The sequence below is a fragment of the Dapis brunnea BLCC-M229 genome, from assembly GCF_050015995.1.
Taxonomy (GTDB): Bacteria; Cyanobacteriota; Cyanobacteriia; order Cyanobacteriales; family Microcoleaceae; genus Trichodesmium.
Window position 1 is genome coordinate 1 of sequence record NZ_JBNHEP010000282.1, and the last position, 45,952, is coordinate 45,952.

Below are 45,952 nucleotides of genomic sequence, written 5' to 3' on the forward strand. Positions count from 1 at the left end.
GATGCTAGTAATACCCAAATAACTCTAGAAAAACCAGCAGAACGAATTGTTTGCTTAGACTTTTTGTGCATAGATATTTTAGCAGAATTAGGTATTAAACCAATAGCAATTGTCGGAGAAGATATGATTTCTTGGATACAAGAACCACACCTATTTGGCAAACTAGTTGAAAAACCTGCTATAATTGGCTCTACAGGTATGATGGAGCCAAATTTAGAACAAATTGTTCAACTTAAACCAGATTTAGTCATTGGTACAAATGGTGCCCACAATAAAACACGGGAAGCACTCAAGGGAGTAGTTAATTTCTATCTACTTTCTGCACCACAAAATTATTCAGGAGCGATCGCTAACCTGAAAAGTATTGCTGAGTTGACAGACAAAACAGCAGAAGTTGAAACTGTAGCAAAAAATTTTCTGGACAAGTTGGAAACCTACAAAGCAAAATCGCCACAAAATCAAACAGTGCTATTCATACATCGTCCACCACCAAACTTTTTTGTAGCTACAGACAAAGCTTTAAATTGTGCAACTATAAATGAAGTTGCTAATTGTTGATCAGCAGAATACAGCAGTGATGCTGTTGCTTTAATTAACTATCTTCCTTTTTCTCTAGAAAGACTTGTAGAGTTAGATCCAGATGTAATTTTTATCTCATCTGGTATTGTAGACAACTATGAAATATTTGTGAATTATTACCAAGATAACCCTTTGTGGGATAACTTAAGAGCAGTGAAAAACAAACGGGTTTACGGTGCTAGCACCTCAAGATTATTTGGTATTGGCACTCGTGGTTTAAGCCAGATGTTAAAGCAGACTATGCCAAAGGTTTATCCAAGTGTGTTTCCTGATTCACAACTATCACAGAGTCAAAATTAATACCTTAATTATTACCTCTCCTTAAAACGGATAGGATTGAACAAAATGATTTTTTTTCTTTTTTATCCTTAAAAGGAGAGGCTTTAGACCTTAATTATTCGGTAAATTTTTCGTTATGTATCAAATTTTAAATTAGCTCAAAAGTCATTTATATCAGTTCTTTAAGGCATTTTATGGCTAAATATGCAACGTCTTTTTTTTAGGTTGCTCTACTTACCCTTGGCAAAATTTGTTTAATGCCTTCATAAAAAATCTGATTGCTGACTTCTAATAGCTAAATGCTTACATATAATTAGATATTAAGAATGGAGGTACAAATTTTGGCAAGAGTAAGAGTTAGACAACACGTTAATCCTTTATCTGACAAATATCAACAGTCAGTAACTATCCCAAATTTAAGTGATATTTATGCAGATATAAACAAACCATTACATTTAGATATTGGTTGTGCTAGAGGTAGGTTTTTATGGCAGATGGCACAGGTAGAACCTGAGTGGAATTTTCTGGGTTTAGAAATACGGGAACCATTAGTTAGAGAAGCTAATAATTTGCGAGATGAACATGGTTTAAATAATCTGCATTATTTGTTTTGTAATGTGAATATTTCCCTGGAAAAAATATTTGAGTATTTGCCAAGAGGAGTATTAAAAAGAGTCTCAATTTTATTTCCCGATCCTTGGTTTAAAAGACGTCATCAAACTCGTCGAGTTGTACAACCACAATTAGTCGAAGATTTGGCAAATTTCTTAACAGTAGGAGGGGAAGTTTTTCTGCATTCTGATATAGAAGAAGTCGCAAAAGAAATGTGCGACCGCTTCTCAGAGCATAGTTTATTTTATGGAAGTTCTAATGATTGGTTAAACGAAAATATTTTGCCAGTTTTTTCAGAAAGAGAAAAGGCAACTTTAGCCAAAAATCAACCTGTTTATAGGGCATTATTTATTAAGTCAGAAGAAGGAAGTCAGAAGTGATATGATGTCGGAAAATTTAATACTATCTAATTTTAAGCCAATATAGTTTTTGTTGGAGGGACTAATTTCTGCTTTTATTTATTTTTATTTTCAATCTTGCGTGGAGTTTCAGGTTCATCACGAAAAATTACTGATAAAATATTTTCCATTAATGGCATTGCTAATAAAGAAAATACTAGAACAATTATAAGCATCTCTATTGTTTTACCAATGTTATTGTTTTCAGGAAAATCTGTTAGTGAACGTGTGTTACTAAATTTTTTTTGTTTTTCATGTATTTTATCTCTGACTTTCTTATATTCTTCTTTTTATTCCCGATCTAATTCTACATCTTTTTTCACATTTTTGACATTTTTTAAATTTTTAAAAAGCAAATTTGCATCATACCATTTTTCTTTTTTTGAAGCTGTAAAAGCGTCCCTTCTTAAATTTTCAATATCATCTTGATTTGCATATTTTGATGTCAAAATTAAATTAGATTGTGATATTGAACTGAAGTTAACAATAGGTGTCTGTTTGCTTAATTTTGCGATTTCAGACGGAAGATATTCATCTAACTTTTTAGGAGTAACTTGCCCACGTCTAAATGCTTTTAATAATGTATGAGTAAAAACCCCCTGTTGAATTTTTGGTTCTTCCCGAGAATATTCATAGCGACTACAGGAAAATATCGATATTTGCCCCATTTTACGTATTTGTTGTTGAGTTTTCTCTCCTATACAGGAGTCTTCATTATCTCGACAAGCATCTATAATTACAATAATTTTATCAGCTCCAATTAGTTGAAGTCTTTGAATTACATAGTTAACTGAAAGACTACTCCCCTCAATATCTTCTACATCGCTATCAGAAACTAAGAGATAATCAATTTGATCGTCTCCCCTACGGCCATGACCAGCAAAGAAAAACCAAAGATCATCTCCCGTCAATAGATAATGTTCTGTTCTCGCGAAAAATCTTCGCAATTTCTTATACTCTGGAAGCTTATCTAGCGGAGAATTATCTGTATAACAGAAGACCTCATCAAAATTTTCTTCCTGAATCAAAAAATCTCTTACCTTTTCAGCATCACTTGCTGCATATTTAAGATCTCTAATATTTTCATCATAGTATTTATTTACTCCAATAGTTATTGCAAATTTAGCCATCCTCCTTTTGTTGGCGTTTAAACTTAAGTTTAATTGCGCCTTTATTTCCTACTAGCCCACCAGAACCTAATAATCTAATCTGCCCTTGTTGACTAATTTCGACTGAGAGTTCAATCTCATCCAATTTAATTTCTTTTTCTTCTGTTTGTTTTTCTGATCTATTTAGCAATCCTTCAATCGTATCTATCAAGCGAGCCATTTCTGATTCTAGAGCATCTATTCTAATAGTCTCTACTTTCATTTTAGCGTTGGTTAAGCTCTCTGAAACAGCTCTAGAAACTTTTCTCGAATATAAGCTCCTTCTACCTTCTTCCTCATCATCTTCAATATCGTTCTCAGTAGAATCATCAATACTATAAGTTATGATTTGAATAGTATCTTCAGACATAAAATAATTGCTCCTTAGTTATTTTCTGACTAACATTTCAACTACTTATAAAAGTTTTTGAACATAATGTAACTCTATCTCTTGATACTATAACCCAAATTCTGCACATTAAAGTGATCTAAATCAATAACTTTAGTGACAGTTTTCACCATTTTTTTGCACTTTTTTTAAAAGCTGATAGCTAGTTAAATCCAAGATCGAAACCACATTCTGAGCTGCCAACTTTGAGGAGATAAAGGTAATCCTAGATAAACAGGCATCCAAAAAACAAACGCTAATAAAATTATAAAAATTACTGTCACTCCTATTATCTTGAGACGAATTTGTCTACTATTTAACCACCTATCAACCCACCAAGAAAATCCCAAGATAGCAAACACTAAAGCTCCCATATAATGATACAAAAAAGTACAACGGCTTACTCTACTCCAAGGTAAAAAATTACTTAGCCAATTTATAACTAAATATACTAACAACCAAATTTCTGAGGCAGGTGGAAATTTAACAATCTGCTTTGGTTTTATTTTTTTATGTCTTGCTTGTCTATTTTTTTCCCAATGCCAAACGCGATTAAATAACATTAAGATTAATAATAAAATTCCCCATGTTGATAACCACCACAAAATAGGATTTCCCATAGCATGAACATCAAAAATTAGGGGATTAACTTTTGGGTCTCCAATATCTGAAGGTAGGGGTGGTAAAGAAGGTTCTGGTTTGTCTAATAAACCCGTATTTTTATAGAAATAAACTACAGGTCTCATCATTAACGGCCAAGTAAACCATTGAGCGCAATAAGGATGAGTATCAACTCCACTGCCAATTCTTTGGTGATAGCTGAAAATCTGTTGCTGCATTTCCAAAAAGCCGTATTTGGGGTTGAGAATAATGTGGGGAATCCAAAGTAGGCTATAAGTAATTATGGGAATAACGAATAAATTTAGAGTCAATTGAATCAGATTTAGTCGAGTTAAATTTTGCCAAGGAGATATATATCCCGATCTCTTTTTGGAAGCAAAAAATTCAATTATCCACGCCAATATCCAGAGTAAATAAATGCCGAGTAAAAATCCTAAACCATTCCATTTAATCGCTGCACTTGCACCAAAAAATATCCCAGATAAAGCCAACCATTTCCTTTGTTTGAATTGGGAATCTTGTAGAGCAATAATTAAATACAAGTGAGCTAATAATCCAAAAATTACTAGATAAATATTATTCAGAGCATAGCGAGACTCTACTAAAAATAATCCATCTAAAGCTATCAGTAAAGCAGCAATCAAACCATAACTCCAACGCTTTGTTAATTGATAGGCGATCGCTCCCACTACCAGAGGAATAAATGAACCTGTTAAAGCATTTACCCACCGATAACTCCAAGAGGCTAAAGTAGAACCTGTTTCATTATTAACTATTTCTTGCCAAAAAGGTAAATGATAACCTATCCAAATACTAATTGCAATAATATATTGACTGAGGGGGGGATGAGCGTTAAAAAATTCTGTTTGAGTCAGGTAATTATTGGCAAATTTAGCATAATAAACTTCGTCAAAAACGAGAGTATTAAAACGACCTAATTGCCAAAATCTCAGGATGACTGAAAATAGAAATATACTAGCCATGCCAATCGTAAACCATCTACTTGATTTATGAGATATTGGTTGCATAATATAGAATTGAGTATAATTGAGTTTCAGAGGGTTTTAATTTTAATATAAAGAAATAAAAAACAGCCCTAAATTGCAAACAAATAGGGCTGTAAGTTAAAAGTTAATATTACATTACATTCCTTTGTCAAAAATGTCAAGTCTTTGCTAGTTAAATTACGTCAAAATAATTATTGACTCAGATGTTAACCTGTTTAATAGTTAATGATTAAAATTTTATCTAGAATTGTAGCTTAATTTGCCTTAAATGCTCCTAATTTCATATTTATTAATGTTGAACTTCTGGGATAATTTTAGGTTGTATTCTTAATCCGATACTTCAAATTAAAAGCATCTCAATTTTGATGTTTAACGGAATAAATTATGGGATTTTTCCTCCTATCCTTAAGAGAAAGGTCTAATTTAAAACAACTCTCTTCCTGACTCGTTACAGTAATTACTCAATACCGAGGATTCACTCCAACAAATAATATTTAACAATAGAAAATCCAAGTATAGCAAAGTTTATGGTAATTGATATCAGAACTTATACCAAATCCGGTTGAGTTATAAGGCAATAAGGTTTCCTGCGGAATGCTGCGCAAACAGATAAGACCAAAATTGATAAGGTATGGAATCATTAGATGAGTTTTTGAGATTACAGAACTGCAAAAAAAAATCCTTAACTGAACTGTATTGAGCTATAGACTCATCTACTTTCCTTCTTCCTTCTTCTTCAAAAAATCCTTAACTGAACTGTATTGAGCTATAAAGGTTATTGCTGAGGGAAGCACTCATGCAAAAGGTAAGAGGTAAAAGGCAAAAGGAAGAATTCAAGATTCAAGAGGTAGTTAAAATACCACTCCGATCAGCGGATTTAGTATTATTTAATTAAAAATTAATTTTTTTTGATAAAATTTATTGTTATAATTAGATATTATACAAAATTAGGAAAGCATAAAATGACAGCACAAATGAATCAAAATTCAAATCAAAATTTACTAGAATTAGTTGATAAAAATTTACCTGTTACAGTTAATCAAACTGTGGAACAAGCAACTCAAAACTTACCGCAACAAGTTAAACAAACTTTGATTAAGCATCGAGTTCCAATTGCAATGGGTGTGGGGGCAGTTGTTTTAACTCCAATTCTTTTACCTTTGTTGAAACCTGTGGCTAAGGCAACTATTAAAACAGGAGTTTCTTTATTGGAAAAAACGAAAGGCGCTCTGGCAGAAACAGTAGAAGTTTTTGGAGATATTGTGGCAGAAGCAAAGGCAGAAGTAGCAGCAGAAACACAACATAAAGCTAACTTAAAAGCGGGTGCATATTCCCAACAAGAATTGAATACAAATAAATCAGGGACTCCATAGATTAAACTATAAATTTGATACTCTCTCCTTGCTTTATTTCGAGAGAGTCATACCAAATTCATGCATAGATAGTTAGAGTGAAAATAGGGAGTAGGAAATAAAGAAAAACTTCCCTTTCAATAATTGAATACAAATAAGTCAGCGACTCCATAGATTAAACTATGAATTTGATACTCTCTCCTTGCTTTATTTCGAGAGACTTATACCAAATTCATGCATAGATAGTTACGGTGAAAATAGGGAGTAGGAAATAGACAAAAACTTCCCTTTTTAATTGTCTCGTATTTCCCAACCACGACTTTTCTTTATCTAATAAAAAAAGTTAATGTAACAGTATTTTTTAAAACTGGCATGAGAATGGGCAAATATATAGTAGAATTAGTCAGCCGAAAATATTGCTATAGTAAATACCTAATACCAAATATCAAAAATTTTGCTACATCTGATTGGGTGGGAGAGCGCTTGAGTAGGGGAGTAGGGGAGGGGTAAAAATAATAATAATATACATTTACTGACTTATAATTGTCAAAAAAATTATTGAATTTTACTGATTACTTAATCGTTGAAGTCTTGGTGAATCAGAGCATTATTTTTGGTAATTAGTATCAGACCAGTTTGATAAATAAATGTTTGTTTCAAATATTTGCGTTACTTTTTAGGACTCAGGAGTCAACAATACCGAGTCATAATAAACAGTTTAAATATAATTTATTAGGGTTAATATCTCTTTTTACTCAAAGGAAGATATCACCTAAAGTATTTTAACTATCCTGATTATTCGTAACATTCTTTTTTCACACTTGGTATAATATCAAGTCCATTTAATTAGTGATGAAAAACCTATTCTCTCGCCACAATGAGAAATTTTCCTATTCTCCCGACTTGGTTAATTTCTAATACCAAATCTCACGTATTATTGCTACATCTTCTTGAGAGTAGGGAGTAGGTAGTAGGGTTTGACCGAATAAGTAGTAATGGCGCTTAATGGCTAGAATCGTTAAAAACATTCCTGAATCTTACTTATTACTTAAGAAATGAAGTCTTGAGCAAGGTCTTGCATTATTTTTGGTAATTGCTATTATTTCTTAGGGTTAATATTTTTTTTACTCAAAGGAAGATATCACCTAAAGTATTTTAACTATCCTGATTATTCGTAACATTCTTTTTTCACGCTTGGTATAATATCAAGTCAGTTTAATTAGTGATGAAAAACTTATCCTCTCGCCACAATGACAAATTCCTCTATTCTCTTGACTCAGTTAATTTATAATCTCATGTCCGTTGGTATAGTCCCATCTAAAAGCTGGGGAAATATCTACCATATTTAAGGGTTTTCCTTCTCTTAAAGCTTCTTGCTTACCTTCCCTATACAATACTGATGCTACCGGACTTGATATAAAACATTCATCAACATTCATCCCGACAGTGAATCAGAAATGACAGTGGGTTTCTTCTGCCAAATTTTGATAAATAGGCTTTGCTGAAAAAAGTTTTTTGGTAAGTGTAGGAGTCAGGAGTCAGTCCTCAGGAGTCACGAGGAACGGGAATTACAAAGGAGGTAGGAGTCAGAATTTTCCCTTGGTTTTTCTGCCGTTGTCTGCCGAAAATGCTAACTTTTTGAGCTTGATAAACCGAAAAGCAGGTACTTTTTTAGATAAAAAAAGGCTAAAATCTTTATATGTCAATGCTTTTATGATTATTCAGCAAGCCCTAAATATTTTGGGTTTCTTTCCTCAACCCAACCTACAGGAGCAAATTATTTATAAAAAACGTTACAGCTATTTAAGCACCTACACAGAATTGATTTCCCACCCTAATTCTCTGTAACCCTTGTAGTAAAAAGGTTTCAATTTGGAAAAATGTGTAATTAATTTTGTGTACCTGCTTATATTGATTTTTTTTGGGGGGAGATTTAATTCTGAAAATCTCCCCCTCATAATTTTAACACCGCCCATCCGTTTGAGATTCTGCTAAATTATTGGCAAATTCTTCGCCTATTTCTGCAAAAGTTTTCTTGCTTTGTTCATATAAAGAAATACCACTTTTAATCATAGCTTTGGCAAGAGGTCTACCCATTTTAGTAACAGTAGGAGCTACTAACGGACCTAATAAAAACACACCTAATCCTAATATGGCAACTTGATTGTTAGTTTGACCATCTTCAACCATTTCTCGGAGGTGAAGAGTTAGCACAGATCTTTTTAAGTGAACAAGTGACATAAGTAATTTTAAGAAGTAATAAGTAAGCAGAAAAAAAGAAGAAAATAAAGTTGATTTTTTTGTAGGACTTGGTTGAGTAAATCAATTATTGGGATTAACCAAGCGGTTACTCATCCACAGGCATTTTCATCTCGGCGACAGCCGAAACGGTCAAGCAAACCGCATTCCTTAAATTAATACTTGCATTCAAATCTCGATCTAAAGGCGCAAATATTTCTGATTCACTTTAGTCAAATAGCAAGTGTTATTTACCGAATAATTAATAACTAATAATTATTAATTAGAGTTATCGCTAAATAGATGGAAAAAATAACTCAAATTAAGACACAGCAGTAATTCCAGACGTTTTGATTTAGGAATAGCTAAAATCCTTACTTGACTTGGGTTTGCCAGTTTTTTTTAGTTATAAAGCGACAAGTCTATTAAATAATTCAGGTTAAAAGCCTCCCCCCATAGGGGAAAAAGCGGTCGGAAAGCGGAGCATTCCGTCAGGATGGGATGGCGAGGTCTCCTCGCTTGCCTCCAATCGACCAAGAGAGCGGTCGTTTGCGGAGCATGGAGTAGGGTGGGATATGGGTTACCTAACCATATCCAATCGACCAACTCGAGAAAAGTGCTAGGATATTTCCTTATATTCAATTCCGTTACGGTTTTAACCAGAGCTAATTATCCATTATCCATTAATAAACACTTTCCAACTGATGCTGCACCAGAGGGCGCAAACTATTTAAACCAGCAGCGATCGCACTACCATTATGGACCACTGTAGCAATTAAAGGATGTAGTCCCACTGTGGAGGCCAACCCCAAAGCCACCAGATTTGGCCCTACTACCATTATAGTATTTTGTTCTATGAGATTTTTAGTTTCCTTAGCAATAGCGATCGCCTCCAACAAACTAGATAAATTATTATTCATCAACACCACATCTGCTGTTTCCCTTGCTACATCCGAACCATCCTCAAAAGAAACCGACACATCTGCATAAGCTAAAGCCACAGAATCATTTAACCCATCCCCCACAAAAGCCACAGTCTTTCCAGCTCGACGCAAATCTCGGACAATAGCAGCCTTTTGGTCAGGAAAAGCCTCCGCATGAACTTGAGACTCTGGAATTCTCAACTCCTGCGCCACTAACTTTGCCCTAACCTCATTATCCCCAGTCAGTAAATGTACTTCCATGCCATACTCTTTCTCCAACCTAACAATTAGAGGCATACTTTCGGGACGAACTGGATCTTTATATTGAATCGCCCCCTGAAACTCCCCATTGCAAGCCACATAAATCAATGATAACCACTCAGAAACCGGACATTCTTGGTTAGGATATTCGCAATTTTCCTGAAAACAAGGATGATGCTCATAAAAACAATCCAAATCAACCCCCGTCTGAATTAAAAACTTCGCACTCCCTACCAAAACATCCTTACCATCAATTTCTGCCTGAATACCCAACCCAACTTTATAATCCCACTCACCCCGTGGGGAAATATTCACCCCCTTTTCTTGAGCATAACGAGCGATCGCCTCTGCCACTGGATGAGTAATACGTTGTTCAGCAGAAGCTGCTAAAGCCAATACTTCTTCTGCACTCATTCGTCCAGCGACAGTTTCCACTCCTACCACAGCAATATTACCTTGAGTCAAAGTACCAGTCTTATCAAAAACAATCGTATCAATATCAGCCAACATTTCCAAAGTACGACCGCTCCTAACCAAAATTCCATGTCTGGTAGTATGATTAAGCGCACCCAAAAATGCCGTAGGAACAGATACCCGAATTCCTGTCACAAAATCGAGGGTAAGAATAGATGCAGTTCTACTGGAGTCCCGAGTTGTAGCTAAGACTATTCCAGCTAAAATTAATGAAGGCAAAATTAACTTGTCTGCCATTTTAGAGGCATAGTTTGCCATTCTCGTGTCATATACTGGAGCTTTTTCTAATAACTCGATACTTGCAGCAGCGCGAGTTTGTTTACCTATCCTTTCTGCTCTGATATAAATTTGACCAGAACGCACCAAAGTCGAAGCATAGACAAAAGTACCTACTTTTCCTACCACTGGCATTGATTCTCCAGTGAGTTGCTGTTGGTCGATGACCGCTTCACCTTGGAACACTTCCCCATCTACAGGTATTTGTTCTCCTGGATAAACTATTACTGTGTCGCCTTGTTTTACTTGGTCGCTTGGTACTTGCAGTTTTTCTCCATCTTGTTCTACCCAGGCAAAACGTCCTATTGCATCTAATAGATCTGAGGTTTGATGTTCGGTTGACCTGGCGGTTTGTTCCCGAATTACATCCCCCAATTCGTGGAGAGTTAGCACTAATGCTGGTGTTAATAGTTTGCCTTGAATTGCGCCGAGGGTTAAGGAGAGGAAGTCGAGACAGTCTATATTAATGCGATGGTTGATAAATAGACTGTGGAAAGCGCGTTTCACTACTGGGAATGCTGCTATAGCTAGGGCGCTAAAACTGAGTTGTGGAGAGATTGGTAATTTTAACGGTCCGCCGAGAAAAGCTAACAAAGTTGCTATACCTGGTATTGCCAAACTTGACCATTCTCCCTCATTTTCGTCTTCTGTTTCTGGTGGTACTTCGGAGTCAACTTTTTGGCTGACAACTGTAATAGGAGAACTATCAACATTTTGCATCAGATAGAGCAGATCAGCTCGTACTTCTGATTCTGATTTGCCTTTAGTCTGATAATTAATTGTGATGGAACCCGCAGCTTGGTTAACTCGAACTTTTTTGACACAGGTATCCAATTCTAATAATTCTTGTACATTTTTAGCATAGTTTTTATCTATAGTCAAGCGCATAACGCGAAATCTGACTCGCCCAGAAATTCCATGAACTAATGATATTGTGGGAGTTTTGACTCCTAGTGCAGATGCTGACCCTTGTTGTTGTGATTTGATAATTTGCATGACTTTAATTGAATTTTTATAAGAAACCGGGTTTATCTCAACGTTGGTTGAAGACCCACGCTCTCCATCCCCCCTAACCCCCCCCTTTGAAAGCAGGGCTGTTTCATTCTCTTGTAAGAGAGATGGGGAGATAGGGAGATGGGGTTAGGGGGGAGATTTCCCAACTATTTGTGGAAAAATCATCAAATTTGTCCCGCAATTATTTTAGTTCATTAATCAATTTTCAGTCGTTTGAGCTACTCTCATCAGAATAATTACTCCCTGAGTAATTAACTGATTCCTGCAAATATCAGTAAATAATCGCATTATTTGGGGATTTTTCTAGGGCTAAACGGCTGTAGAATCCGAAAATCTCTGCTTATTGCTTTTTTAAACAGCCCTGCCCCTTTGAAAGGGGTTAGGGGAGCGACGCAATTGGAAAACCAATCAATTTTGCGGTTTTTACAAGTTTTGTGCTATGGTGGATAAAGTAAAGCTGCTGGGCTAGCAGTGTCAGCGCCAGTCGCTCATGGGGGGAACCCCCAAGACCGCGCTGGCAAGTCTTTAGGAGCGACCGTAAGACCAGAAAGAGGTTTGGCCTATTAGGCAGGTGCGTACTTAAGCAAAAAGACTTAATCCGCGAGGTTTAGGAATCCCGTGTTGTCGCGTCAGCGCAACGTCGCGAGGATGTCAAGAGAGGTAGATATTAGTATGGTGGAACATTTAATATAAGCCCGGTTTCTATGCTTCTTTACCGAATAATTAAGGTTTAAAGCCTCTCCTTTAAAGGAGAAACAAGAAAAAATTTTCCTTTGAGTCTTACCTCTCCTTGAAAAGGAGAGGTAATTATTAATTAGACATCTCCGGAAAAGAGGGAGTACGGAGTAGGGAGTAGGGAGTAGGCGGAAAGAATTGATTATTTATGCGTATGGGATTGATTTAATTAATAATTATCACCAGATGTCTATTATTAATTATTAATTGTTGAAACCTATACTACCGGATATGATATAAATAAAAAGCTTGTTTATTTTCTGGAGATGTTTAATATGATGTCCGCTTGAATAGTTATAATTAAAGCTGGTAGTTTTGCTCTAGCCCAAGGATAGATAGGGCTGAAGCCCTACTACAAACAAAAACTTTTTGATCACTTATTATCCGGACATGATATAGTATAGCAATTCCCAAAAAGCGTGAGGTACAAAATTAGTTTGTTTTAGAGAATAGTAATTCTGGTTCGGTAAAAATAGGAAAAGAAGAAAAACTACTGTACCTGAGTAACTTGAGAAACCCTATCTATATGGAAATCATTAATTTATCTAACTTTTTACTTTTTACTTTTTACTTTTGAGTGTTAACTTATTCCTCTGCTGTACCTGAGTAACTTGAGAAACCCTATATAGAATCATTAATTTCTCTTGCTTTTTACTTTTAATTTTTGAGTGTTAACTTATTCCTCTGCTTCAGATATTTCCTCTTCATCAGAATCAGCCTCTTGAATAATATTCATTAATAACATTCCCATTTCCCAGTCTGACATTCCGTCAGCTTGATATTGGATGACAATACAAGCTGCTGCAGTATTTATCCGCACCTTTAATACATGGGAGTCTGCATTTAACAGTTGTTCTAAACGTTTGGCATAGTCTGGTTCCGATACTACCCTTGGTATTCGCAACCGGATGCGACCAGGAGTAGAATGCACTATGGTGTATGCTGAGCAGTCTTCACTACTAACCGGACTAACTGATTGAGAAATAGTTGTTGCCTCAGTATCAACCACAGGTGCAACTACAGTTACTTTTTGCTCTTTAAGTTGTTCAATAATTTGTCGCACAAAACCAGCAACTGTCAGGTTAACTAGCAGTGCAGTAGCTCCCCGTAGTTTGAATCTATTGGTAATCATCATTCCCACTAGAGGTGGTAGGATAAATTCGATTTCATTATGAGCTTGTAAAAATGCACCTAACTGCTCCCCAGTTGTTTCAATTGGGTTTGTGTTGTTTGTGTAGTTGGAGGTTGTGGTCATTATTTACATCCTTATTAGTTATGAATTATCACCATCAAAGGTTGGCGTTGCTGATTTTAGGTATGAAGTTCCTGACTCAAGCAAATAAAGACTCATTAATAAGGTCAAATCAGATATTCTCCACACTCAGGTTTGGAAAAAACTCCTTTCTCTCCCCTATATCCCACCTACCTGACTCTTGAGATACCATACCAACATTCAGCAACGCCTAAAAACTACCCTGAAGTTTCGGGTACTTCTTCTGCTTCTGCTTCTCCAAACACTACTCGCAGTAGAGGAGGAGCTAAGAATGTTGTAATAATGACCATGAGAATAATTGCTACATCCAAAGCAGGAGATAAAGCACCACTAGCAGAACCAACTGAGGCAAAGACCAAACCAACTTCACCCCGTGGCACCATACCAACACCAATAGCTAAACGGTTAACTGAACCCAAACCAAATACACTAAAACCGCAGGCAACCTTACCGACAATAGCAACTACTATTAAGAAGATCGCAATTACTAAACCTTCCCGGTTAGTAGGAATAGCTGGGTTGAGCACCCCTAGATTAGTTTTTGTCCCCACAGTGACAAAGAAAATTGGCACAATCACATCAGAAATAGGACGAATTAGTTCTTCCAATTCTTTTCCTACTTCCGTTTCATCTAAGTTATCTAAAACTAATCCAGCAGCAAAAGCTCCCAATATTGCTTCCAAATGGATAGCAGTACCAACGTAAGACATAAATAATGCAATTGTCAAAGCTGGAATAACTGCCCTTCCTCGGGTTTTAAATTTTTCAGCAAAGAACACAAAAGTGTCATTAAAGAAACGACCTAGCAATATTGCGCCTACTAAAAATACACTGGCACTAATGATTAGATACACTACATTGATTATATCCACTTCGCCAGTTTTCGCTAAACTTGCTACTACTGCCAGGATAATAATACCCATGACATCATCTATAACTGCAGCACCGAGAATAATTTGACCTTCTTGTGTGTTGAGACGGTTAATTTCTGCTAGTACCCTGGAAGTAATACCGATACTGGTCGCTGTAAGAGCAGCCCCGGCAAAAATTGCTGGTACTGCTGAGACATGAAATATCGCCATCATTCCTGCCGTACCAGCAACAAATGGCAATGTTACTCCAACAGTTGCCACAATTAGGGACTGAACACCAACTTGCATTAAGTCTCTAATGTTAGATTCTAGACCAATTTCAAACAACAAAATGATTACACCAAGTTCTGCTAAAACTTCTAGTACCTCACTTTGGACTTGAAATGTAGCCTCAGCAGCATCAGGAGCTAAACCTGCTGTTGCTTCTAAGAGGCTAATAATTACTGACGAAGAACTATCAGCCCCACTTTCTGGAAAAATTACTAAATTTAGGGCGGAAATACCGATAACTACACCCCCCACCAGTTCTCCTAATACTGGTGGAAAACCCAGCCAGTTAAAAAATTCGCCCCCTGCTTTACTAGCGATATAAATGGCCACTAGGCTCAGAAGCACTCCTGCTACTACCATTGCTGGTTCGGCTCCCGTTTCTGTGGCCGTAGCTAGTATCGGTGCGATTTTTCCTGATAAAGGAAATAAGAAAATTTCACTAAAAAAATTGGACCCTGCTATTAAACTAAACATCAAGTCTTTCTAAATCATCCTGATTTAATGTAACAGGACTTTGGGTAGAGAGGGTTATATTTGGGGTATAAAAATATTTTCTGATGGTTATAAAATATACTAGAGTTAGGCTTTTAGGGTTCGAGATATCTATATAGGGCTTGCTGAATAAATCTGAAACCTTGTGGTATTGAAATTTTTAGCCTTGTTAAGAATACCTTGAAGTGCAAGAAAATAAGTATTTGAGCCTCAAAAACCTTACATTTTTCCAAAAATCCTGGAAAAATGCGCAGCAAAATAGAGATTCAAACTATTACTTGTTGCCTGTTACCGAAAAATTCAGGTATCAAGCCTCTCTAATTCATGGATAAAAAGCGGTCGAGGGTGAATGAGTTACCTAACTATATCCAATCGACCCAGAGAAGAAAAAAATCCTTTTAGCCAATCCTATCCTTTATAAGAAGAGGTAATTATTAATTGTTAATTATTAATTATTAATTATTGAACTACGTTGATAATGAGACTTTTTCAGCAAACCCTATATAGAAATTCACTTCTACAAATAAAATACTCTATGCTGGAGAGATGGCATTTGTCTACGAACTTGTTGTAACCGACTAGGGTCAATTTCTGCGATCGCCACTCCTGGTTTGTCCCCAGTATCTGCCAAAATCAAACCCCAGGGGTCAACTATCATTGCATGGCCATGAGTTTGTCTTCTGCCGTAGTGATTACCTGTTTGAGCTGGGGCAATAATATAACAGCTATTTTCTATAGCCCGCGCTTGGAGTAATACTTGCCAGTGGTCTTTTCCTGTATATGCGGTGAATGCTGCTGGTACAAATAGAACTTCTGCTCCTGCATTTGAGAGATGTCGGTATAGTTCAGGGAATCTTACATCATAGCATACAGATATACCTAAATTTCCATAATCTTTTGATGCATACACTGATGGTAATTGAGTACCTGCTTTGACAGTGTTTGATTCTCGATAGGTATTACCATCGGGTAAGTTAACGTCAAATAAATGTGCTTTTTCATACCTTGCTACTTCTATGCCATTAGGCTCAATTAAAGATGCAACATTGTAGACTTTGCCATCTGTTGTCGGTACTGGATACCCACCTCCTAGAATTGTGATTTGGTATTTTTGAGCAATTGTTTTGAGAAATTTTTCACTTGCTGTGGCGATCGCTTCTGCTTGAGATATTTTTTCTTCCTCTTCACCCAAGAAGGGAAAATTTTCGGGTAAGGTAACTAATTCTGCACCTTGACGGATAGCTAAGTCTATTAATTCTTCTGCTTGTGCTAAATTTTTTGACAAGTCAGGTACGCTTGTCATGGATATTGCGGCAGCGAGATAGGATTTCATTAAGTCAGTTTTTCAGGGGTCTTAAAGTTTTGGATTTTACCTTTCTTGTATAGGGTTTCTTACCAAGGCTGAGATATACAAGTTTTGGTTTTTAGGGAAAAGGGTATCAGGAATAGGTGAATATCGATAAATATTCTACCTCATTAATATCACAACTACTATATATAGGATGGTGTCAGAAATCAAATTTTCAAATTTATTTAGTTGAGAATATTGATTTCTGCATCCACCACTATTTTTAACCAATTGAGGCTGAATTTGATCTAAATGGTTTGTCAGACTATTACATTCAATCTTAATATTTCAATAGTTCAGACAAATTTTTACTTAACCCAAAATGTTAACTTTTCTGCTTTTACATTGGATGGAAAAGCAGGTCTGGGAAAAAGCGATTAAATTCGATTAAAATTCCGGCTGTGACAGTCATCCAAATTGCAGCCAAAACAGGGGCTGTGGACAGATACTTAAGTAAGTCTTGCATTAATATTTCTCCTGAAACTGATTTTTAAATCAGGTATTGTTCAGCAAATGTTAATTAGCTATCAGCTTTTAGCATTCAGCTATCAGCTTTTACTGGGTTAAAATTCCCCCAAAATATTTTTTAGGAGAGCTTTAAATCCCCCTTCTCGAACGTTAAAAAAAATGATCTTGCTAATTGCTGACCGCTTCTTTTCAACATTGTTTTAGATAAGGTTGGTAATTATTAATTAGTATTTTTATACTGACTAAAATTACCTAATTTTAACTGCTCCGTCGGTCACTTTTCTAGCGAGGGGAAACAGTAATTTCGTTGTCTTTAGCAAACATTTTGCCAGAGGTATATTCCCCGAATGCCAGCACAGGCCATAAAAAGCCACCTAGCATTTTTTGGATTGCTAAAGGTACATCAATAATAATCTCTTTTTCTTCTGTATTTTTCTCAGATTTAATTGTTTGAAGATAAGAACGACCTACCCAACCAATCCAACCTGTAATATACAAGAACAAAATCCCAGGAATGGTGAAGTCGCCAGCGTGGTTCCAGCTTCCATCTACTATTAAATGAGGTAGACCGTCTTCTCCACAAAGTTGTTGAGAATAACGTTCAAATCGTTTTGTACCAGATTCGGGATCGCTGGTAGTAGGGCGAGCATTTTCAGCTAGTGCCTGAAAAGCAGGTGATTCTGAACAGGGTACCAAGTTATATGCTGATGCTGCAGGTACACAAGTTACCCAAAGACTAATGGCTAAAACTAAAGCCAACAATCGTCTCATGGAATTGTTTCCTTTTATTACAAAGTGTTGACAATTATCCATACTTCTGTTGCTAAATTAAGCTAAAAGTAGGGATTTTCTGATTGAGATTTTCCCAACTCCAAAAGCGATTGTTTTGAAGTGGTATTCTTGACTTGACAATCAAGATTTTCTGTTTCCATAAATGCTAGATAGGCCAATATTTATGTAATGGCTTCTGCATCTTATCCACAGACATTTTTACCACGATATGCTCCACCGCAGGTATTTCTTGTTTGTTTGATTTTACAATACTTTATTCATCACAACACCAAATTTATTTAGTGCTAGTATTTTGACTATATTAATATCAATTTATGTAGCAATGACAAGGGTTTTAGCTATAGAAACAAGCTGTGATGAAACATCTGTGGCAATTGTTAAGAATCGTCAAGTTTTAAGTAATATTGTAAAGTCACAAATTAATATTCATAGCTTTTATGGAGGTGTAGTTCCAGAAGTAGCCTCACGGCAACATTTAGAAATAATTAATCAGGCGATCGCTCAAGCTTTGATAGAGGCAGATTTAGATTGGCCAGATATTGATGGTATTGGAGCTACTTGTGCTCCTGGTTTAGTTGGCGCTTTGTTAGTGGGTCTAACAGCAGCAAAAACTCTGGCTATTGTCCATGAAAAGCCATTTGTGGGAGTCCATCATTTAGAAGGTCATATTTATGCAACTTATCTAGAGCAACCAGACTTAAAACCACCTTTTCTGTGTTTGTTGGTTTCTGGAGGTCATACCAGTTTGATTTATGTCAAAGACTGTGGGGAATATGAAACTTTAGGCCAAACAAGAGATGATGCAGCAGGAGAAGCTTTTGACAAAGTAGCTAGATTATTAAAGCTTGGTTATCCAGGCGGCCCAATAATTGATAAATTAGCAGCAGAAGGGAATAAATTAGCCTTTGCTCTTCCTGAAGGAAAAATTTCCTTGCCAGGAGGAGGTTATCATCCTTATGATTTTAGTTTCAGTGGACTAAAAACTGCCGTATTGCGATTAGTTCAGAAATTAGAACAACAGGGTAGTGAGTTATTATCTGGGTCTTCCCTAACTAGGGACATTGCAGCTAGCTTTCAAGAAACTGTAGCAAAGGGGTTAACAAAAAGAGCGATCGCCTGTGCGTTAGACTATGGCCTAAATACAATTGCTATTGGTGGAGGTGTAGCAGCTAATAGTGGTTTGCGATGGCACTTAAGTAGAGCAGCAGCGAGTCATAATTTGCAGGTACTATTTCCGCCACTAAAATTTTGTACCGATAATGCGGCTATGATTGGTTGTGCTGCGGCTGACCATCTCAGTCGTGGCCATATTTCATCTCTTAACTTAGGAGCCAATTCTCGAATGGGTATTCAAGATGTGATGGAATTATACAAATTTCATTAGACATCTCCATAAAAACTATGCTTTACCCATAAGTCTTGAAACCCTTTTCTGATAGGGAGATGGGGGGATGGGGGGATGGGGGGATTTCACAGGGGTAGGTTTTTTACCTTTGATCTAAAAGAAGTGTGGGGAGAGGGGGACCCACCCCTAACCCCTCCGGTGGAGGGGAAGAGGGGGAGGAGGGGGGAGTTTATAGCTATTTATTGTATAAAAAAGTACATTTTTTTGAGAATTTTTAACTGAATCAAAGCGAGTGATCGCTCCTTTGTTAAAAACCTACCCCTGTAAGAGATGGGGGGATGGGGGGAGTGTGGGAGAAATTAAAAAATATATATCCTCACCATTACCATGCAGGACTACCAATTTTTGATTTTTGGAGAGGTATAGTGGGTTGAGCTATTAGAGTAGTCATAAGCCACGAGTCAGAACTTGGGAGGTAAAGTCGCAAGTATATGACTTTATACCACTATCAGAATTTATACCAAGACTATATATTTTTTTGATAGATAGGATTGGCTGAAAAAGTCTTATGAGTGAGGGTAGGAGAGGAGTCAGGAGTTAGGAGTCAGGTAGGGGAGCCGTCGAATTGTGGACGTACAGGAGAAATGGGAATTATAGAGGAGGTAGGAGGAAGAATTCTCCCTTGATTTTTCCGCCCTTGTCTGCTCAAAAAGTCAGCTTTTTGAGCTTTTTAGACCGAAAAGCTTCAACTTTTTTCGATAAAAAAGGCTTTAGCCTTTATCTGTCAATACTTTGATAATTAATCAGCAAGCCCTAGATAGTAATTTAAAACTATAGTGCCACACTATACATGGAGTTTATCAATTGGGAAGAATTTCTAGGATTATCTAGATTTTTAGAAGGTGCTACATCAGTAATGAAAATTAGAAATGCTGGAGCAAAAGACTTAGCTGTAATTGTAGAAATTTATAATGCCTCAATCCCTAGTCGTATTGCTAGTGCAGATTTGGAACTTATATCGGTTGAGAGTCGTATTTCCTGGTATCAAGAACACTCACCAAATAGTCGTCCTATTTTGGTCATAGAATTGGATGATAAAGTTGTTGGGTGGCTGAGTTTTCAGTCTTTCTATGGCAGACCAGCATATCAAGCTACAGCAGAAGTAAGTATATATGTTGCTCCTAAATATAAAGGTCAAGGAATAGGAAAAAAATTACTTTCAGAGGCAATTTATCGTAGTCCTCAGTTGGGAATTAAGACTTTACTCGGCTTTATATTTGCTCATAATATTCCTAGTTTAAGTCTATTTGATAAATTTGGTTTTCAACGTTGGGGTTATTTACCAAAAGTAGCTGATTTAGATGGAACTAGGCGAGATTTAGTGATTGTGGGGCTTCATATTGAGGAATTCAACAATTAATAATTAACAATTAATAATTAATAAGAGCTGATTTATAAAGTAAATATTAAGAGGCTGAATTTATTGCAATATAACCCACATTCCGCACTTCTTAACATTTGATTGATAAGTAAAATTTATGCTTTGCTTGTAGGTCTTAGCCAATAAGTGTTTCAGCTATTAGGTATAAAATCCTTGAATATAAATATTTATTACTGAAATTCTCATAAAACAAGGAAAATTAGCGATCTCAATTTCTGTAAGTACCTTTTATCGTTTAAGGAATTTTGCAAGTGTAAAGAGATATAAAGATATATTGAGATCTGCGGAATGTGGGATACAAGGGTTTTAGTAGTTAGAGTCCAATAATACCTAAATCTATGAAAGTTAGGTGATATAAGGGTTTTAGATAAGTTTACAAATCAGCTCTAATTACCTCTTCTTATAAAGAAGAGGATTGGGCTAAAAAGAATTTTTTTCTTTTTTCTCCATTAATGGAGTGGATATGTATAACAGAACTTACACACCCGAACCTAGAAACCTGGTTTTTCTTAACAATCGGATTTATTTGGACAAACCCTAGCCAAAATAAAAAATAATGTTATATTAGGCAGCAAAATTTCAAACCAAATTTTTATCTCAACTTTGAGATAAACCAATTAAGTTGTATTTGGACAAAAAGAACAATTGTTAGGGTAATATTTACACTAATTTTAACGAAAAAATGGTGGTGGTGCATAGTAATGGTAAAGGAAGCAACGGGAGTGTGGGGAGATTGGGAGATTGGGAGATTGGGAGATTGGGGGATTGGGAGATTGGGAGATTGGGGGATTGGGAGATGGGGAGATGGGGAGATGGGGAGATGGGGAGAAATTAAAAAATATATATCCTCACCATTACCATGCAGGACTACCGAAAAAATATCTTCTCCCTACTCCCCCATTCCTTTTTTGACTGTAACTATCTATGCATGAATATTAGAGGCTATATCTCCTAATTATTATCAATTTGCAGCAACTTTTTTCCAATTTTTATAATAATTTAGGAATGATTCATTGCAAAAAACTTTTAATATGGGTAGCCACAATATCAGGTTTTTCTAACATTGATAGATGACCGCATTCGGGAATTTCTAGGACATTTGCACCGCAACCTTGAAACATCCAGTGAAAACTAGCTAAATGTCGTACATATTTAGGCTCCATGACTTTATCTTTGGCTCCGACAATAAAGTAAACAGGTTGTTTTAAATCTGATACTACTTGTGGGAGTCGATTAACCTCTGATTCTGTAGTGGACTCTAATAAACTTCCTAGGGAAGCTTCATAAGATGCGGCAACGAAATCGAATAATAGTTGTCGTCCCCATTTACGAGAGAGGGGAGTAACCACTTGAGTCTTGGTATATATTTGTTCAATCAAAGGTAGATAAGGTAGCCAACGAGGACGAAATTTAATTATTTGTGCCCCTGCGAATCTAAATCGCTCAAATTCTTCTTTAAGATAAATTCCGCCACCAGAGTTGATACATACTACTGTTTTAATAATGTCGAGGATTTTATATGCTCCGTTTAGAGCAATAGTCCCTCCCAAGGAATGACCTATTAAGCAGGCACTAGAGATGTTGAGTTTTGCTAGTAGTATTGCTAAGTCTTCAACATAAGCGGTAAGACTGTAGGTAGAAACTAATTTTTTTTGGGTTGAGTCGATTTGAGAATCACCGAATCCGCGCAAGTCGTAAGATAAACACTGGTAATCTGCTGATAGTCTTTGGATCAAAGGTTGCCAGTAATTACGGCTTAAAAGCCAGCCATGTATAAATACAAGTACATAGGGGGATGAAGTGGGGGTCGTCAATTCATAGGTATGTGGAACCCCTCGAATATCTATATTTGCCATATTTTTATCTTAATCCTGAATTGGCAATGAATAATGAACAGCGGTTTATGTCTAAAACCGCTGTTCATTTGCGATGGAATATTTGATGTATTACACAGAGCTATTGGATAAGTCCAAAACGCCTCTTTGACATCTTCCCGACGTTGTGATTATGCGAAAATGCGGGATATCCAAACCTTACGTTAGTGTTTGCACAGCATGACCGAGGAAAGCTCCTGCGCAGGAGACTTTGAGTTTCTGTTGCCTTTTCCAGAGGAGCTGCGCTTTTCATGTCGCGTATCGAAACATAGCACCTGTCTCTGGGGTCGAACCTCTTTTCGCTCTTAAGGTCATTCCACATTACGTCGCCTGACCGACGGCTCCCCCAGACAGTGCTAGTCCAGTAGCCTTATTCTATAGAACCCATTTGGGATCTATTTAGAGATGGGGAGATGGGGGCCTAGATTCTACCTTTTTCCCCTATCCTATTTCTCTCACTCCTGACTCGGTCCTCCTGACTCGGTCCTCCTTTGCCAAAAACCCGCAGGTTTCCAGAGATACACTTAGGGCTTCTATATAGATATAGATATAGTACAAAACTAGTAAAAACCCCAATCAATATTTATTGGTTTTCCCATCCCTCCATTCCCTTGACCAAGAGCGCGGGTCTTCAACCAACCTTGAGATAATTAGGCTTTTTTACTTGAGTCAGGACGAATTAAGTAAGGCTGGATTTTTAGTCAAAGAAACATATCATTTAAAGTCTTTCAATCACTTAGGCTTATTTGTAATATCAAATCAGGTAGCATTGGTGTAATTAGATAAGGATTCAGGAGTCATAACTCAGGAGTCAGGAGGCGCAGAGGTGCAGAGGGAAGAGAATTTAGAAAGATTTGGCAATGACGCTCAGATGGAACACTTTTTTATACCGAACACGAGCAGATTTGATATAATATTCTTTTTTCACGCTTGGTATAATCCCATTGAATTAAGTTAGTACCTTTCTCCCATCAATCTCTGTCGCACACCTTCTGCGATTTTGTGGCCTAAGTATTCTGGAATCAAACTTTCATTTGGCCCTAGAAGATAAAGAATGAGGCGAGTTCGCCCACGCCAAACTAATAAGTTGGCATTAACTACTAGCAAATCTTCCTGCCAGATGGCATACATGACTTTGTAGAATAGACCTGGTTGATTATCGGCTTCAATTAATAGTGCTGGTAGATGAAATACAGGATCAACATAAAATTCTGTTGCTACTTCTTCCAAACCATTATCTAGATTAAATTCTACTGCCAACATTTCTTCCACCTCAAAGTGGCCTGCTAGTGATTCACGGATGGCACGACAAACATTTTCTGAGGTTTTCTCTGTTAATGCTTTGCCCCCCCGAGATATTACTAATTTGATAAAGACCAACATCGGTGGGTAAATTTGTCCATAAAGACTGAGGCTATGAATAGTTAGTCCATAGGCAGCTAATACTCCAAAAATATCACTGAGTAAGAATGATTGATTTCGGTAGGTAAAGTGCAGGGCACTTTTGCTGCTTTCTGGCTTTAACTCTATTACAGCTTGTTTACTTTTATACAGTTGATATGCTAGTTTCAAATTTTGCAGTTGAATATCACTACTGACAAATTGTTCATAAAACTGTGGAAACGCTCGGTTGAAGCGCTTTAGCAGTTCTAATGTTGATGATTTTAAACCCGGAGCCATAATCGAAGAGAGGGAACGGGATATATACTATCTAATAATGTCATCCAATTTCTACTAACTTAACCACGCCTGCATGGGTTTCTGGAAAAATTTGTTTACCGGTTCTGAGCCAATATCTCAGTCTCAAAATTTAGATTATGAAAGATACACAACTATTGGGGGACAAGATGCTTCTTCTCAAGCTGTTCGTTCTCCTGATAGAAGTAATGGGCGTATCTTTTTTAGTACGGATCGAGATATAGATATCTATGAACTCGAAGATCTTTGTAATGCTGTTGGTTGGTCTCGTCGCCCATTGCGTAAAGTCAAAAAGGCCATTCAACATAGTTTTCTTGTGGTCTCTATGTGGCAGATGCGAGGCTCTCAGCGAAGACTGATTGGTTTTGCTAGAGCAACATCTGACCATGCTTTTAATGCCACTCTTTGGGATGTGGTTGTTCATCCTGACTTCCAAAGCAAGGGCTTGGGAAAAGCATTGATGAATTACATAATCAAAAAACTTCGTAGTGAGGATATAAGTAACATTACTTTATTTGCAGACCCTCATGTTGTTGATTTTTACCGAAATTTAGGTTTTATTTCTGACCCAGAGGGAATTAAAGGAATGTTCTGGTATCCAGATTAGCTGTTTTTGAGTTGATTGGGTATGGCTAACTGAGTCATATTATAATTATTGATTAACTTAGAATTTAGATTTTTGAGCTGGGGCATTTTGCCTGGTTTGATTCTTGTCTATGATTGTGCAAAATGGACTAATAGTGAACTTAGTAAGGTTGATTAAAAGTTATTGATTTGTTGAATAAAAATAATAAATACTAATGATTTTTAACTTCAATACTTGAGAAGGAGTTGGATTTAGGTGCAAATCTAGGCCATATAAGTAGCATCTATCTCAATAAATAATTTATAGGATTTTTGCCCCTAAAAATTTCCTGAACATGCCTACAGGTTTGATTTTGAGGATTTTTTCCAATTTTTTTTTCACAAAGTTTGCACAAAGATAGAAAATTGAGCTATAATGATTTTAGTTCAATCGGGATGTAGCGCAGTTTGGTAGCGCGCCTGCTTTGGGAGCAGGATGTCGCAGGTTCAAATCCTGTCATCCCGATATATAAATAAATAACCATAATTTACCTAAGTCTGAAAATTAAGTATCAGCTTAGGAAAATTTATATCAAGGTTGGTTTAAGACTATTGCTCTCGATCAAAGAAGTGTAGTATAGGAAAACTAATCTATCAATCTTGAAAGTTTTCACAGTAGTGTCTTAAGCTACAGGAAATAAAGCTGCTGGGCTAGGATTGTCTAGAAGCTCCTTCCCATTGGCAACTTACTGTAGAGTGAGCGTAAGACCAGAAAAAAATTCAGCCCATGATCCTGGTTCTTCAGGAAGAGGATGTAAATTATAATAAGTTAACCAAACCTAGTACTCGACCAAACCAAAATTGCTGGGTAAGGGTTAGTAAGTTGTGAGTAGTGAATCGTTAGTGGTAAAAATATTACCAGGCAAAGTTTACTTGGTAGACTACTAGTTTGATGTCAAAAAATTGGCAAAACTTGAGGAAAATTATTTTATATAATGCTGTAAGTTAATAAGTATCCTCAATCCAGCTATCTTGGAATATTAAGCTCTAAGCTCTCTTATTTTTTCAGCTTCAGCAAATGAAATATTTATGTTATACTAGGTTATAGTTATTATGATTTGGCCATAAAGTATAAATTATACTCTTAATTAATGATGTTTCCAAATTTAGTGACTTGGTAAATCTACCATAGATTATTGTCGAGCTAGGATAATAATTTTTGTATATTTCTTATGGCTGAATAAGAAAATAATTTAATTTTATGATTAACGATAAATCAGATTAAGGTTAAATAATTGAATGGTTTAACTTTCAAAAGAATAAATAATTTTTTGACATTAATAAAAATATAGTTAGATAGATGTTTTACTAATAGTAAATAAAGATTAGGAATCTAATTTTTATAGAATAAACTGTTTTCATAATTGCCCTGATATCTGTATTTGAAAAAGATTAAATCATATTAATTAGTTGCATATTGGACGAAAAACTGAAGTTTTTTTTTGATTTATTTTGTGGTTGTTTGATATTCATAGTTTTTGAAATTATAATATTTTAATAAAACAGGAGAATTTATGAAGTCATTAGTTCGCTTAAGTGCAGTGTTAGGAATAGTAGCTAGCACTTTGATAGGACCTTCTCTGAAAGATATGTCTGCATTAGCACTGCCTGAGAAAGAAGTGTTACAGAAGTTAACTCCTGTACCTGTATTTACAATTACCGATCAAAATGGCTCTCCTCTTGTTGCTTCGATTAAAAGAGAAGGTAATGACGATAATTCTTCTGTAGCGGGAGTTTTTATTAGCAAGAGTGATGCAGATGCTTTTGTGAATAAATTAAAAGGAGAAAATCCCGATCTGGCCGCTACGGTTAAGGTTGTTCCTGTCTCTTTAGGTGAAGTTTATGAAATGAGCCAATCTACACAACAGAATGGTCAGAAACTAAAATTTGCTTATGTTCCAATCAAAAGGCAGGTTGAATCTGCTAAGGCTTTACTTGAGCAAAGTGGTCAGGATGTTAACCAGTTTAATGGGGTACCTTTGTTTATAGCTAAGGGGGGACCTGATGATGGATATTTGACGATTCAGCGTGGAGAAAAGCAAGTTATTCCTATGTTTTTTAATAAGGAAGATTTGCAAGGAATGTTGGAGCGGGCTAAGACTCAACAACCTGATGTTTTTTCTTCTGTGAAGATTGAGGTTGTGAATCTTGAGGGTGTAATTAATGCCTTGGAGAAGGATGACGATCCTTTCTTGGAAAAAATTATTTTTATTCCTCCACGGGAGTCTTTGGAATTTGTACAAAAGTTAAAGCAATCTGGTAGTTCTGGTAATTAATAAGTTAATATTCTTGGCGACTACATAGATGGACTTTTCCTCAAAGTGTATGGTTTCAGGTCTAGAACTTTGGCGATGGTATTGTCAAACTAAGGCTGATGCTTTGATGGTAGGTATATCTATTGCTGAGGTTGATTTGTTATTACAGGAGTTTGCTGGACTGGATCGATTAACATTGCGTTTGGAGTCTTTTAAAGATTGGCCTAATATTTTAATGGGTCTCTCTTTAGTTGAGTTGGATAGTCTTTGGCATCGACGTTTGGAGGATAGGGTTCCGCTTCAATATTTAACTGGGGTTACTTATTGGCGGAATTTTTGTTTGGAGGTTGGTTCTGGGGTTTTGATACCTAGACCAGAAACTGAGTGTTTAATCGATCTTGTTGTGGTTGCTAATAATGCTGTTTCGGAGCTTGGGCAAGGAATTTGGGTGGATCTGGGAACTGGTAGTGGGGCGATCGCTTGTGGTTTGGCGGATGTATTGACAGATGCTTCGATTTATGCTGTCGATTGCAGTCCGGCAGCTTTGGCTATTGCTAGACAGAATGCTGTTAAGTTGGGTTTGGCTCATAGAATTAGTTTTTATGAGGGTTCTTGGTGGGAACCGCTGGAGCATCTGCGGGGTAGGGTAAGTGGGATGGTGGCGAATCCTCCTTATATTCCTAGTGGTATGATTTCGACTTTGCAAGTAGAGGTAAGGAAACATGAGCCTCGCTTGGCTCTTGATGGTGGTATTGATGGTCTAGATTGTATTAGATTTTTAGTTGAAACGGCTCCACTATATTTGCTTTCTGGTGGGGTTTGGTTGGTGGAGATGATGGATGGGCAAGGGGAGATGGTGGCTGAAATGTTGCAAGATAATGGAGCTTATTGTCGGGTTGAGATTTTTCCGGATATTGAGGGTGTAGATCGGTTTGCTATGGCTTTTTTGAAGTAGCAAATATTATTTTCTTAAGCTTCAAAAATTTTCACGGGGTAACTGGTTGGAATAATTTAATTTGGAGCTAAAATCATTTTCTTAAGCTCCCTGGGTGGGAGGTTTGTTGTGCTAGGAATTGTAAGATAGATGATAATTTCAAAAAATTAAAAAACGAAAAACAAAATAAATAAATAAATAATGGGTTGAGTGTTAATTGAGGGTGCAATATCTGGTAATTTAGTGAGCTTTCCTACTGATACTGTACCAGTATTAGCAGCTCGACCTAATCAAACTGATTTGATTTTTCCAGGGAAGGGTCGTAGTCGAGATCAACCTTTGATTTTTACGGGGTAACTGGTTGGAATAATTTAATTTGAAGTTAAAATCATTTTCTTAAGCTCCCTGGGTGGGAGGTTTTTTGTGTCATAGATGCTGGAATTACCTAAAATTTTTCAAAAAATTAAAAAATGAGTTTGATTATTGAGATTCTAATTGGGGGGAAATATCTGATAATTTAGTTAACTTTCCGACTGATACTGTATTAGCACTGGCAGCTCGACCTGACAAAGCAGATTTAATTTTTCAACTGAAGGGTCCCAGTCAAGATCAACCTTTGATTTTAATGGGGCTAACTGGTTGGAATAATTTAATTTGAAGCTAAAATCATTTTCTTAAGCTCCCTAGGTGGGAGGTTTTTTCTGCCAGACATGCTAGAATTACCTAAAATTTTTCAAAAAATTAAAAACCGAAAAATAAAATAAATGAGTTTAGTATCTATTGAGACTCTAATTAAGGGGGCCATATCTGGTAATTTAGTAAGCTTTCCTACTGATACTGTACCAGCATTAGCAGCTCGACCTGACAAAGCAGATTTAATTTTTCAAGCTAAGGGTCGCAGTCAAGATAAACCTTTGATTTTGATGGGGGCAACTGCTGAATCTTTGTGGCCTTATGTTTGTGGGAGTGATGAAAAGTTACAGTTATGGCAAGGGGTGGCTAAAGAGTATTGGCCTGGTCCTTTAACTTTGGTGTTGCCTGCTGCGGAAATAGTGCCTAGGGTAATGAATCCTGTTAATCCAACTACAATTGGACTTAGGATTCCTAATTGCGATATTGCTAGAGAGATAATGGCTAAAACAGGGCCTTTAGCTACTACGAGTGCTAATTTATCTAGTCAGCCGACTTTGGAGCGGATGGCTGAAATTAATGCTCAATTTCCAGATGTTTTGGTTCTTTCGTTGTCCCAGAATGAGGAGATGATGTCAGGTTCAGGAGTTCCTTCGACTGTTGCTAAGTGGAATGGAATTGCTGGTTGGGAAATCTTGCGTCAGGGGGCGGTAAAGTTATAGCGCTACGCGCAAGTCAAAAGTCAAAATTCAAAAATCAAAAGTAATCCATGATGCTCGGAGAGAGCATTTATAAATGTCCGCGCCCTATTTGCATAGTGCTATAAAATTTTAAGGTAGTGTTAAAAAATTTAGTATTTTTAGTGGCATGGCTGGGAACGATTTTATTTTTTTGGCATTAGGATTTGGATTTGGGTTAATAGCTAGTAGGTTATGGTCTAGGCAAGAAAGTCAGAATTTATCAATGTCTTCTGTAGTGTCATCTCCTGAAGAATCTAATTCTGATTCTGAGCAGCTAGAGAATATTTTAGAGCAACTCAAAAATACTCAACTAGCATATCAAATGGCTTCTGAAATGAGTAAGTTTAAGGCTGGTTTTTTGGCTCGAACTGCTCATGAGTTGCGATCGCCAATTAATAGTATGATTGGTGGATTGCAGTTAGTTATTTCTGATTTAGCTGATGACCCGGAGGAGGAGCGTGAGTTTGTGAAGCAAGCTTATAATTCTGCTTTGAAAACTTTGGGGTTATTGGATGAGATTATTTATGTGGCTAAAACTGAACATGGGACTGAGAGGGTAAAGATAGAGTCGCTGCAGCTAAGTCAGGTGTTTGAGGCGGTGGAAAATTTAACTTATATGCAAGCTGCTAATCGTAGTATTCGTTTGCAAATATCACCTCCTGAAGGAGATGTTTATGTTTTGGCGGATGAGTCTCGTCTGAAGCAGGTTTTGGTGAGTTTGATTGATACTGCGATCGCCCAAATGGATGAAGGTAGTGTGAATGTTTCTGTTCATTCTGCTGAGGAATCTGGTTATGTTCATATTTGGATTGACGATCAACGTCCTATTAGTGCGTGGAGTGAGTCTTGGGATTTACTCAAAAATAATTTTGAGGAGAAAGCTGAAAAAAACATGACTGCTGATTTCCAGCTTTCTCCTGGTATGAGGTTGTTAATGAATCAAACTTTGTTGGGAATGATGAACGGACGTTTGGAGGTGCTGGCGACTCCTTCTGAGGGTGAGGAGTCTAATTTTAATCGGACTCAATGTTCAATTCTTATGAGTAGAGAGGGTGCTGAGAGTTAAGTTTATGTGGCAAGTAGTGATGGTTGATTTCTTGTTGTTAATTCGATTTCTCCTTCTATGGGTTGATTGTGTAATATCATTGTTGTGGTTTGATTGTGTTGAAATCCGATTCGTTTGTAGAAGTTTTGTTGATAGGTTGTCATTAGGTAAATTCTTTCTACATGACACATTCGTGGATGACTTAAAATTGTCTCAACTAATTTTCGTCCTAGTCCTCCTCCTTGATAGTTTGGGTGAATTACTATATCCCAAATTGTACCTCTGTATACGCAATCTGATGTGGCGCGACCAAAACCTATCATTGTTTGATTATCCCAGACACTGACGACTGGATTACTGTTGGTAATGGCTATTTCTAAGTCTTCTATTTTTCTATTTTTTGCCCAAATTGCTGCTGAGTTAAATAATGCTACGAGTTGGGAAATGTCTACTTTTGAATGACCTTCGTAGAATTGGATATGACGGTAATCTCTGGTAGTGTTTTTCATCTTTTTTAGTCAGCTCTCTATAGTTTCAATTTACTCAATCAATTCTTTTGATTTTTGTCTATTTATGTTTAGATTGAATATTGGTTGGGGCTAACTTTTATCTAGATTTAAGTATTTTTATATGCTTAAAAATAGATAAAATTAATAAATTATTTTGATTTTTTTTGAGTTTTTTGTAGTGTGGATTATTTGACTTACCTCCTTGTTTTTAAGTTTAGTAATATATATTTTATTGCTGAACTATTTTGTATAATATCATTCTTTTTTCTAATAATCAATATGTTTTTTATGTATTTTTTTGTTAAGGTTTTATGAGAATGTGGAATTAAATTAAGCTATAATTATATATGTAAAATATTAATTTTTTGTGTAATTATTTACGATTTTTGAGTAAATACTAATTATAATAGTTGCGATTACTCTTGATACATTCTCAAACTTATTCTGATACCAATTTACTTTAAAGATGTCACAAATAGTTTCAAATTTTAAATGTCAAATAATTGTCTCAAACCTTTCTCTTGTCAAAGTTTTTAGCCTATCCAATCTAACTTCTGAATTCTGAATTCTGAATTCTGTGAAATGGTATTAGTATAAGAATTTAAATTTTAAGTTTTAATTTTTGACTAAAAAATAAGGTCAATAGCTTCCCCTTGGATAGGGGATGAAAAAAATAAACTTCACTCACTATTTCAAGCTTCTGGCTTCATTTAGAGGTACTGATAACTGATAACTGATAACTGATAACTGAAATGACTTTAGCTAGATTGAGTGGTAATGAATATTTGCTGTTTTTTCTAGAAACAGATTTGGACTTGATGTTCGATAGAAAAAACTGTCCTACTAGAAAATGGAAACGGAGTGGGAATGTTTCATACTGGTAGAGTGTTTTGGATAGAGTGAAAAATATAGGAACTATGAATTTTTGTAGTGATAATGTGACTGAGGTGTGCCCAGAAATTATGGCTGCTCTGATCGCTGCCAATGAAGGATCTGTGATGCCTTATGGTGCGGATGAATACACTCAACGGTTAGAAGCTAAATTTTCATCAATTTTTGAAACTCCTGTAACAGTTTTCCCTGTTGCTACGGGATCTGCCGCTAATGCTCTGGCTTTATCGGCAATCGCTCCTGGTTATGGAGCTATTTATTGTCATGGTGAATCTCATATTAATGTGGATGAATGTGGTGCCCCAGAATTTTATACAGGTGGTGCGAAACTGGTGACATTAAATGGTACAGATGCTCAAATTAATGCTTCTGATTTGAGCAAAATACTAGAAAAAGCAGGTGCAGGTGTAGTACATTATGTTCAACCTGCGGCAGTTAGTATTACCCAAGCGACAGAAGCGGGAACGGTCTATTTACCTGAAGAGATAGATGAGATTGCTAAAATAACTCATGCTCATAATTTATATCTGCATATAGATGGGGCGCGTTTTGCTAATGCTGTTGTGAGCTTAGACTGTGCGCCAGCGGATATAACTTGGCGAGTGGGGGTAGATGTACTGTGTTTTGGTGCAACTAAAAATGGAGCAATGGCAGCAGAAACGGTAATCTTTTTTAATCAAGATTTGGCAAAAACATTTGCTTATCGTCGCAAACGTAGCGGTCATTTATTTTCAAAGATGCGATATTTGTCAGCTCAGTTGGAGGCTTATATTACTGATAATTTATGGCTAAAAAATGCTACTCATGCTAACCAGATGGCAACTAAGTTAGCTCAAGGTTTGGTAAAGTTACCTTTGGTAAGGTTGTGTCATCCTGTGGAAGCGAATGAAATTTTTGTAGAAATTCCTGAGTCTGTACTTAATGGTTTGAGAGCTGATGGTTTTCAGTTTTATGTTTGGCAGGAAGGAATTTTCCCGATAATTCGACTTGTCACTGCTTTTAATACCAGATATGAAGATGTTGATGCTTTTTTGAAAAGTGTTAAACGTCATTCTGTAGAAAAGAGAGAGTAGGGAGTAGGGAGTAGGGAGTAGGGAGTAGGGGGAAATAATTGATTTGATTTTTTATTATTAGATATCTCCGAAAAAGAATAGGCTTCTTGCTCTTAGAGGTAACAGGGATATATATTTTCAGGAAAAAGTTATAAAAAAGGATTTTTTCTCGTAAATTTGGCGGAATTTAGCTAGTTTTATATAATGCTTTAAGTCTCGTTATTTATTTTCTGGAGATGTTTATTGGAGATTTCTAATAGACATCTAGTGAATAAAGATATAGACTTTTTGGGCATAGTAGGCAACAGGGAAAGTATTTTTAGCCAATGGAATAGAAACTGGAAACTGTGGTAAGTTTGGTGTCTCATCTCCAGTAAAATATAACTTAAGTCAATATATATTGTTAAGCAAATGTAATATGAGCAAAGTTCTAGCTATTCTAGGGGAATTAAGCGATCGTGACATTGATTGGATGATTGCCAATGGTAGTAAAGAAAAAATTACTACTAATACTATATTAATTAATGAAGGCCAACCAATTGATGCCCTTTATATTGTGCTGGATGGGACAATGAAAGCTTATCTATCTGCGCTTGGGGATAAAGAAATTGGGATTGTTGTTGCTGGTGAAGTTTTGGGAGAGATGTCTTTTGTGGATGGTCGTTTACCATCTGCTACTGTAAAAGCAATAGAAGATAGTTTAGTTCTATCAATTTCTAAACAAAAATTAAATGAAAAACTAGAGCAGGATGTATTATTTTCTCTCAGATTTTATCGAGCAGTTACTAAGTTTTTATCGAGTAGATTACGCGGTACTGTTACACGCTTTAGCAATCGTCCAGAGGTCGTATATCCAGATAGTCTGGAGAATCAGAACATTGAGACAGGAGTAGAAAATAGTGCTTTAGCTAGGTCTAGATATGAAACATTAATGGTCCGTCTTAAGGGTACTTAAATGTAATTAAGTCCTTGATTAGTTGAGGCCGGCGAATACCACGCTTAGTTAAATACTTATTATTAAGATATGAGGGGGAGAGGGAGTAGGGAAGAAATTGAAATACATCCAGCCCCTTGGCTTTAGGCTGAAGAGGATATCAAATTAATAGATATATCTGAGAAAGAATGGACTTTTTGTAGAATTAGGCATTCATGCAAGAGATTTTCGCACAATTAAGTACAAAAAAAAATTTTTAGTGTGACTTTTACAACAGTCGTTGATGTAGAGAGCTTGTATGCAATGTCTCTACAATAGTTTTAGATCAGACTTATAGAACCCATTTAATATATATTTAAAGAGAGAGGGTTTCTTTGTATAATACCAATTTCCATGTATTAAGGCTATATTTTGGTCACACTTCAGTTATCAAGTAATTAATACAGGGAAAATAACTTATTCCCTAATTGTTAGGCAGTTAATGTTAATTATTATTATGTTTACCGAGAAATCAAGGTATAAAGCTTGTCCATTCATGGATAAAGAAGCGGTCGTTTGCGGAGCATTCCGAAGGATGGGATGGCGAGGTCTCCCGCTCTTTCAGAGCCGCTCCGCTTTTCATGTCGGCGACAGCCGAAACGCCATATCCAATCTACTAAGAGAGAAAAAAAATTCCTTTTAGCCAATCCTCTTCTTTATAAGAATAGGTAATTATTAATTATTAATTATTCGGCGTTGCTGAAATACGGTATGATTTGATCATTTGGGATTGTTTGAACTACTTGTGAATATTAACTGTTCCCAGTTAAGTGTTCCCTGTTCCCTATTACCGATAAACTTACTTTCATACCTTAATTCAGCAATGCCAATTATTCATTATTCATTATTGAATTCTCGCTATCGGACGTTGCATGCAACGTCCCTACCCACTCCCTTACTCCTCTACTCAAGAAAGTATAGAAAAGTTTTTGAGAAATGGTATAAGTCCTAACCAAATCAGTTCTATATAATTTCTGGAGATGTCTAATGTTTAACTTGAAATTAAAAATCTGAAGATGTTGGAATTTGATGAGAGTGAAAATCAAGATAAGTTGGATCGGTTAATTATGGGTCATTGTCTAGAACTTGCCCGAGGTGCTTTGGGAAAGACTGCCCCTAATCCTTTGGTGGGTTGTGTGATTACTAAAAATGGCCAAATTATGGGTGAGGGGTTTCATCCTGGTGCTGGTCATCCTCATGCTGAAGTTTTTGCTCTTAGAGAGGCGGGGGAAAAGGCTAGAGGTGCTACTGCCTATGTTAATTTAGAGCCATGTAATCATTATGGAAGGACGCCACCTTGTACGGAAGCTTTAATTGCAGCAGGTGTAGCAAGGGTAGCGATCGGAATGATAGATCCTAATCCTCTGGTTGCAGGTGCTGGTGTGGCAAGGTTGCGGGATGCTGGTATTGAAGTATTAGTCGGAGTATTAGAGGCGGAATGTCGCGAACTAAATGAAGCTTTTATTCACCGAATGCTTTACCATCGTCCTTTCGGAATTTTGAAATATGCGATGACTCTTGATGGCAAAATTGCTACTACTACAGGTCATAGTTCATGGGTGACTTCTCAGGAAGCGCGGAGTGAAGTGCATAAGTTACGGGTTGCTTGTGATGCTGTGATTATTGGAGGTAATACGGTTCTGCGAGATAACCCATTTTTGACGAGTCGCAGGAGTCGAGATGATAATCCTTTGCGGGTGGTTATGAGTCGCAGTTTAGATTTGCCTACAGAGGCTAATTTATGGGATGTTAGTGAGGCTGAAACTTTAGTATTTACGGAAATAGATTCTAATCGAGAATTTCAGAAATATTTGAGGCAAAAAGGGGTGGAAGTGGTGGAAACTTCGACTTTAACTCCAGCAGTGGTAATGGCTAATCTCTACGATCGCGGATTTCTTTCTGTACTTTGGGAATGTGGGGGGACTTTAGCTGCGAAGGCGATCGCTGATGGTGCAGTGCAAAAAATCTGGGCTTTTATTGCTCCGAAAATTATTGGTGGGGAAATAGCACCTTCACCTGTAGGGGATTTAGGATTAACTAAAATGACAGAATCTTTGGAATTAGAAAATGTTAGTATGCGTGTTGTTGGTTGTGATTATTTATTAGCAGGTTATTTGCAGCAGGAAGAGGAAAAAACTTGAGTTTTTTTGATCGGAGAATCATCTGAAGGTAATAAGGTGGTAAGGATACCCTGAATAATAAACAGGTATTATATCATCTGCGGATGAACAGTTATAAATAATTAGGCAGTCTTCAGGAGTCAGGAGAAAAGAATGTATCAGGAGAAAAATATTTTTTTCTCCTGCTATTACAGCGCTTTTCAGTTGAGTAGACCACTAAACTCATTGTTAGGAGTTAGTATAAAAGCCCTCGTTCTTCAAATTATGACTGAATAAATATACGATACTTAGGGTTTCTGGAGGAGACTGTGGTCTATCAAGGATGAAAACTGCAATTTGAGCGATCGCTCAAATTACTCAAGATGATGCTGTGGGTTGATTCTATTCATTGTGGTTTATTCATATGAAAACTGCTGTAAAGGTATAGCTCCATATCTACCTTTAATATAATCAGTTTAAAAACTTGCATCATTTCTTACTTTGTATTCAACTAAAGAATATAGATCGGTTGCGGATTTTACAGTGCTTTTCACTTAATAACCTCAAGTCATATCATGTCCGGTAGCATCGGTATTGTATAGCAAAGGTAGGGAACAGGGAACACAGAAGAGGGAACACAGAAGAGGGACGAGAGGGAGGAAGGTTTAAGAGCCAGAAAAAACTTAAATTTCTTGTTGATCTTTACGCTAACTTTTACACAAACGATATAAACGGACATGATATCACAACCAAAAACCACTAGGGACGTTCCATGTAACGTCCCTAATGTGGTGTACCCAGATGAAAACCACTGTAATATTATTTTAAGTTGAGATTTTATCCTCTTAGGAAGAAATCATCTTCACCAATAGATGGGGTATTAGTCAGATTAGCAAATTCACCACCACTGCCAAATTCTGCTTCTGTACCATTAACATTGTAGAACAATTTGCCGTTGTTGCTGTTGTAAACAATGACTGCTGAAGATGTTTCGGCATCAGAGTCACTGGTAACTATGTCAAATTCAGCATTCACACTAAAACCTGTTCCTGAGTCACTGGTGATAGCTGTAAATGTACTTTTGTCTAGCAGAATTATATCTTGTTGTGGCACAAAGTCGGTGATGGTATCTATTCCCACATCTGCTGGCGTAAATTCATCAGTCGTATTGAAAATAAAACGGTCAATACTTGCTCCTCCAATGAGAGTATCGTTACCTGCACCACCATTGAAACGATCGCGACCCTGACCGCCAATAAGAGAGTCGTTACCATTGCCACCAAATAGGCGATCGTTGTCTTGACGACCTTCTAGGGTATCATCGCCGTCTTTTCCATAGAGGAAGTCGTTACCTCGACTACCAATAATTTGATCGTCACCACCACGACCATTTATAGTGTCATTACCTGCCAGACCTATAATAGTGTCATTACCACCTGCACCATTGAGGACTTCGCTTTCAGGAGTGCCAGTAATTTCTTGTGGAGTTTGCACTTCCACTGCGCCAATATCAACCCCCTCGCCTACTAAACGCTGTTCACCACGTTGGTCTGTGGTAAGTGAGTTGGGGTTACTACCTGCATCAATAGCGGGACTATTGGAGAGAGGTAAATGTGTCAAGGTGGGGCCACCGTTATCAGCTAGGTCTCCAAGTAGAGGGTCGGTGACTCCTGTTTGGTCGTTTTCACCGTTGAAGTCATTGATGGTGTTACCTGTACCAATAAGATTATTGTCGCCACTGGTAAGAGTATTGCTATTTTCTGCGGAGTCAAAGTCACTGTTAATATTACCAGAGATAATACTAGAAGTTACAGTGGCATTGGCGTAAAAGGTATAGCTGTTGGAGTTACCATCATTGTCAAAAATCTCAAGAGTTCTTGTTTTTTGGAGAATACCACTTCCTAAGTCTGAAGGAGTTTCATTACGAATAATTGTACTGTTGCTGATGATAGCCGTACCTGAGTTGTAGATACCACCACCACCGTTGGATGCTGAATTACTACTAATAGTGCTGTTGCTGATATTGGCTGTACCTCCAGTATTAGTAATCCCTCCACCACCGTTAGATGCTGAATTACTACTAATAGTGCTGTTGCTGATATTGGCTGTACCTAAATAGTTAATAATACCACCATAAGAATTGTCACTAATAGTGCTGCTGATGATATTGGCTGTACCTGAGTTATTGATTATGCCTCCACCACCAGAAGAGGCTGAGTTACTACTAATAGCGCTGTTGCTGATATTAGCTATACCTGAGTAGTTAAGAATACCAGCACCAAAACTTGATGAATTGCCACTAATAGTGCTGTTAGTAATACTTACTGTACCTGAACTATTAATAATGCCTCCACCAGAAGAAGATAATCCGGAGTTATTACTAATAATGCTGTTACTGATACTTGCTGTACCTCTGTTGACAATCCCTCCTCCTCCACTTGCGGAATTACCAATAATAGTGCTGTTACTGATACTTGCTGTACCTATGTTGTAAATTCCTCCACCACTACTGGTGAAATCTCCTACATTTCCACTAATAGTGCTGTCGTTGATAGTAAGTTTACCTGAATTGTAGATTCCTCCACCAGAAATACCATCAGTTACAAGTCCACCAGTGATTTCTACATTATCCAACTCTAGGGTAGCATCTTCCAAAACATGAAACACTCTATTGTTGATTCCACTCTCCAAAATAAAAAAAGCAAAATCATCGATTTCTACTTCACCCCCAGCATCAATAACAGCTTGTTCCTCTCCCTCAGAAATAACTGTTATTTCTCCACCTCCAGCAACAATATCTAAATCTCCGGTAGCAGCAGCATCTTCGTCACTACCTGCAATAGTCAAATTATATGTTGACCCTGCTGTCAGTTGAATAGTGTCATTTTCCGGGGTACTGTTCGCTTCAATAATTGCTTCCCGCAGAGAAGTCACACCATCACTATCATCCACTACATCATTAGTAGTATCCACCACAATATTTGCCAAAACCCCTGCGTAACTTGCCCTAACTTCTGGTGTGAATGCCAATGCTGACTTAAGTTGACCAAATATTACTTCTAAATTCCAGTTACCACCTCTGCTCACATTTCCTGTCAGTGTTTCCGAGGCAGCAATATTTGCTCCAGTTAGTTGATGCAGTTGTCGAACAAATTCTCTACCTTCCTTACCACTTGCTACCTGACAACCATAAATCAATATTTCCGCCTCAGCAGATAAACATTTACCCCACTGCTGAATACTCTCAGCATATAGATGAATATTCTCTAAATTCAGGATACTGTTTCCCAGATACAAAGCACCTTTTGCCCCATGAGAAATAATATGAACTGTATCCACATCAAAGCATTCACTCAGACTTTTAGATATTTGGTCTATACCATTTTGATTTGGTTGTAGGATAACTATTTTTGTCTGAGGGTCAACTTGTGAGATTAGATTATGGTAGTTTTCTACCTTGGAGTCGATAAATAATAGTTTGGTCTGATTCATAATTCATAGGATTTTTGAGGATAGCTATAAAATTTTAGCATTAACTTACACTATTTTCTAATATAACTGCCTACAGCGCTTTTCAGGTAAATGACCTCACGTCATAACCAAAACTTTGTAGGGACGTTCCATGTAACGTCCCTACTGTGGTGTACCTACACGAAAACCACTGTAATATTATTTTAAGTTAAGATTTTATCCTTTCACGAAGAAATCATCCTCACTAATAGATGGGGTATTAGTCAGATTAGCAAATTCACCACCACTGCCAAATTCTGCTTCTGTACCATTAGCATTGTAGAACAATTTGCCGTTGTTGCTGTTGTAAACAATGACTGCTGGTGAGGTTTCGGCATCAGAGTCACTGGAAACTATAGCAAATTCAGTATCTACACTAAAACCTGTTCCTGAGTCACTGGTAATAGCTGTAAATGTACTCTTGTCAAGTAGAATTATATCTTGTTGTGGCACAAAGTCGGTGATGGTATCTACTCCTATATCCTCTGGAGTAAATTCTTGATTGGTATTGAAAATAAAACGGTCAATACTTGCTCCTCCAGTCAGGGTATCGTTACCAGAACCACCGCTGAAGCGATCGCGACCCTGACCACCAAGGAGAGAGTCGTCACCATTACCACCAAAGAGATGGTCGTTGTCTTGACGACCTTCTAGAGTATCATCGCCGTTTTTTCCATAGAGGAAGTCGTTACCTTGACTACCGATAATTTGGTCATCACCACCACGACCATTAATAGTATCATTACCTGCTAGACCTGTAATAGTGTCATTACCATCTCCACCATTAAGGACTTCGCTTTCAGGAGTACCAGTTATCTGCGGTAAATTTTGTAATTCCACTGCACCAATATCAACTGCTATGCCTACAAATCGTGCTTCCCCTCGTTGGTCTGTGGTAAGTGCGTTGGGATTACTACCTGCATCAATTACGGGACTATTAGGGAGAGGTAAATGGGTCAATGTAAGGCCACCATTGTCAGCAAGCTCTCCAAGTAAAGGGTCAGTGATACCTGTTTGGTCATTGTCACCGTTGAAGCTATTGATGGCATTACCTGTACCAATTAGATTATTGCCACCACTGATAAGAGTATTGTTATTTTCTAAAGAGTCAATGTCGCTGTTAATATTACCAGAAACAATGCTAGAGGTAACAGTAGTAGAGGCGTAATCATATCTGTTGTAGGAATTACCACGATAATAAAATCCCTGAGAACTAGCTTTTTGGAAAATGCCACTTCCTGAACCTGAAGGAGCTTCATTACGAGTAATTGTACTGTTGCTGATGATAGCTGTACCAGCTAAATTGTAGATACCACCACCAAAAAATGCCGAATTACCACTAATGGTACTATTGCTGATACTGCTTGTACCTAAGTAGTTATTGAACCCACCAGCACCATAAGATGCTGAATTATTACTAATAGTGCTATTGTTGATACTTGCTGTACCTGAGTTGTTATTGATACCACCTGCAAAAAATGCTGAATTACCACTAATGCTACTATTGCTGATACTTGCTGTACCTAAGTTGTTATTAATACCACCACCACTAATAAATGCTGAATTATCACTAATAGTGCTATCATTGATATTAGCTACTCCTAAGTAGTTATTAATACCGCCACCATAAGATGCTGAATTGTTACTAATAGTGCTGTTGCTAATATTAACTGTACCTGAGTTATTTGTTATACCACCAATACCATAAGATGCTGAATTGTTGTTACTAATAGTGCTGTTACTGATATTAGCTGTACCTGAGTTATTTGTTATACCACCACCATAATTATTACTAACAGTGCTGTTGCTGATATTAGCTGTACCTGAGTTATTTGTTATACCACCACCATAATTATTACTAACAGTGCTGTTGCTGATATTAGCTGTACCTGAATTGTTATTGATAGCCCCCGCAATATCAAAAAAATCTGAATTTTCAGTAATAGTGCTGTTACTGATACTAACTGTACCTGAGTTGTAGATACCACCACCAGAAAATCCTGAATTGTCACTAATAATAGTGTTATTGCTGATCTCAGCTGTACCTGTGTTGTAGATAGCTCCACCACCATAAGATGCTGAATTTTCAGTAATAGTGCTGTTGCTGATACTAACTTTGCCTGAGTTGTAGATACCACCACCAACAATTCTTGTGTAGTAGTAGATAGCATAATCATTTCTAGCTTGATTACCACTAATAGTGCTATTGCTGATACTAACTGTACCTGAGTTGTAAATGCCTCCACCATTGGTACCAGTGACAAACCCATCAGTTACTTCTACATTTTCCAACTCTAGGGAAGCGTCTTCCAAAACATGAAACACCCTGTCATTGATACCTGTTTCACCTCCAGCATTAATAACAGCTTTTTCTTCTCCCTCAGAAATAACTATTATTTCTCCACCTCCAGCAACAATATCTAAATCTCCTGTGGCGGCAGCATCTTCGTCACTACCTGCAATAGTCAAATTATATGTTGACCCTGCTGTCAGTTGAATAGTGTCATTTTCCGGGGTACTGTTCGCTTCAATAATTGCTTCCCGCAGAGAAGTCACACCATCACTATCATCTACTACATCATTAGTAGTATCCACCACAATATTTGCCAATACCCCGACATAACTCGCTCTAACTTCCGGTGTGAATGCTAATGCTGACTTGAGTTGACCGAATATTACCTCTAAATTCCAGTTACCACCTTTACTAACATTCCCAGTCAGTGTTTCCGAGGCAGCAATATTTGCTCCTGTAAGTTGATGCAGTTGTCGGACAAATTCTCTACCTTCCTTACCACTTGCCACCTGACAACCATAAATTAATATTTCCGCCTCAGCAGACAAATATTTACCCCACTGCTGAATACTCTCAACATATAGATGAATATTGTCTAAACTCAAGATACTATTTCCCAGATACAAAGTACCTTTTGCACCATGAGAAATAATATGAACCGTATCCGGATAATGGCATTCACCAAGACTTTTAGATATTTGGTCTATACCATTTTGATTGGGTTGTAAGACAACTATTTTTGTCTGAGAGTCAACCTGTGAGATGAGGTAATTATAATTTTCTACCTTGGAGTCGAGGAATAATAGTTTTGTTTGACTCATAATTAATTAATTGTTTTTTTTGATATTACAATTGTCGCGGGATGATAGGCAAATTTGCATGAGCTGAAATTATCGATCAAACCTCATCCTTAAGGACAGAGTTTGATAAACAAGGAAAAATTTTTTCGCAACTCCTTGAAATCATCCCATGATTGTGCAAGGCCGTTTTTTTTTTGTTTTGTTGTCCAGCCTGATATATTTCTGAGTTGCCATAAGGTTATGCAGTTTTTTGGAGCCAAAAAATTCTAAATTTTATTAACCTTAAGTTAACCATAAGTACATTTACTCAACACCAAAAAATTAATTTTTCTAACGTGCCATATTTAGTGTAAAAATTAAAATAGAAATAATAGATTTCTTGCAGAAGTAATATCTAAGTCCGGATGAAAAGTCGTCATTGCGACGACAGGAAGCAATCTCCTAAACCCTTGAAATTGCTTGCTTCTACGAGTTCCAGTCGCAATGACTTTGGATATAGTAATTATCTGGATTTGATATAAGTCAAAAGTTAAAAGTTAAAAGTTAAAATTAAGAGAAATTGATAACTGATAACTGATAACTGATATGTAGATACAGTTGTTAAATTACGATAAACCATGAATGTACAAACAGTTGTAACTAAACCATTTAGCGACCAAAAACCAGGCACTTCTGGACTCCGCAAAAAAGTGCCAACTTTTAAAGAACCCAACTACCTAGAAAATTTTATTCAGTCTATCTTTGATAGTTTAGAAGGTTTTTCTGGTCAAACATTTGTGCTTGGTGGTGATGGTCGCTATTACAACCGTCAGGCAATTCAAATAATTCTGAAAATGGCAGCTGCTAATGGAGTGGGTCGAATGTTAGTGGGTCAAGGTGGTATTCTTTCTACTCCTGCTGCTTCCTGTATTATTCGTAAAAATCAAGCCTTTGGTGGTATAATCCTTTCTGCTAGTCATAATCCAGGTGGACCAGAAGAGGACTTTGGTGTTAAGTACAATATTAGTAATGGTGGCCCCGCTCCAGAAAAGGTGACAAGTGCCATCTATGAACGTAGTAAAGTTATAGATAGCTACAAAATCATCGAAGCTGAGGATATTAACTTAGACCAACTGGGTAGTCAGAAGTTAGGGGAAATGACTGTAGAAGTTATTGACTCTGTAGCAGACTACGCTGAGTTGATGGAATCATTGTTTGATTTTGGCAAAATATCAGAACTACTAAAGTCTGGTAAGTTTCGGATGTGTATGGACTCATTACACGCCGTGACCGGACCTTATGCGAAAGATATTTTTGAGCAACGGTTAGGCGCTCCCACAGGTACAGTACAAAATGGTATACCTCTGGAAGATTTTGGTGGTGGGCACCCAGACCCTAATTTAGTATATGCTCACGACTTGGTAGAAATCATGTTTGGTGATAATGCTCCCGACTTTGGGGCTGCTTCTGATGGGGATGGCGATCGCAACATGGTTTTAGGTAAGAATTTCTTTGTTACTCCTAGCGATAGTTTGGCAATATTAGCTGCTAATGCTAAGTTAGTTCCTGGATATAGTTCTGGTTTAGCTGGTATTGCCCGTTCTATGCCAACTTCAGCAGCAGCAGACCGAGTAGCGTCTAAAATGGGTCTGGACTGTTATGAAACTCCAACGGGTTGGAAATTTTTTGGTAACTTATTAGATGCGGACAAAGCTACTCTTTGCGGTGAAGAAAGCTTTGGTACAGGATCTAATCATGTGCGGGAAAAAGACGGACTTTGGGCAGTATTGTTCTGGTTGAATATTCTGGCAGCACGGCAAGAGTCAGTAGAAGATATTGTTAAAGAACACTGGAAAACTTACGGTCGCAACTATTATTCTCGCCATGACTATGAAGGGGTAGAAACCGATAAAGCTAATACCCTAGTGGACAATTTACGTTCCCTATTACCTTCTTTACCAGGAAAGCAATATGGTCAATATGAGGTAAAATATGCTGATGATTTTAGCTATACAGACCCAATAGATGGTAGCGTGAGTCAGAAACAGGGTATTCGTATTGGTTTTACTGATGGTTCTCGCATTGTATTCCGACTTTCAGGTACAGGAACTCAGGGAGCAACTCTACGTTTGTATGTTGAAAGTTATGAGCCAGATGCTACTAAACAAGACCAAGATACTCAGGAAGCTTTATCTCCTCTAATTAATTTAGCAGATGAAATTGCTCAAATTAAGAATCTTACAGGCAGGGAAAAACCAACTGTAATTACCTAATTTATAAGGCAGGAAGTAAGAGGTTCATTATTAGACATCTGGTGAAAATTAAAAATCAAATTAATTATCATCCAGAAATTATCTATTCTTTCTTCCTGTTCCCTGTTCCCAGTTAAGTGTTCCCTGTTCCCTCTTTTCCGGAGATGTCTATTGGGAGTGGAAGTTATAGTCATTTTAAATAAGAATGAAACATGTTTTTTAGCTGAAACCCTTTGACAGTAAGAAATCCTTGTCTCAGTCTAAACTAAAATGACTATACGCTTAACTTCCACTAAATATTTGATATTTTATAGATATTGATATTAGGAGTGACATAATTATGCTCGAACCAGCAAAAACTGTAGAGTTATTTCAGAAACAACCAGGAGATAAAACTTTTTCTCCTGGTGATGTGATTTTTGAAGATGGACAAAAAGGTGATGTAATGTATGGAGTTATTGAAGGAGTGGTCGAGTTATTTGTTAATGGTCAAGTTATTGAAACAATTAAAGCAGGTGATGTTTTTGGAGAGGGAGCGCTAGTACATGAAGAACATACTCGCGCTTCTACTGCTATTGCTAAAACAGAATGTAAATTAGCTGATATTGACCAAGAACGGTTTTTATTTGCAGTTCAGGAAACACCTATGTTTGCTCTTTATGTAATTAGGAGTTATTCCGATCGTCTGCGTCGCTTAAAACTTTCTCTCTAGTTGTTATACTAAAGATATTTTGTTAAAAATTTATCTTAAGGAAAAAAGGCTTTAGTGATACCAATTCACTTTAAAGATGTCACAAATAGTTTCAAACTTTAAATGTGAAATAATTTCCTGAAGTTACTGTATAGTAAAAGTTTTGAGCCGATAAAATCTAACTTTTGACTTTTAACTTCCGTGAAAGGGTATTATCTAGGAGAGAAGGAACAATTGGATGGGGATACTGTCACGCCACCGCTCCGCGTCTTATAACCCCAACCAATTGTACACACTGTTTAGACAATGGGATATTACAGCACTTTTGAGGATAATGAGGTACAGTTTAAGTTCAATACTAATCTCTTTTCCCTATTCCCTCCATACCTAAACTCGTAAAACTTTGTACCTCATCAACTCCAAAACTACTGTAAACCCATAAATGACCGAAAAAATGGGTTTCAAGCCTCCCCCTTTTAGGGGGACTTTCCTCCTTG

Annotated in this window: 33 protein-coding genes, 1 tRNA gene and 1 pseudogene; 20 read left to right on the forward strand and 15 right to left on the reverse strand. The window is 37.0% G+C overall.

The annotated features are described in order from the left end of the window. Positions 1 to 45 precede the first annotated feature (45 nt). Positions 46 to 879, forward strand: a pseudogene (locus tag ACP6PM_RS32270) (ABC transporter substrate-binding protein). Between the two features lie 320 nt (positions 880 to 1,199). Next, positions 1,200 to 1,850, forward strand: coding sequence for a tRNA (guanosine(46)-N7)-methyltransferase TrmB (trmB, locus tag ACP6PM_RS32275; protein WP_426590974.1), 651 nt, complete (start codon positions 1,200 to 1,202; stop codon positions 1,848 to 1,850). A gap of 308 nt (positions 1,851 to 2,158) precedes the next feature. On the opposite strand, the gene ACP6PM_RS32280 is transcribed toward trmB, so the two are convergent. The 3 genes from ACP6PM_RS32280 to ACP6PM_RS32290 form a co-directional block, all read right to left on the reverse strand. Next, complete coding sequence (locus tag ACP6PM_RS32280) at positions 2,159 to 2,998, reverse strand: caspase family protein (RefSeq protein ID WP_426590946.1); 840 nt, start codon at positions 2,996 to 2,998, stop codon at positions 2,159 to 2,161. After that, complete coding sequence (locus ACP6PM_RS32285; RefSeq protein WP_426590947.1) at positions 2,991 to 3,386, reverse strand: Pepco domain-containing protein; 396 nt, start codon at positions 3,384 to 3,386, stop codon at positions 2,991 to 2,993. Before ACP6PM_RS32285 ends, ACP6PM_RS32280 begins: the two co-directional genes overlap by 8 nt. Before the next feature lie 185 nt (positions 3,387 to 3,571). Then, entirely contained in the window at positions 3,572 to 5,053 is a 1,482-nt protein-coding gene (locus tag ACP6PM_RS32290) for a dolichyl-phosphate-mannose--protein mannosyltransferase (RefSeq protein WP_426590948.1), read from the reverse strand. Positions 5,054 to 5,994: 941 nt separating this feature from the next. Between ACP6PM_RS32290 and ACP6PM_RS32295 the strand changes: the two genes are divergently transcribed. After that, a complete protein-coding gene (locus ACP6PM_RS32295; protein ID WP_426590949.1) occupies positions 5,995 to 6,405 on the forward strand; it encodes a DUF5132 domain-containing protein in 411 nt (136 codons plus the stop codon). A 1,578-nt stretch (positions 6,406 to 7,983) separates the two neighbouring features. Next, positions 7,984 to 8,232 carry a hypothetical protein gene (locus tag ACP6PM_RS32300; RefSeq protein ID WP_426590950.1) on the forward strand — a complete coding sequence of 83 codons (249 nt, stop codon included), beginning with the start codon at positions 7,984 to 7,986 and terminating at the stop codon, positions 8,230 to 8,232. Positions 8,233 to 8,346: 114 nt separating this feature from the next. On the opposite strand, the gene ACP6PM_RS32305 is transcribed toward ACP6PM_RS32300, so the two are convergent. The 7 genes from ACP6PM_RS32305 to ACP6PM_RS32335 all read right to left on the reverse strand — a co-directional run bounded on the left by ACP6PM_RS32305 (position 8,347) and on the right by ACP6PM_RS32335 (position 17,799). Then, a complete protein-coding gene (locus ACP6PM_RS32305; RefSeq protein WP_426590951.1) occupies positions 8,347 to 8,598 on the reverse strand; it encodes a DUF5132 domain-containing protein in 252 nt (83 codons plus the stop codon). Positions 8,599 to 9,305: 707 nt separating this feature from the next. Beyond that, on the reverse strand, positions 9,306 to 11,552 hold the full coding sequence (locus ACP6PM_RS32310; RefSeq protein ID WP_426590952.1) for a heavy metal translocating P-type ATPase: 2,247 nt from the start codon (positions 11,550 to 11,552) through the stop codon (positions 9,306 to 9,308). A 1,429-nt stretch (positions 11,553 to 12,981) separates the two neighbouring features. After that, positions 12,982 to 13,560: an HMA2 domain-containing protein gene (locus ACP6PM_RS32315; protein ID WP_426590953.1), complete on the reverse strand. Its 579-nt coding sequence runs from the start codon at positions 13,558 to 13,560 to the stop codon at positions 12,982 to 12,984. A gap of 215 nt (positions 13,561 to 13,775) precedes the next feature. Continuing rightward, positions 13,776 to 15,194 (reverse strand): cation:proton antiporter, encoded by a 1,419-nt coding sequence (locus ACP6PM_RS32320; protein ID WP_426590954.1) that lies wholly within the window; start codon positions 15,192 to 15,194, stop codon positions 13,776 to 13,778. Between the two features lie 535 nt (positions 15,195 to 15,729). Next, positions 15,730 to 16,545 (reverse strand): carbon-nitrogen hydrolase family protein, encoded by an 816-nt coding sequence (locus tag ACP6PM_RS32325; protein ID WP_293102290.1) that lies wholly within the window; start codon positions 16,543 to 16,545, stop codon positions 15,730 to 15,732. Between the two features lie 355 nt (positions 16,546 to 16,900). After that, positions 16,901 to 17,026, reverse strand: a complete 126-nt coding sequence (gene psaJ, locus ACP6PM_RS32330; RefSeq protein ID WP_293102293.1) for a photosystem I reaction center subunit IX — start codon at positions 17,024 to 17,026, stop codon at positions 16,901 to 16,903. A 284-nt stretch (positions 17,027 to 17,310) separates the two neighbouring features. Continuing rightward, positions 17,311 to 17,799 carry a Photosystem I reaction center subunit III gene (locus ACP6PM_RS32335; protein ID WP_426590955.1) on the reverse strand — a complete coding sequence of 163 codons (489 nt, stop codon included), beginning with the start codon at positions 17,797 to 17,799 and terminating at the stop codon, positions 17,311 to 17,313. A 343-nt stretch (positions 17,800 to 18,142) separates the two neighbouring features. On the opposite strand from ACP6PM_RS32335, the gene tsaD reads away from it, so the two are divergent. The 3 genes from tsaD (at position 18,143) to ACP6PM_RS32350 (ending at position 21,538) form a co-directional block, all read left to right on the forward strand. Further along, positions 18,143 to 19,204 carry a tRNA (adenosine(37)-N6)-threonylcarbamoyltransferase complex transferase subunit TsaD gene (tsaD, locus tag ACP6PM_RS32340; protein ID WP_426590956.1) on the forward strand — a complete coding sequence of 354 codons (1,062 nt, stop codon included), beginning with the start codon at positions 18,143 to 18,145 and terminating at the stop codon, positions 19,202 to 19,204. A gap of 877 nt (positions 19,205 to 20,081) precedes the next feature. Continuing rightward, positions 20,082 to 20,585 carry a GNAT family N-acetyltransferase gene (locus ACP6PM_RS32345; protein ID WP_426590975.1) on the forward strand — a complete coding sequence of 168 codons (504 nt, stop codon included), beginning with the start codon at positions 20,082 to 20,084 and terminating at the stop codon, positions 20,583 to 20,585. Between the two features lie 722 nt (positions 20,586 to 21,307). Next, entirely contained in the window at positions 21,308 to 21,538 is a 231-nt protein-coding gene (locus tag ACP6PM_RS32350) for a hypothetical protein (RefSeq protein ID WP_426590957.1), read from the forward strand. A gap of 78 nt (positions 21,539 to 21,616) precedes the next feature. Here the strand turns inward: ACP6PM_RS32350 and ACP6PM_RS32355 are convergent, their stop codons facing one another. After that, complete coding sequence (locus ACP6PM_RS32355; RefSeq protein WP_426590958.1) at positions 21,617 to 22,462, reverse strand: alpha/beta fold hydrolase; 846 nt, start codon at positions 22,460 to 22,462, stop codon at positions 21,617 to 21,619. A 972-nt stretch (positions 22,463 to 23,434) separates the two neighbouring features. After that, positions 23,435 to 24,160, reverse strand: a complete 726-nt coding sequence (locus tag ACP6PM_RS32360) for a hypothetical protein (RefSeq protein WP_426590959.1) — start codon at positions 24,158 to 24,160, stop codon at positions 23,435 to 23,437. Positions 24,161 to 24,233: 73 nt separating this feature from the next. On the opposite strand from ACP6PM_RS32360, the gene ACP6PM_RS32365 reads away from it, so the two are divergent. The 7 genes from ACP6PM_RS32365 (at position 24,234) to ACP6PM_RS32395 (ending at position 30,427) form a co-directional block, all read left to right on the forward strand. Next, entirely contained in the window at positions 24,234 to 24,785 is a 552-nt protein-coding gene (locus ACP6PM_RS32365) for a GNAT family N-acetyltransferase (protein WP_293100318.1), read from the forward strand. A gap of 409 nt (positions 24,786 to 25,194) precedes the next feature. Continuing rightward, positions 25,195 to 25,268, forward strand: a tRNA-Pro gene (locus tag ACP6PM_RS32370). 1,048 nt (positions 25,269 to 26,316) lie between these two features. Then, entirely contained in the window at positions 26,317 to 27,078 is a 762-nt protein-coding gene (locus ACP6PM_RS32375; RefSeq protein ID WP_426590960.1) for a Tic22 family protein, read from the forward strand. Between the two features lie 49 nt (positions 27,079 to 27,127). Next, positions 27,128 to 28,012 (forward strand): peptide chain release factor N(5)-glutamine methyltransferase, encoded by an 885-nt coding sequence (gene prmC / locus ACP6PM_RS32380; RefSeq protein WP_426590961.1) that lies wholly within the window; start codon positions 27,128 to 27,130, stop codon positions 28,010 to 28,012. Between the two features lie 189 nt (positions 28,013 to 28,201). After that, a complete protein-coding gene (locus ACP6PM_RS32385; protein WP_426590962.1) occupies positions 28,202 to 28,348 on the forward strand; it encodes a hypothetical protein in 147 nt (48 codons plus the stop codon). A 407-nt stretch (positions 28,349 to 28,755) separates the two neighbouring features. Next, positions 28,756 to 29,343 (forward strand): L-threonylcarbamoyladenylate synthase, encoded by a 588-nt coding sequence (locus ACP6PM_RS32390; RefSeq protein ID WP_426590963.1) that lies wholly within the window; start codon positions 28,756 to 28,758, stop codon positions 29,341 to 29,343. A gap of 145 nt (positions 29,344 to 29,488) precedes the next feature. Beyond that, a complete protein-coding gene (locus tag ACP6PM_RS32395) occupies positions 29,489 to 30,427 on the forward strand; it encodes a sensor histidine kinase (RefSeq protein WP_426590964.1) in 939 nt (312 codons plus the stop codon). Positions 30,428 to 30,429: 2 nt separating this feature from the next. Here the strand turns inward: ACP6PM_RS32395 and ACP6PM_RS32400 are convergent, their stop codons facing one another. After that, complete coding sequence (locus tag ACP6PM_RS32400) at positions 30,430 to 30,915, reverse strand: GNAT family N-acetyltransferase (protein ID WP_426590965.1); 486 nt, start codon at positions 30,913 to 30,915, stop codon at positions 30,430 to 30,432. A gap of 752 nt (positions 30,916 to 31,667) precedes the next feature. Here ACP6PM_RS32400 and ACP6PM_RS32405 point away from each other — a divergent pair. From ACP6PM_RS32405 to ribD, 4 genes are all read left to right on the forward strand, one after another. After that, positions 31,668 to 31,799 carry a hypothetical protein gene (locus ACP6PM_RS32405; protein WP_426590966.1) on the forward strand — a complete coding sequence of 44 codons (132 nt, stop codon included), beginning with the start codon at positions 31,668 to 31,670 and terminating at the stop codon, positions 31,797 to 31,799. A 33-nt stretch (positions 31,800 to 31,832) separates the two neighbouring features. Then, a complete protein-coding gene (locus tag ACP6PM_RS32410; protein ID WP_426590967.1) occupies positions 31,833 to 32,879 on the forward strand; it encodes a threonine aldolase family protein in 1,047 nt (348 codons plus the stop codon). Between the two features lie 397 nt (positions 32,880 to 33,276). Then, on the forward strand, positions 33,277 to 33,813 hold the full coding sequence (locus tag ACP6PM_RS32415) for a cyclic nucleotide-binding domain-containing protein (RefSeq protein WP_426590968.1): 537 nt from the start codon (positions 33,277 to 33,279) through the stop codon (positions 33,811 to 33,813). A gap of 1,034 nt (positions 33,814 to 34,847) precedes the next feature. Beyond that, entirely contained in the window at positions 34,848 to 35,972 is a 1,125-nt protein-coding gene (ribD, locus tag ACP6PM_RS32420; protein ID WP_426590969.1) for a bifunctional diaminohydroxyphosphoribosylaminopyrimidine deaminase/5-amino-6-(5-phosphoribosylamino)uracil reductase RibD, read from the forward strand. 795 nt (positions 35,973 to 36,767) lie between these two features. Here the strand turns inward: ribD and ACP6PM_RS32425 are convergent. Both ACP6PM_RS32425 and ACP6PM_RS32430 read right to left on the reverse strand, forming a co-directional pair. Beyond that, entirely contained in the window at positions 36,768 to 39,422 is a 2,655-nt protein-coding gene (locus ACP6PM_RS32425) for a DUF4347 domain-containing protein (RefSeq protein WP_426590970.1), read from the reverse strand. Between the two features lie 195 nt (positions 39,423 to 39,617). Beyond that, positions 39,618 to 42,554: a DUF4347 domain-containing protein gene (locus tag ACP6PM_RS32430; RefSeq protein ID WP_426590971.1), complete on the reverse strand. Its 2,937-nt coding sequence runs from the start codon at positions 42,552 to 42,554 to the stop codon at positions 39,618 to 39,620. A gap of 596 nt (positions 42,555 to 43,150) precedes the next feature. Here ACP6PM_RS32430 and ACP6PM_RS32435 point away from each other — a divergent pair. Together ACP6PM_RS32435 and ACP6PM_RS32440 are read left to right on the forward strand one after the other, a co-directional pair. Beyond that, complete coding sequence (locus ACP6PM_RS32435; protein ID WP_426590972.1) at positions 43,151 to 44,785, forward strand: alpha-D-glucose phosphate-specific phosphoglucomutase; 1,635 nt, start codon at positions 43,151 to 43,153, stop codon at positions 44,783 to 44,785. A gap of 319 nt (positions 44,786 to 45,104) precedes the next feature. Continuing rightward, positions 45,105 to 45,476 (forward strand): cyclic nucleotide-binding domain-containing protein, encoded by a 372-nt coding sequence (locus tag ACP6PM_RS32440; RefSeq protein ID WP_426590973.1) that lies wholly within the window; start codon positions 45,105 to 45,107, stop codon positions 45,474 to 45,476. Positions 45,477 to 45,952 lie beyond the last annotated feature (476 nt).

What these genes read in the sequence shown, in the direction of transcription:
- ACP6PM_RS32410 (WP_426590967.1), top strand. Translation starts at nt 31,833, where the DNA reads ATGAATTTTTGTAGTGATAATGTGACTGAGGTGTGCCCAGAAATTATG.
- ACP6PM_RS32355 (WP_426590958.1), bottom strand. Translation starts at nt 22,462, where the DNA reads ATGGCAAATATAGATATTCGAGGGGTTCCACATACCTATGAATTGACG.
- tsaD (WP_426590956.1), top strand. Translation starts at nt 18,143, where the DNA reads ATGACAAGGGTTTTAGCTATAGAAACAAGCTGTGATGAAACATCTGTG.
- ACP6PM_RS32285 (WP_426590947.1), bottom strand. Translation starts at nt 3,386, where the DNA reads ATGTCTGAAGATACTATTCAAATCATAACTTATAGTATTGATGATTCT.
- ACP6PM_RS32395 (WP_426590964.1), top strand. Translation starts at nt 29,489, where the DNA reads ATGGCTGGGAACGATTTTATTTTTTTGGCATTAGGATTTGGATTTGGG.
- ACP6PM_RS32310 (WP_426590952.1), bottom strand. Translation starts at nt 11,552, where the DNA reads ATGCAAATTATCAAATCACAACAACAAGGGTCAGCATCTGCACTAGGA.
- ACP6PM_RS32405 (WP_426590966.1), top strand. Translation starts at nt 31,668, where the DNA reads ATGACTTTAGCTAGATTGAGTGGTAATGAATATTTGCTGTTTTTTCTA.
- ACP6PM_RS32365 (WP_293100318.1), top strand. Translation starts at nt 24,234, where the DNA reads ATGGGTTTCTGGAAAAATTTGTTTACCGGTTCTGAGCCAATATCTCAG.
- ACP6PM_RS32350 (WP_426590957.1), top strand. Translation starts at nt 21,308, where the DNA reads ATGGTAAAGGAAGCAACGGGAGTGTGGGGAGATTGGGAGATTGGGAGA.
- prmC (WP_426590961.1), top strand. Translation starts at nt 27,128, where the DNA reads ATGGTTTCAGGTCTAGAACTTTGGCGATGGTATTGTCAAACTAAGGCT.
- ACP6PM_RS32390 (WP_426590963.1), top strand. Translation starts at nt 28,756, where the DNA reads ATGAGTTTAGTATCTATTGAGACTCTAATTAAGGGGGCCATATCTGGT.
- psaJ (WP_293102293.1), bottom strand. Translation starts at nt 17,026, where the DNA reads ATGCAAGACTTACTTAAGTATCTGTCCACAGCCCCTGTTTTGGCTGCA.
- ACP6PM_RS32425 (WP_426590970.1), bottom strand. Translation starts at nt 39,422, where the DNA reads ATGAATCAGACCAAACTATTATTTATCGACTCCAAGGTAGAAAACTAC.
- ribD (WP_426590969.1), top strand. Translation starts at nt 34,848, where the DNA reads ATGTTGGAATTTGATGAGAGTGAAAATCAAGATAAGTTGGATCGGTTA.
- ACP6PM_RS32435 (WP_426590972.1), top strand. Translation starts at nt 43,151, where the DNA reads ATGAATGTACAAACAGTTGTAACTAAACCATTTAGCGACCAAAAACCA.
- ACP6PM_RS32335 (WP_426590955.1), bottom strand. Translation starts at nt 17,799, where the DNA reads ATGAGACGATTGTTGGCTTTAGTTTTAGCCATTAGTCTTTGGGTAACT.
- ACP6PM_RS32315 (WP_426590953.1), bottom strand. Translation starts at nt 13,560, where the DNA reads ATGACCACAACCTCCAACTACACAAACAACACAAACCCAATTGAAACA.
- ACP6PM_RS32325 (WP_293102290.1), bottom strand. Translation starts at nt 16,545, where the DNA reads ATGAAATCCTATCTCGCTGCCGCAATATCCATGACAAGCGTACCTGAC.
- ACP6PM_RS32415 (WP_426590968.1), top strand. Translation starts at nt 33,277, where the DNA reads ATGAGCAAAGTTCTAGCTATTCTAGGGGAATTAAGCGATCGTGACATT.
- ACP6PM_RS32360 (WP_426590959.1), bottom strand. Translation starts at nt 24,160, where the DNA reads ATGGCTCCGGGTTTAAAATCATCAACATTAGAACTGCTAAAGCGCTTC.
- ACP6PM_RS32320 (WP_426590954.1), bottom strand. Translation starts at nt 15,194, where the DNA reads ATGTTTAGTTTAATAGCAGGGTCCAATTTTTTTAGTGAAATTTTCTTA.
- ACP6PM_RS32430 (WP_426590971.1), bottom strand. Translation starts at nt 42,554, where the DNA reads ATGAGTCAAACAAAACTATTATTCCTCGACTCCAAGGTAGAAAATTAT.
- ACP6PM_RS32295 (WP_426590949.1), top strand. Translation starts at nt 5,995, where the DNA reads ATGACAGCACAAATGAATCAAAATTCAAATCAAAATTTACTAGAATTA.
- ACP6PM_RS32280 (WP_426590946.1), bottom strand. Translation starts at nt 2,998, where the DNA reads ATGGCTAAATTTGCAATAACTATTGGAGTAAATAAATACTATGATGAA.
- ACP6PM_RS32345 (WP_426590975.1), top strand. Translation starts at nt 20,082, where the DNA reads ATGAAAATTAGAAATGCTGGAGCAAAAGACTTAGCTGTAATTGTAGAA.
- ACP6PM_RS32375 (WP_426590960.1), top strand. Translation starts at nt 26,317, where the DNA reads ATGAAGTCATTAGTTCGCTTAAGTGCAGTGTTAGGAATAGTAGCTAGC.
- ACP6PM_RS32440 (WP_426590973.1), top strand. Translation starts at nt 45,105, where the DNA reads ATGCTCGAACCAGCAAAAACTGTAGAGTTATTTCAGAAACAACCAGGA.
- ACP6PM_RS32290 (WP_426590948.1), bottom strand. Translation starts at nt 5,053, where the DNA reads ATGCAACCAATATCTCATAAATCAAGTAGATGGTTTACGATTGGCATG.
- ACP6PM_RS32400 (WP_426590965.1), bottom strand. Translation starts at nt 30,915, where the DNA reads ATGAAAAACACTACCAGAGATTACCGTCATATCCAATTCTACGAAGGT.